Below are 57,671 nucleotides of genomic sequence, written 5' to 3'. Positions count from 1 at the left end.
CACCTGCGAAACCCTAGATCTGCCGGATCACCGGCAGAGGAGATGGCATGTTCAGTCGCCGGGATATCCCCGACTTCGCGTAGCCGGTGCGGCGGCCTCGTTTAACGTTCCCGCTTCGGGCGAAGCGAAAGGGGCGGTCGCTATTCATGCGCTCCACTCGCAGAACATGCCGAGAGAGCTCGGCATCGCGGTATTCCATAAACGAGGATGACTATTCGCCGCGAGCGGTCGGAAGAGCTCAGCGCGGTTTTCCAAGCTCCTCAAGAGTGTTGCCGATGCCGTGAAGGCGAACGGCCCTCTCGCTCGGTGTGGCGCCCAGTTTCCATTGAAACACCACACCCATTGGAGACGCGCTGGCCTGATGAGTTCGGTCATGTGGCCGCCTCACGATTCGGCGAGGATCTCGTCTCAGCGCAATTGCGATGGATCAGACATGCAGCACACCGCGAAAGACATTCACACGGAAGTGAGTGAATGTTGACATGAGCGCGTCATTATTGAATGAAGCGCGGACTGCGGCGGACGAACCGCCGGGAACACGGAGAGGTATTATGAGGGGAACGTTGCTTGTTTCCGCGTCAGCGGTTGCACTTGCGCTTGTGCCAGCCACAATTAGCGCACAGACCACGAGCAGGACTGGTGCCGAGGTCGATGGCGAAACGGACACTGTCGAAGAAATTTCGCCCACCGCCGAGACTGGCGAGGGCAACACCATCATTGTCACTGCAACGCGGCGCGAGGCCCGGCTGCAGGACGTTCCATTGGGCATCACGGCTTTCAGCCAGGAAGAGCTGACCGAAAAGGGCATCGTAGGTTACGAACGTTTGGCTCTTGAAACCCCGGGCGTCGTGCTCAACCGGCCGACCCAGAACTTCAACAATTTCACGGCCCGCGGGATTTCCACCAACGGCTACAGCGCGGGTTTGCAGGCCCCGGTCGCGATCTATGTCGACGAACTCCCGATCTCTGCGAACGGGAACTCGACGATCCTCGACCCTAACCTTTACGATGTCGAACGCGTCGAATTCCTGCGCGGTCCGCAAGGTACCCTGTTCGGTTCGGGCTCGCTTGCCGGCGCGATGCGGATCATCACCAAGTCTCCAAACCCCAACCGGTGGGAGGCGTCCGCTCTGGTCGATCTTGGATACACCGAGGGCGGCGGGCTTCGCCAGCGGTACAACGGGATGGTCAATGTGCCGATCGCCGAGGACGTCTTCGCCTTCCGCGCGGTCGGCTATTATCGCAACGAGGATGGCTGGGTCGACAATATCGGCACGGGCATCGAGGATGCCAATTCGCTCGAGGCCTATGGTATTCGCGCCGCCTTCCTGATCGAGCCCTCGAGCGACTTTTCGATCAAGCTGTCGGTCAACAAGGAAGTCAGCAACCCTGCCGATTCCGCGCTGACGAACCCGGATCTCGGCACCTATGTCCGCAGGACCGCCCAGCCCGATCTCTTCCAGAGCGACCTGTTGGCCCTCAATGCCACCGTGAACGTCGATTTGGGCTTCGCCGACTTGGTCAGTTCGACGACCTATTCGGACCTGACCGGCGACTTTATCGTCGATCTTGCGGGCACCTACAACCAGTTGGTGCCCTTCTCGCTCGACGCGGTCGGATATGACGACATCTTCGTGCAGGAAGTGCGCTTGGCATCCTCGCATGGCGGGCCGTTCGAATGGATCCTGGGCGGGTTCTATTTCGACAAGCGGCGAGATGTCGACTTCGACTATCGCACGACGCAGCAGTTTCTGGATCAGACAGGCGTCACGGCATTTTCCGACCTCTATTACCAGCGCTTCAAGAACTACACCGACATCAGCGAGAAGGCGGTGTTCGGCGAGCTGACCTATCGCTTTAGCGACAGTTTCTGGGCGACCGGTGGCTTGCGTTATGGGCAAGTCGATGTGCAGACGACCACCCGCGGCGGCGGCTATAACAGCAACTTCCTGACAGTCGGCTTCTGCACCGTGTTCACGCCACAATGCGGGGGCTTTATCCCACCCTTGACCCTCGCGCCGATCCAACCTGCGGTCGGCCTGTTGGCGTCCGATGACAAGCTCTCGTGGAAAGGGAGTATCTCCTTCAAGCCGACGCCGAACCTGACCACCTATGCGACGGTATCGACCGGCTTTCGTCCGCCGGTGGTCAATGCGCGGGCCGGGCTCGCGCCTCCCGCCAGCGCCCCTGATGACATCGTCATTCCCGACGGTGCGAGCTCGGACAAGCTGACCAATTACGAAATTGGTTTGAAAGGCAGTTTCTTCGATAATCGCCTCACTGCCAATCTGGCTGCCTTCTATATCGACTGGAACAATATCCAGGTTCAGGCCAACCGGGTATCCGACACCATCCAGTTCGCCACCAATATCGGCGGCGCTGTCAGCAAGGGCATCGAATTCGAATTGGTCGCGAGGCCGGTCGACGGCGTCCGGCTACAGGCGAGCGGCGCCTACATCGATGCGCGGATCGATGATCTGTCACCCGGCGAAGCGGCGATTTCGGGTGCCGAAGACGGCATTCGGCTGGCGACGCCCAAATTCTCGGGTTCGGCCACGGCGGCATATACGTTTGCTGTCGGCGACACCGAGACCGCGTTCGTCAGCGGCAACGTCGCCTATGTCGGTTCGTACCCCGGCCTGTTCCCGAATGTACCGGGCCAGCCGGGCGTACCGTCCCCGCAATACGGCGTGACCGACGAGTATGTGTTCGCCAATGCCTATGCCGGGCTGAACATCACACCGGACTTCGTGATTACGGCCTATGTCGAAAACGTCTTCGACAATGATGCGATCACCTACGTACATCCCGAAGCCTTCCTCGACGGGCGCCATGGGCGACTGCGGCCGAGAACATTCGGCGTGCGGTCCAGCTACGTCTTCTGATGCAGCAATGGCTTCGCGGTCCGTCCGTGGACCGCGAAGCCAACTTCCAGTCCCCTTGTCCGCTCGGCAGATTGCCCGATGCGCGCCCGCCCAGTCCAGAAGGTGATTTCGTGCCCTACTCCAAGTCTTCTTGCAGTTTCATCGCCGCGCTTGCGCTGACGGTCGCCGGCCTACTTCTGCCTTCTACGCCCGCCCTGGCGCGCGGCGAGCAAGGTCCGGTAGTTGATGCTCCTGCCGGAACAGTAGCGGGCCGCAGCGAAGGCGCCGTGACGAGCTTCAAAGGCATTCCCTATGCTGCTCCGCCCATTGGCGATCTTCGTTGGAAGCCGCCGAAGGAGACGGCCCGTTGGGACGGCGTGCGCCATGCTTCCGATTTCGGTCCTCCCTGCTACCAACCGACGGTGCCCGGCGCTGCAAATTCGATCTACTTCGAAGAAATAGTTCGGATGAGCGAGGACTGCCTTTCTCTCAACGTCTGGGTTCCCGAGAACGCTGTGGGCGCGCCGGTCCTGGTCTGGATACACGGAGGAGCCCTGGTTTCGGGCGCTAGCAGTTTCGACATGTATGATGGCACGCGTTTGGCCCAACAGGGCGCTGTCGTTGTATCCATCAATTATCGCCTCGGGGCGCTTGGTTTCCTTGCGCATCCCGAACTCAGTGAAGAGTCGTCTGACAGTATTTCCGGCAATTACGGATTGATGGATCAGATCGCGGCGCTGCGCTGGATCGAGGAAAACATCGCGGCCTTCGGCGGCGATCCGGACAATGTCACCATCGCAGGCGAATCCGCCGGGGCGCTCAGCGTCATGTGGCTGATGACCGCGCCGCGTGCGCACGGGCTGTTCGACAAGGCGATCATGCAAAGCGCCTATATGATTTCGTCTCCCGCGCTGAAGGAGTCGCGGAACGGCCACCCGGCGGCGGAAGAAATCGGCACCTGGCTACAAGGTGAGCTCGGCGCACCCGATCTCGCGGCCATGCGCGACATGGAGCCGGGCGAACTCGTCAATCGCGCGACCCGGGCCGGGTTTCTGACCTGGAGCACGGTAGATGGCGTATTGATCCCGCATCAGATCGTCGAGACTTTTGATCGCGGCGAGCAGGCCAAGGTGCCGTTGATTGCCGGCTTCAACAGCGGCGAGATACGGTCGCTGCGCCGCTTGCTGCCTCCGCGGCCGTCTGGAGCGAAGGCCTATGAGGCCAAAATTCGCGAGCTGTATGGTGATCTCGCGGACGTCTTCCTCGCTCTCTACCCGGCAGACAATATTGACGAAAGCATGCTCGCAGCGACCCGCGACGCGCTCTATGGATGGACTGCCGAACGACTGGCGATAAAGCAGTCCGCGCTAGGCCAGGCCGCATATCTTTACCTGTTCGATCATGGCTATCCCGAAGCGGACGAGGCGGGTCTCCACGCGTTTCATGCTTCCGAAATCCCCTATGTCTTCGGCACGATCCACGACACACCGCGGAACTGGCCGCGGATCCCGCGCGAGACCGCGGAACGCACGCTTTCGGATGCAATGATGCAATACTGGGTGACTTTCGCCCGAGACGGAACGCCCGTTGCTAGCGGGCAGGTGGACTGGCCGGCATATGGTGACACCTCCGCCTTCCTCGTGTTCGACGAGACCCCGCAGGAAGGTGCCGAGCTTCTTGGAACGCGGTATGATCTGAACGAGGCCGTGGTGTGCCGCAGAAGGGCCGCAGGTGACCAGCCGTGGCACTGGAACATCGGGCTCGCGAGCCCCCCTTGCCGCCGCGCGTGGAGGGGTGCCAGTGATACCGGGTTCGATGCAGCCTTATGCGCTAACCCTCGACAAGTTTCTCGACCACGCCGCGAAATGGCACCCCAGATCGGAGGTTGTCACTGCAGGCGAGGACGGAAAGTCCGCGCGGGTCGACTATGCCGAACTGAAGGTGCGGGCGAAGCGCGTGTCTGCGGCGCTGGCCGCGCGCGGTGTCGAGGAGGGCACCTGTGTGGCGACGATGGCATGGAATACGCAGGCACATCTCGAGAGCTGGTATGGGATCATCGGCATGGGCGCGATCTGCCATACGCTCAATCCACGCCTCCTGCCCTCGCAGCTTGCCGCAATGCTTACCCAAAGCGGCGCGCGGATCCTGATCCTGAGTGCCGATGTGCACGAACTGGCGCATGAGGTCCTTGGCCAAACATCCACCATTGAGGAAATCCTGGTTATCGACGGTAATATCGAGTCGGGGACTGTCTCAAATGGCGCGTGCAAGGTCGGTACTCTGAACAACGCTGCTGCGGCGGTGGAAGGGCGCGGATCGGTAGCGTGGGGCAGGTTCGATGAAAACACCCCCTGCGGCTTGTGCTTCACTTCGGGGACTACCGGGCCTCCCAAGGGTGTAACCTACACCCACCGGGGCAACTATCTGCATACCATGCGTCAGCTACAGGCCGATGTCGCAGGGTTAACCAGTCAAGACTCGGTACTGACCGTGGTGCCGATGTTCCACGCCAATGCCTGGGGCCTCCCGTTCTCGGTTCCTGCGGTAGGCGGCAAACTGGTCTTGCCGGGGAGGCAGTCCGACGGTCCGGCGTTGGCCCGCCTGATCGTTGATGAGGAGGTTACTATCGGCGTAGGGGTTCCTACCGTCTGGTTGGGCCTAATGGACTATCTCGACCAAGCAGAGACGGACGTGCCTACGCTCAAGCGCATCATGGTTGGCGGCGCGCCCATGCCGCCGGCGTTGATGGAGCGGATCGAACGCCGCGGAATCGGCGTCCAGACGACCTGGGGGATGACCGAGATTTCGCCGCTGGGCACGGCGACCCCGCTCGCCGAGGCGAATGCGGCCTCCACTTCAGGCCGACCTGCGATCGGTATCGACCTCATGCTGACCGACGCGGCAGGGGAGCCATTGGCACAACAACGCGACGCCAAGGGCAACTTGTGGGTGCGTGGCCCAAGCGTGGTGGAGCGCTATCTCGACCAAACTGAACTGGCGACCCGTGATGGTTGGTTCGATACCGGCGACCTGGCAAGGATCGACGCATCCGGTACCCTATCGATCGTGGGGCGGTCGAAGGATTTGATCAAGTCGGGTGGCGAATGGATCAATCCGGCCGAGATCGAGGCGATCGTGAGCGCGCATCCCGATGTCAGCATGGCCGCGGTGATCGGCCGCGAACACCCCAAGTGGGGCGAGCGCCCCGTCCTCGTCGTAGAGATCCGTCAGGGGGCCGAAATTTCGGACGAGGCGCTGCTGGATGGGCTCGACGGCCTGGTCGCGAACTGGTGGCGGCCGGACACTGTCATGCGCGTATCGACAATGCCATTGGCAGCGACGGGAAAAATCGACAAACTGCTCCTCAGATCGGAGTATGGCCGATCATGACCGTACTGGAACAGCAAGCGGCGCGCCCTGCGCACGCTGCGCAAAGGGAAATCGATTTGTCGACAGTCAAGGCGCGTAAGAAGAATCCCACCAAGGCGGAACAGCGCGCTGAAACCACCGAAAAGATCCTCGACGAAGCGGAATATCTTTTTTCTTGCCACGGGTTGCATGGGGTAACGCTTAAAGACGTAGCTAAACGTGTCGGCGTCCATCACACGCTTCTCAACTATTATTTCGAGGACAAGCAGAAGCTCTTCGAGGCGGTGTTCGGCCGGCGAGCGGTCGTAGCGAATGAAGTGCGCATGAAAGCGCTGAACGAATACGATCGCAAGTCTCAGGACAACCCGACCGTCGAAGGGGCGCTGCATGCCTTCCTCGATACCAATCTCGACCTTTACGGCGAGGGGGGAGACCAGTGGCGCCATTCAGGCCGGCTTGCTGCGCTGGTTTCCAATACACCCGAATGGGGGGCGGAGATGTTCGACGAGTGGTTCGATCCGCTTGTTTTGCGCTTGATCGAACTGCTCAAGAAGGCGCTTCCTCATGCAGCGGATGAGGACCTCTTTTGGGGTTACCATTTCACCACCGGGGCGCTGATGCTGACCTTGGCGCGCACCGGACGTATAGACAAGCTGTCCGGCGGGCTGGCTCAGTCGGAGGACTTCGCAGCCGTCAAGCAGCGAATGGCCCGATTCATGGCGGCGGGCATCCGGGAGATCTGTGGTGCCGGGGACGACCCGATGCTGGAGGCTTAACTGCCTCTAGCCGGCAACCCTTAGCAACCAGTTGCGAGGACATCTGGACAGGGTTCTAATCATGATATTAACTCGCTAGAGAGTGAACAACTTGAACGGGATGGTAAGAAGTGACGAACAGCAGATCGCTTGAAGGAAAAATCGCAATCGTAACCGGTGCGGGCGGAGGTCTCGGTCGGTGCCACGCGCTCGAACTCGCGCGGCAGGGTGCCAAGGTCGTCGTCAATGATCTCGGCCACGAAGCTGCGGGTGCTGTTGCGAAGGAAATCCGCGATGCGGGCGGCGAAGCAATCGTAGCCGAAGGTTCGGTAACCGATGAGCAGGCAGTCGACGCGATGGTTGCCAACACGATCGAAACCTGGGGCCGGATCGATATCCTGATCAACAACGCCGGCATCCTGCGGGACAAGAGCTTCGCCAAGATGGAGATCGCTGATTTCCGTGAAGTTGTCGATGTGCACCTAATGGGCGCGGCGATCTGCACCAAGGCGGTTTGGGGCCTGATGCGCGAACAGAATTACGGCCGCGTCGTCATGACGACCTCCTCATCCGGCCTCTATGGCAATTTCGGACAGGCCAATTATGGCGCAGCGAAGATGGCATTGGTCGGCCTGATGCAGACTCTCGCCATTGAAGGTGCGAAATACGATATTCGCGTGAATGCGTTGGCGCCGACAGCGGCCACTCAGATGACCAATGGCGTCCTTTCCGAAGAGGCGCTGGCCCAGCTTGACCCCGCATTCGTTAGCCCGGGTATCGTCCATCTCGTGAGCGCCGACGCACCAACGCGGGCGATCCTGTGCGCAGGCGGGGGCCACTTCGCTTGTGCGAACGTCACCCTGACCGAGGGCGCGCAGATCGGTAGCGGTGAGAATGCTGCCGCGGAGGTCGCGCACAATTGGCATTCGATTTCGGAGCGCACGGGCGAAATCGTTCCCGAATACGGGTTCACCCAAGCCGAGCGCGAGGTCGCTGCGGCCGTGGGTGAACCGAAGCAGGCGCTTACCAAGGCGGATTGATCGAAGCGCGGGGAGGGGCGAGCGGGCAAACCCGCCGCCGCGCATGGAGAGGAGTGTTGAAGACATGAACCGTTTCAGGTTGATTGTCGGGGTCGTGTGTGCAGCCTTATTAATGGGTTGCACCACCACCACGAGCAAAATCCCCAACGGCCAGGCGGCTCGGCTCGTTTCGACGACGGGCGGCATGCTTCGCGGAGTAACCCAGGCACAGCTCGGCGTCTTCCGCGGCATACCCTATGCCGCGCCGCCGGTCGGCGAGCTTCGCTGGGCCGCCCCACAACCTCTGCCCGGATGGGAAGGCGTGCGCGATGCGAGTGCCTTCGGTGCGGCCTGTATCCAGCCACCCGTGCCGGCCAGCAGTATCTACAACGATCCGCCGCCAAGCTCATCCGAAGACTGCCTAAACCTCAATGTCTGGGCACCCGACGACGCCGAGAAGGCGCCAGTCATCGTGTGGATTCACGGAGGGTCGCTCAGGATCGGGGGGAACAGCCTACCGATGTACGACGGGACGAATTATGCGCAGCGCGGAGTGGTATTCGTTTCACTCAATTACCGCCTCGGGCCGCTTGGCTGGTTGGCCCACGAGGAGTTGAGCGCAAAGTCCGACGACGGAACTTCGGGTAACTATGGCCTGCTCGACCAGATCGCAGCGCTCCAATGGGTGCGCGATAACATCGCCGCTTTTGGCGGGGATGCCAGCAATGTCACCATCATGGGCGAATCCGCTGGCGCGCTTAGCGTGACCTATTTGATGGCTACGCCGAAAGCGCGGGGCCTGTTCGACAAGGCCATAATCCAAAGCACCAACCTTCGCAGCTTCCCGGAGCTTGCAGAAGCAGCAAACGCCATGCCCTCGGCGGAGCAGATCGGAGCAGATCTTTTCTCGAAGCTCGGTGTCGCGGATATCGATGCGGCACGCAGCATGGCTCCCCAGGAGCTGACGAATCTCGCAACGCTTGCCGGTTTCGCGCCGCAGGGAACGATCGATGGGGCGCTACTTCCTGATCAGTTACTCGATATTTTCGACCGGGGTGAACAGGCACGCGTACCCGTAATGGTCGGCTACAACGCTCACGAATATCGCCCGGAAGGCGGCCTCGCCCTGCGCATGCCCAAGACGTCCACGCAATACGAGGCGCTGGTCGCCTCCGTCTACGGCGATCTCGCGTCCGAATTCTTGCGAATTTATCCGCACGCCCAAGGAGCCGATGCTCTGCTCGACGCGACCGGTGATATCATCTTCGGCTGGTCGGGCGAACGCATTGCACAAAGCCAGAGGGAGCTTGACGTCCCTTCCTATTTCTACGTCTTCGACCATTGCTACCCTTCGGCTCGCGCACGGGACCTGTGCGCCTTCCATGCCAGCGAACTGCCTTTCAGCTTCGGCAATCTCGCCGCCGAAGCGATGCCTGCGCGCTGGCCGGTGCCGGACGGCGAGCACGACCGCGCAATCTCGGATGCGATGTTGGACTACTGGATCAGCTTTGCGGCGAGCGGTCGACCGACCGCGCAAGGGCATGCGCCATGGAAGCCCTACGGGCCAGCCGAGCATTACGTCCGCTTCGCCGATAGGCCCATCGCGGGGCGTGATTTCAAGCCGGGGATGTTCGAACTGTTCGAAACCTTCGCCCAGCGAGAGCGTGCAGCAGGACGTTCATGGGGCATGCCCGTCGCCTTGAGCGTACCGGCCGAAATCCAAGACAAGCAATAGCGTTAAAACACCAGGGGGAGAGCCCGATCATGAGCACTACGAAGACCAACGACCACGCGGCCCCACCTGTGGAGACGCCGTATTCGAAGGCGTCCTACCGCTATTTCGTGCTCGGCGTGCTGACGCTGGTCTACGCCCTCAACTTCGTCGACAGGCAATTGCTCGTGATCCTTCAGGAGCAGATCAAGGAAGAGCTTCTCCTGTCCGACACGCAGCTCGGATTGCTGTCAGGCTTCGCCTTCGCGCTGTTTTACGTGTCTTGCGGGATTCCTATCGCGCGCTGGGCCGACCGCGGTGTCCGCCGCAACATCATCGCGTTGGCGCTGACCGTATGGAGTGGGATGACCGCCGTAAGCGGGCTCGCGCAGAACTATCTCCACCTGCTGCTGGCGCGGGTCGGCGTGGGTGTGGGCGAGGCAGGTGGCAGCCCCCCGGCGCATTCGATGATTTCCGACATCTTTCCCGAGAAAGAGCGCGCGACGGCACTCTCGATCTACTCGATCGGGATTTACATCGGTATCCTCACCGGCTTCGCGCTGGGCGGTTTCATAGCAGAAACCTTCGGTTGGCGGATGGCGTTTCTGGTGGTCGGCTTGCCCGGCATCCTTGTCGCTCTGCTCCTCCGCCTCACCGTGGCAGAGCCTATCCGGGGCTGGTCCGAGAAACGAGAGAACGAAGTTGGACAAAGCCCCAGCATTTTCGACGTCCTGCGGTTCCTCTGGTCGCGCAAAACCTTCCGCAACCTCGCACTCGCAGGAAGTCTGCAGGCAACGGTGATCTATGCGGTCGGTAACTGGCTGCCCTCGTTCTTTTTGCGCAACCACGAAATCGGACTGGCGCAACTAGGTGTCTGGATGGCGCTGACATCGGGCTTCGGCGGCGGGGCGGGCTCGTTCTTTGGTGGTTGGTTCGCCGACAAGATGGGGCAGCGCGACCGTCGCTGGTACGTGTGGGGGTCTGCGATCATGATCCTTGCGATCACGCCAGTGCTGCTGATCATGCTCAACACCGGCAATCTCCTGCTGGCATTGTTGCTGACCGGCGTGTTCCATTTCCTTTCGGCCTCCTACCTCGGGCCTGCGCTTGCGGTATCGCATGGGTTGGTTGGCCTGAGGATGCGGGCGCTGACCTCGGCGGTCTTCTTCTTCTTCATCAATTTGATCGGCCTGGGCCTTGGCCCGCTCATCGTCGGCTACCTGAGCGATACGTTCACCGCGGGAGGTGACGAAAATCCGCTGTCTGCAGCGATGCTCATCGTCGGCTGCATCGCTTCTGTCTGGGGTTGCGTGCATTATGTACTTGCTTCGCGGCATATCCGCGAAGACATCGCCAACAGCCCGGCGAGCGCGCCAAAGATCGAGGCTCTTTGATGCCGGGGGGTGCCGGGCGTATTTCGAGTGCGGTGTTGCTTGGCTTGTTGGCGGCAGGGTGTGTGCCGGTCGGTGGCACGGAGACCGCGCAGCTGACGGTGGCGGACACCCCAAGCAGTGCCCGCACGCGCTCGGGCGACTATATCTCTTGGCGAGAGCACCGGATCGACGACGAGGATCTGGCCGGGGTTCCGCTTCGCGGCGGCGACGGTCTCCAGATCGCCGATATCGATCGCGACGGATTCCTAGATATCGTTTCGGTGCACGAGGATTCGAACCACCTCCGCATTGCCTTCGGCACCGCCGATCCGGACCGATGGACGCTGGCGACCATTGCTTCGGGACAGATAGTCGGCGCGATAGAGGATGTCGCAATCGGCGACGTCGATGGGGATGGCTGGCCCGATCTCGTTACTGCAAACGAAGAGGCGCATCTGACGTTCTTCAGCAATCCTGGAAGTAGCTCATCGGCGCGAGCAGGCGCTTGGCGGAGCCTCGTTCCGCCGATGACGCAAGGGCGCGGGTCATGGCTGCGTGTCTTCATTGCGGACATCGACGGCGACGGGCGCAATGATGTTATCGCAGCGAACAAGGGCGCAAGCGACATCGTAGATCCTGCAGCGCCCCGGGAAGACCGTACCACGTCGCTCTTTACCTTCGATAGCAATCCGCTCGATCCTGATGCATGGCACGAGCAGGTTCTATTCGCGAGAGACGTGCCAAACACGGCGATGCCGGTCGATCTCGATGGTGACGGCGACCTCGATGTGCTGGCGGCCGCCCGGCTCGAGCAGGTCGCCTACGTCCTGGAAAACCGGGGCGCTGATGCCCACGGTAAGGTCCTGATCGAAGCCTATGCGATTACTATCGACGACAGTACGCTGCCAGGTTGTACGGTCGCGACCTCCGCCTTCCAATCGGCATTTCGGGACCTGAACGGCGATGAGCGGCCCGACCTGATTACCGGCGTATTCGAGAATTGCGGTGACCCGCGCGCGCCGGGCGGCCTGCCCGCCCTCGGCTGGCTCGAACAGCCCGAGGCGCTCGACATGCCATGGCGCTACCACCGTATCGGCGACATTCTGCCCGACATGGTGATTGCGGTCGAACTGGCCGATATCGACGGCGACGGCCACCTCGACGCCGTGACCGGCGGCTATTCGGGGCTCAACATTCTTAAAGGGGGCTATACCGGCGCCACGCGCGAGGAGGATCACCCATCTGTGACCGCCTCTTCCACCGTCGGGCGGATCGCCTGGTTCAAGAATCCGGGCACGGTGGGCGGCACCTGGAAGCGGCACGATATCTCGCGGCGCATTCGCGGTATGTACGACCAGTTCATCGCCCGCGACATGGATGGCGACGGGGATATCGACCTCGTCGGAACGCGCGGAAATAGTGGGCGGTTCGACGGAGTGTTTTGGTTAGAGCAGGTCCGCAGCGACGGTCCGCGCGCAGCTTTCATTCCGGCTCGCAGCGAGGATAGCCGCGCGCTGCCGCTACCGCCCGAAGACTGGATCGACCGCTACGAGGAGGCCAATACGTTGATAGCCCCGAACAAGCGTCAGGAGGCCGAATGACCGCCTCTCATAGCCTTGCAGGACGGACCTGCCTCGTCACCGGAGCTTCCTCCGGGATCGGGGCGCATCTGGCGTGAGCGATAGCCGCAGCAGATGCGCGAGTTGTGCTCGGCGCGCGCCGAACCGCGCTGACCGAGAAAATCGCGAGCGAAATCCGCAGAGATGGCGGCGAGGCGCTGGCTGTGCCGATGGATGTGGCGAGTGAGAAATCGGTGGCCCAGGCATTTTCCAGCGCAGAGGACGCTTTCGGGCCGGTCGATACAGTTATAGCCAACGCCGGGGTCTCTCGCCACGGACGCTCGACAGAACTGGCCGAAGCGGAGCTGCGGCAGGTGTACGATACAAATTTGCTTGGCGTGCACTTGACCGCGACGCTGCGGCGCGCGCGATGATGACGGCGGGTAGCCGGGAGAGCGGCGCAGGACGCATAGTCATTATCGGGTCGATCACCGCACAACTGACGGGGCAGGGTGACGCGGCTTACGCGGCGACCAAGGCCGGTGTCGCGCATCTCAGCCGCCAACTCGCACGCGAATGGGTGCGACAGGGGATCAATCTCAACGTAGTCCAGCCCGGCTACATCCGGACAGAGCTGGTTGGCAATTGGTTCGATAGCGAGGGTGGTAAGGCGCAGATCGCAAGCTGGCACCGGCGGCGGATCATGGACATCGACGCACTCGACGATCTCGTCCTCTATCTCGCCTCAGACGCATCTGCTCAAATTACCGGATCCGTGTTTACCGTCGACGACGGGCAGTCGCTGTAGCTTGGACCAAGTAATTCGGGACCCAAGGCATATCGGTTGCTACGCAGCTCGTTGACGGTCTTATTCGTCCGGCGTCGAACTGCGCGTCGCAGGTTCGCGGCATCGCTGAAGCCGACCTTCCATCCTAGGTCGTCCACGCTCATTAGCGTCGCCTGAAGATACCTGAATTCGACGTGCATCGTTGATGCCGAACGGCATCTTTTCGACTTCGGGTGGCCCATACCAGATGGTCCGGTATCGACCCACAAACCGACATGGGGCGGCGTGGGCAGTAGACGTAGAGAAAAATATCGATCACAGCACGAGCGTCTAATTCCGCGATGGGACCATAAGGGGCGCACAGCGCGCCCAGCAGCCCCAATTGATCGAACCTATCGAATAGGTCGCTGCAAATAAAGCTTCGGGGTTATTCCGTGCTCTTGCGTAGCTTCGCGTGCCCGTTCAGATTTTGGGCATGGCTACTAACACCAAAAAAGTGGGCGATGGCATCACCGCGAGGACGATCCGGCTTAAGGATGTCGAAGACTTCAGTCTGGACGAGTGGGCGGATCTCAAGTCCACCCTCGTTTCCCTACCGGAAGTTTATCAGAGCGCTTGGGGACCGAATGCTCCCCTCATCGCAAACATCCGTGAGTGGCTGGTTGAGGTTAGATCGAAAGCTCCGGAGCCGTCTGATCACCGGGCCTTGGCGGAGTATTTTGCATACCGGGAAACCGAAGCTTGGTTTGTTCTCACGATAGCTAAATTCGCAAGGCATATTGAGCGGTGTGTCGAGCAAAAAAAATCGTGGGAAGCTGTGAGCTTCGCGCTCGACCTTGGCATGCTCGTCGCCGAACTTGCATACAAACATGACATTGAACGAGCAGCTCTTAGAGGCGCCTCGCTGCTTGAGACACAAGGTCAGTCTGCCAAGGCACGACGTAAGCAGCCCGCCGAAGAGCGGATCGCATTCGTTGAGCAGAAGAAAGCGATGGGAAAAAGTGTCCGACAAGCATTCTCGATCGCTGCCAAGCACTTCGGCGTGAGCGCCGCGACGATCAAAAAAGACTACTACAATAAGCGTTCTACCTAAGCTGGAGTAGAACACTCGGCAGTGCATATTGGGGCCGCTCCGCACAGTTACGCAGGAGCAGGCAGTGTCCGGTCCGAACGAGTCTACGACGGTATTTCTTACAACCAAGGAACTGGCGCGCCGTTGGCGCATCAGCCCGCGCACTCTTGAGGGGTGGCGTGATAAGGGGATCGGCCCCCATTACAACAAAATCGGTAATCGTGTCCGCTACCACGTCGACGTTGTCGAGCGTGCCGAGCGTGACTGGTCCACCGTTCGTTCCGACGATTCCTAAACAACGCGTTTCTGCAGATTTTCCGCAGCAGGCGCATTCGTTTGGTTCGATACGTTTGGGGGTGCGCCCAACCTAATTCCGCTGCCAAATGGGGTGAGATCATAGCGGAAACCCGAGTCCGAAAGGCAGAGCGGGGATCTCCGAAACGGCACAGAGTTTCGAGAAGCAGCTGCTAAGCAGGTGGGCCAGTGTCGGCACCACTGCGCCCGAATGCGACGGCTGGCTCCGGGGAGCATCTGATACGCAATAGGGGGAGGACCAACCCGGCCATTTGGCGGGGGTTGGTCGTCCTATGCCCTCCGCTCCGACTTCACCAAGGAGCATCAACAGGAGTATATGGAGCCACGTCGAGGGAATGCCTGCGACGCGGGAGTAATCCAAATAGCGGAGCGGCGCAGGCATTCCCGTTGGCGATACGATTGACCAAGAGGAGCTAGCGCGCATGCGCGAGCATGCGCGCACCTAGCCACCAGCTAGGGGAGGGGGGATTGAAAACCTTGGAAGCTTTCACTTGGACACCGGCGGGGGGCAAAAAAACGTGCGTGGCCGAAAAGTCGAGGGGGGTAGGCATACCCAGCGATACGCATAGAGCCCTTCAAAAACACCTTACCACTGCCGTTATCGACCGGAGCATAATGTCGGGATTTGGGCCGTAAGCTGTCAGTCCGTTCCTAGCGGAGGGAGACGAAAATCCGGACCTTCCCCAATCTCTGGAATGTCCTAGAGTTCTTGTGAAGCAAGCTTCGCATCCCGCCCGAATTTTCATGATAGCCTACTCCACCTCACTCCGAAGGTATCAATTGGCAATTCGGCCGAAACCGGAGCGGACCTCCGGATAGCGAACCCAAGCATTTAGAACGGGAGCGGCTGGCTATCGACGTGAACGGCAAGCATTTCTCCATCTGGACTCTTGCTGTCAGGCGCGCTCCGCCCCGCGGATCGATGTACAAGGAAATTCGCGATTTTTGGCCGAAGTTGGCTCCAACCCTCAGGTGAGACCAGCACGAGCCAGCCCTGATAAGCAGCTTCGTCGAGACCCGAATGGTCATTCACGAAGAGATTGCCATCTTGCCACCAAACGCTTTCCGTCATCACTTTGCCCGCAGAATCAACCCACCGAAATAGCCCCTCGTCTGCGACCTCCCAGTTAAGAGCGAAACCTATTTGCGGATTGAGCGCCAGGAAATCCGCGTCGCTGAACATGGGACCACCGGCAACAGCGGCAACTGGGCGTCCTCGCTGCCGAAAGAGCATTGGGTATTCTCGGCCGATGTAGTCGCTGTCGCGCCAAAGCCGGTACAAATTGGGCGTACCCTCGCCGAGCGTCATCTGCGGATGGGCCATGATCGACACGCGACTTTCTTCTTCCCGATCGCTGTCGAGGCTCACAGCCTGTGTCCATTCGGCAAGGACGATGCGGCCATCAGGCAGCTTCCGGAGTGTCGGCAAAGCGTCGCCGACGTCTCGAAGCCAATCTTCACGTGGATAGGCGCCGAGTGCCTTGCCGGATGGAACATCGAGCCAATCTGGTTTGGGATCTGGGTCGCGCGTGTCGATATAGGGATCAGTCAGAAGCAGATTGCTATCAAAGATATCGACCGGCCACTCGAACACACCCGCGTCGCACATCTCTGCGAGGAGGACCCCAAAAGCCTGATGCGATACCAGTGAGCGGGGACGCCGGACGCTGACCTTCAACCCGATCGCCTCGAGATGGCTGGTGAGTTTGCGCTCGGCGGCGGCCGACCAAGTGTCAGGTGGCGCAATGCGATGCATGATTTGGGCGAACCTTCGCGCCAAATTCGCGAATGGGATTCCGCTCCAGCCTTCGATCAACCGGAATGCGTCGTGAAAGAGTCGAGAAAGATCGACGCTGTCCTCTGTGTCCGGGAGCGGCTCGCCGCGCGGAATATCCGATCCGTGCAGGCTGCGGTCGGGCATCTGGGTTTCGGGGAGATGCAAGCTGTAGATGGGAGGGAGACCGCGCTCCGGGGGAGCCTCGGGAAGCTCTTCGTTCAGATCGAGCAGGATTTGCTGTGCGAGCCGCCTTACAACACCGTGGGTGTCCCACGCCATCGGGCGCACAAGCTCGGCCAGGTCTCCCACGAGACCAGGATGCGACCAGGCGAGGCACGAAATAGTCGCGAGTGCGGCCGTACGGCGGTTTAGATCGCCACCTAGGGCATCTCGCAAGCCGTTACGCGCAAAGTCATTCGGGTCGCCCGACATTAGTAAGGCAAGAAGACCTTTGCGCGCTTCCCATGCCAAGGCGTTAGCGTGGTGATCGATATCGCGCAGAATCAGGATCGAACTCAATTCTCCGGGAGCAATATTGCTTGCATTCATAAGGGACGGCGCGTGATCGGGGTTTTCGGTAATCTCCGCCAGGGCCCCTACGTGCTTGCGCAACTCTGACCAGACTCTTCGCGGATCGGTCGTATCGGAAATGAACGGCAGGATGCTTTCGATTGAGGCAACTAGATCGCGCACCGCAAGGGGCCGTTCAATATGATCGTCCACCAACAATTCGAGCGCGCGGCGCCTGCCACGCTCGGGGTCGCTGATGGCAAGACATTCGGCTGCGGCGAGACGGCTGCCACCGTCATATCCCGGAAGCCAGCCTCCGCGATTGGAGCCGGCTATGGCTGCCGCTGTTGCTTTCTCGGAAAGATCTCGATCGCCAAGCAAGGAGGCGCGACGAACAAGATCACGTAATGCAAAGGCCGTCGTGCCCGCCGAAACAATCCATTCGCCAATTGCGTGAAGCGTAGACCGGTCAATCGTTTCGGGGAGCGCCGCGATGACCGGCTGCCAATGCATTTTGGAAGGCGTGGCGCCGCACAGAGACTTTGCAAGGGCCTCAGGCTTTGATGCCAGCGTTTCCACCTGCGCCTGCGTCAGAATGGTTCCATCGCTGCATGTTAGCATTCCCGATGGATCCTTGTCCTCACCTCGTTCTCGCCGCGGAGTTCGCTCCACCCCCAAAAAGTCGTCGAACGCACGTCTGTGCTGAACCCTTGCGCGGATGGTTCTCCGCGCAAGCTCGAGTCCTTCACTAACACGCGGGTGGGAGAACCATTGTCCGCCAGCGACATCGGCGAGCGCGCCGCCCAGTTCAGTTGTGGAACTGAGTTCAAATGGAAGAATGAGCCGGCTGGTTGCCGTCAGCGCATTGGCGATGATGTCCGGGTCGGATGATGCAAGCTGTCCGATCGCTAGGCCGGTCAGGACATCTGTGCGCGCCGCACCATTACCATCAAGCAACCAGTCTGCAGCGAGAAGTGCTCCTGCCGGGTCCAATCCGGACAAAGTGGATAGGATCGTTCGCACCGCATCGTCGCGCCCGCCGCCCCTGCGGCACCTGTTGAGTACGCGCAGGATAGTGAGGATCGTCCGTGCGGTATCCTCCAGTACTTCCGGCTTATCTTCCCTCCCGATTGCGCCAGCGGCAATCTTCGCCCAGTCTTCGATCTGGTCGTCGCGGTCGATATAAATTCCGAAGCTGGTTGCCAGCATCGCGTCGCGCGATTGCCTTGCCCGTTCCCGCATGCCGACTTCGAGCCACGCCTCCATCGATTCGCGCCATTGTTCGACTCTGTCATATAGCTCGAACTCGATATCGGTGCCGCTATCCAGACCGATGAGGATGCCGATGGTCCTTTCTTCGTCTCCGTCGAGTCGATGCGCGGCGAGCGCAATCGCCCGGCGGGTCTCGGGGCTCCATCCGATCAGGTCGCGATCTTTGCGGGACCAATCCTCAATGGTCGCTTCGAGCACCGCTTGGAAGGCCTCCCTGCCATGAGCGTGCGCTGCCAACAGCATATGTTCGAACAACTGACCCGACGCGCGCTGCGCATAGTGCCAATCAAGCCATCGATGTGTTTCCCCGAAGGAACGACGGAATAGCCGGACGACGGGGCGCAACTGACGAACCGCTTCGCCGGGTGACATCGTCCTGCCCGAACGCGCGTAGCCCCAGACGTTCGCCACGCGTACTACGGCTCGTTGGAAAAGAACGGAGCCCAAGCCATGTATCCGTTCGGGTTCGGGAATATCGGTCGCAGGATCGAAAGGTCTAACCCGAGCTGCTTGTGCCCGCGCCTGTCGGAAAAGAGGTTCCACCGCCGAGAACGGGTCGTCATCAGGAGCGTCTAGCTGGTTGGCGATGATTGGTCCGGACGCGACAGCAAGATAAGAGTCTGCCCGCTCAGGATCTATTTCAAGACCGCAAATGAGATCGGCCACACGAACTGCCTCAATGGCGTTGAGGCTCTCCGGTGGCTTGGCCGACAGAATTCGGTTCAGCGCATCTGCACCGAGTTGTGTGTTTCCGACACCGCGGATCGCACGCCGGACACGGGACACGTCAAGCCGAAGGTCGAGATCAACCGCTTCGACAAAGTCGTCGATGAGCGCGAACAATTGGTCGAGGAGAGCGGTTTCTTCTGCATCAAGCAGCGCCTCGGCCATCTCGGCCAATACATGACGCCTTGCGCCAAAATTCGCTCGCTTCTGATCTTCATAAGGGGGCGGGATATCGGACGCGAGCACGTCGACTCTCACTTGCATAGCCGCCGCGACGAGAACTTCCAGTGGTCGAAAGCGCCATGACACCTTCGCCCATGCCGTCAGCGCTTCATTGTGCCCGGAGGCATCGACTGCTCGAACTCCGGATAGGAAATCGAGTGGCTCGGCCATGTCGAAAACTCTATTTGCTAGCGCTGGATCGCCCTCCTCCAAGAGTCGGGACGCCCATTCGATTGCAACATGATCAGGAACGAGTAGTTCGGGTCCCGCTATAAGGGCGCTCGCACGATCCTGCGGAGGCCGCAATCTCAACTCCAAGGTGGCGAGATTGATTAGTTCAAACGCGCTGATGCGGTCGCCGAGTTCCTTCTGCGCAAGCATGAGGCCGAGTACTGCCATGGCGTCGCCGACATTCGCAGCGACGCGCATGCACCGATCGATGTCGTCTTTGATCTCCCAATCGGCGCGGCCGTTGAGAAACTGGCTTCTAAAAAGAGGTTGATGATCAAGTTTGAGAAGCAGATCCGTCCGGCCCGCGTGGTCGAGATGAAATAAGCGTTCCCATTCGAGCTGCCGGCTCGCCTCCTCCCTGGCACCGGCCTCAGCGAGACGCCTGTGGAAATCAACGGAGGCGGCCGGGTCCGGTCTGTTCAGGGCATTGCGCGCAGTTATGTCCAATACGAACTGGCGGAAGCTGTTATGGAAGAACCGCCAAGTAGTTGCGGTATCCTGGTGGAAATAGTGACTCGCCGTTGCTACAAATCTCTCAAGGATACGTGATGAGGCCACCGCTTCGACGGTGGAAAGGTCGATTGCGCCGCGTAACCTCGCGATGAGCCCGAGAAGATCTCGTACATCGGGCTGGTCACTGAGCGTTTCCCAATAGATGCGGTAGTCAGCCTCAATCTCGCCGTCATATGTACTCGCTGCATGGAGGATTTCGCCGACAGCCGTCGCATCGCTTGCCGTCGCGAGGCGCTTTAGGAGGTAAGCGAGTGCAAGCGGATGCCCGGCGCTCAAATTCTCTATCTGTTCATACGCACCGGGCGCTAACAACTCGGGTTCGAGCGCGGTTTGAACAATGCTGCGGACGCTTGCGCGCGACAGCCGTTCCATTTCCAGCGTACGGCCATGCTGCTCAAGTTGTGCGGTAATCGGTCGCAATGTTGCGGCGTTGCTCTGCAAGCCGACGCGCTGCGTGCCAAGTATGATAAGGACACCGTCGGGAATGGCGTCGGGCCGTGGTAGCTCCTCGACTAGCGAGCGGACAGGATTTTGCTCTCGCGCGATATGATCCAAGCCATCGACTAGGATTACAGTCTTGATACCTGAATTCGTCCAATCTGCGGAAAGCTCGGCGAGAAGCGCCGCCATCTCCTCTCGCAAGCTGTCGAGATTGTCATCGCGAGCGCGCCTCCGGGCCGCTCTAGGTGCGAGGGGTTCGAGAGATAGGCAAAGATCATGGAGGAATGCTGTTGCTTCACCTCTGCCGGGACGGGGATCGTCGCGCACAAAGGCATAATAGCGCACCAGACGGATGCCTCTCGCATATCGCAACGTATGCGTGAGAGCCGTTGATTTCCCCGAACCAGGAGGGCCGATAAGTGCGATGTAGCCTCGATCATGCTGCTCAATTGCTTCGCCGATCGCCCGCACCGTTTCTTCGACTGGTCGATAGAGCCTCTCGTCAACGGGAAAATCGTGTTTGAATGCAAATTCGAAGCGACCGGACCAGCCCATGCCGCGGAGCAATTCGGCGCGTGTGAACTTGACCACGCCCGCGCTGGCGGCGGCCTGTGCAGCCAGAAAGTGAGCCAAGTCAACGACGTCCTTGTCGTCCTGGTGCGCTCCGGTTCCTTGAGCTTCTTGAAGATCGAAGCCCAGATCGAGTTCGCAATGTGCAAGAAATCGGTCCAACTCCGCGCCGGAATAACCCGCGCAAGCAGCAATGGCGTCTATGCGGAGTTGCCAAGTATCGCGAAAGTTAGCGCGCGCAGTGCTGTGCCAGCTGTGACGCGTCGGCCAAGCATGGCGCAGAAAGCCCTGAAGGTGCTCAGGATCACCTGCGCCGGCTTTCTTCTTGCCGTCATTGGAAGAAGGTGCGTCATGTGTGAGGAAATGGGCGTGTACGGCTCGGTCGGGGTAGACCCCACTAAGGGCACGCCATCCTTCAGCGAGCAGAGTAAACGGTGCTGGATACGGTTTGCCCGAAACCTTGGTCGGGGTTACCAGGCGGTGAAATGTGATCTGACCCCGGTATTCAGACCACTTGACCTGATATGCATCCACCCTACCAGGACGGCCGATCACGATGTCGTCAAGACGTTCGGCGTCTGGATCAACGAGACGGATCCATTCGAGCTCACCGTCCAACAGCGACGTGTAGATAAGTTTCGCCGCTACCTGATATTGCGCCGACAGGTTTCGCAGAGCACGGCGCTCTCCGTCGGCAGGCGCAGTCTTGGCCGTGTTTGGAGTGGAGTTCGTCATATGTTCGTTGTTGTGGCGGAAGAATCGGCCGAACTGCAACGAAAGACGCGCAGATTTTACTCAGACGTCCGCTGTTCTGGTGAGAAATGGAAGCGAGGATGGGCGCTCTTGCAGGCGAGAGCCGACACTCACGGAGAATTGTCGCTACAGATCACGGCTATGCCTGATCCAGCGATATCCGATTTCCGACCACATGCCGGAAAGCCTTGGAACGGCAGGTTAGCAAAATAACCTGCATTCGCTTCGATGCTTCAAGCAGAATGTCGGTCATAACTTCCAAGCGTTCGTCGTCAGAATAGACGAACGGATCGTCGAGGATTAGCGAAACCGGGGCGCCTGTCTCGAGCAACAGGTCCGCAAAGGCCAAGCGCGTGAGAACCGCCAGCTGCTCCTGAGTTCCGCGGCTCAGATCGACGCAGGGTTCCTCCACTCCATTTCGGTGAATCGCGGTCAATCCCATCGTTTCGTCAAACGTCAGATCGCACTCGGGCAGTATGCGGTTCACATAGCGCGCCGCCCGCCGTGTCACCGGCCCCAGAAAAGTGCGCGAGGTATCCTCCGCCGCTTCACGCAGAGCGTCCCTCAACAGGGCCAGTACATCCGCCTCGCGCGTCCATCGCGCCACTTCCGCTTCCGCCACGGCCTCGGCTTCGACCGCCTCCGCAAGAATGCCGGGCGGGCCTTTCGGACCTTCCCGCGCGACCAGAAACTCCAAGGAAGCGATGCGGGCCACGAGCTGAACCCGCTCTTCGCTCGCTTGGCGCTGGGCCACGTCGATGTTGGAGATCGCTCGCCGGATCCGATCGATATCGAGGTTGGCAACAGTGGCCTGCGCCTCCGAAAGCTGCGCCGCGCGCCGGCCGAGTTCTTCGCGCGCCGTTTGCAACCGTTGGTCGATCGCGCTGCGTTCCTGGTCCGCTTGCTCATCGAGGAGGGTTCGGGCCGTCGCCGCATTGTGAGTTGCTGCGACGTGGTTCGCCTCGAGCTTGGTGTGTGCGATCTCGGCGGCTCGAAGCGCCTTCTGGGCTTCGTCGAGGACGGCCGCAGCGATCTCCTCGGCTTCGCGCATGCCATCGAACGCTGTCTCCAACTCTGACAGGTCGGCCGGCACCGCGCCAGCGTCGGCAGCGGCCGGCAGGCTTGCTATCAAGGCCTTGAGCGGCCCGACACCCGCCTTGAGTTCGAGCACCGGGTCGCCCGGACAACTCATCTCGATTTGGCGCTCGAGAGCAGCAATGTCCTGCTTGGCGGCCCGCGCGGTTTGATCGCGCGTCACGGCAGCTGCATAGCTGGCGACGCCAAGTTCGCCGAGTTCAGTCGAAAACGCCTCCTCGGCTGAGCGAAGCTGCGCTTCGGCCGATCTCGCTCCCGCCGGCGGGGAGATGCCGATCCGCGCGATGTCGGGAACGAGAACCTCGATCGGTTTGGCTACTTCGCGCCGGCCCGAGGCGACATCCACGCCGTCGATCTGCACAGAGGCGGAGCCGACGAGATCGATATCGAGGGTTATCGCGCCCGCGGCCTGGACCGCGCGCGCTTCGGCGACGGCTCTGTCGAGTGCAGCCAGCTTCTGTAGTCGCTCATCTGCAATCACGCCTTCTGCGAGCGGTCGCCTTTCGGCGAGCGCAGCTTCAAGCTTGAGAATCTCGGCAAGGTGCTCGCGTGCGCGCTCGATGGCGACTTGGCGGTTGTGTTCCACCATTGCCCGACGCGCCTGCTGGAGCTCCTGCTCCGCCTTCGCCCGCGCAGTGCGCGCTTGGCCGGCGGCCTCGCGCTTTTCCTGCTCGTCCGCCGCGACGGTTTCGAATTCGGTCTGATGATCCTCCACGGCCGCGCGTGCGTCCGCGAGCGCCTGTTCTGCGGCCTGCAGCCGCTGTGTCGCGTCATCGAGCCGGTTGAGTTCGGCTTGGGTCGTTTGCACCGTCGCTTCGGCTTCCGCGTGCCGGGCTTCCGCGGTTGAAAGGCGCAATTGCGCGTTCTCGGCCAGTTTGAGCTCGTCGGACAATTTCGCACGCCGTTCGGCCTGTTCGGGATCCGCGAGGTCGCGTTCAATCAAGCGCTTTCTCGTTTGCGCGCTCTCCAACTCCGCTAGCGAGTCCTGGTATTCAGACACCCTTTCCTGCGCTTCGGCCACGTCGGTCCGCGCCGCGGCCAGCTTGGCTTCGGCTTCCGCCAGTTTGCCGGTGGGCTTGCCGGCGCGCAATGTGCGCAATGCGCCATAGGATTCCTCGATCCGCTCGCAGATACGGTCGAATTTCTTGCCCCCGAGGATTGCCCCAACCTCGCCTTCGAGCGCCGCGCGGATCTCGTCGCGTGCGACCCGGCCCGGCGGTTCGGCCGACAGTGCCGTGGCCTGTTCGACCCACAAGAGGCCGAGCACGCCGCGCGTGTCCAGGTCGCTGCCACGGTTATTGCCCCGTTCGAATCCGAGCAGCGCTTGCAGGCGCTCTTCGGCCGCGTCGCTCTCGATCCGGCTCCCGTTGCCGGTCAGCCGGATGTGCGGCGATTTGAGAAATTGCTTTTCGAGCTGCCAGTGCTGATCGCCGATATCGAACGCCACGCCCACTTTGGGAGCCACGTCGTCGCCGAACGGGCAATAGGATCGAACCAGTTCGCTTTTCGCGGAGTGACGGATGAAGAAGGCGGCCCGCAGAGCCTCGAGCAGGGTTGATTTGCCCATCTCGTTCGGTTCGATGATGATGTTGAGCCCGTCGGCGAAGCCGTCCAGCCGGATCGGCTTTCGAAATTTGCGAAAGTTCTCCAACTCGAGCGAACGGAGTTTCATGCCGGTTGCTCGTCCGCCAGCCGGAGCGCTTCTACGTAGAGTCGCTCGAGCGCGTTGCTCGCGAGTGCCGCGCCCTCCCCGCCGGCGTCCACCTGTGCTTGCAGGCTCGCGGCGGCCTTTGCCAGCGTTCCCTGCACGTCGATATTGGCAAGGTCATCCTGTGTCGGCCGAACCAGGAGCTGCTCGCTGTCGGCGTCCAGCCACCGCAGAGCATGGGCGAGATCGTCGGTCAGCGCGGCTTGCACCTGGACCCGATCGGACAGCGAGACGGCGCCGGTCAGGGTAAGCCGAAGCAAGGTTTTGGAGAGATCGGCCTCCTGTTTGAAGGCAGTCACACGACGCACGAACTCCGCGTGATTTTCGAGCGGCCAAGTCTGGCTCAGCCAGCGGAACCGGCCGGTCGATACGCGCTCGAGACGCGGTGCCACGCCCTGGGATATCTCGGCCACGATAACGCTGCCCGGCTCGTCGTCGCCGCGGAAGCGATCGGTTTCCGGCGTACCGCTGTAAGCGGTCCTATCGTTGACCTGCAGATGACTGTGCCAATCGCCGAGCGCCAGATAGTCGAGTTGGGCGGTCTGCGCGCGGTCCGGCGGGATAATGTTGGTCGCTTCGCTGCTGCCGCCGAACTCGGTGATCGAGCCGTGCGCCAACCCGATCCGGACCGCCCCGGCAGGCGTCGCCATATCGGCCAAATAGCTCGTCGGATCATCGCGTGTGCGGCGATGATCGAGCGGGGCAGGCAGCAGCCAGGCACCGTCCTCCAGTTCGACCGGTTCGAACGTATCGAGCACGTGGACATTGGCCGACGCTTTCGCACGCACACGCCCCCACAATCCGCCTGAACGCACATGGTCGTGATTGCCCGGCATGAGCCACCAGTGCACCTTCGCCCGCTCCATGCGGGAAAGGGCCTGCACCAGCACGCGATCGCCTGGGTCGATATTGTCGAAGACATCGCCTGCGACGAGCACGTGGCGCGCTTCATGGTCATCGGCAACTGCGGCGATCCTATCGATGACGTCGAGCCGCGCCTCCATCAAGGCAGCGCGAACGTCATCGGGAAAACGACCGAAGGGCTTTCCCAATTGCCAGTCGGCGCTGTGCACAACCCGGATCATCGGAAGAATCCGTCAGAGCCGCTCGTAGGCGTAGTGGTTCTTGACATTGGCATTCAGGTAGACGCCGTGGGACGGCGCCGCCATGAGTTCGTCGTGGATATTCGGCGGCACGTTTAAATATTGGTAGACGCTGTTGTTGAGGAACTCGACCTCCAGGGTTTGCGTCGCTTCATCGTAGCCGATGGACGCTATGTTGCTCGAACTGACCGGTTGGCGTTGCATCATCCGTTCTCCTGCGTGTTGTTGTCCTGACCCCACTTGGGATCCTGTGACCTCCAGGCGGCGGCGAGCCGCTCATAATCTTCTTTCGCTTTGGCCTTCGCCCAAGCCGCGCTTACCATGGGATCCGCGCTCGACGGTCGTTCACCTTCCGGTGGCAAGTTGATCCGGCAGCGGATCGGCAGGCGCGCGGCCTCACCCATGATGATCGCCTCCCCGGTCCTCAGCACCGGAAGGGTATCGACGAGTCCGCTGAGGCTGTCCGGGAGCGCCGCCTTCACCTTGCCCTGGTCGGCGTTGTTCGACAGGCGCAGGGCGAACTGCGTACCGCACTGCGACAGGATCGTTTCGTCGATCTCTGAAGGGCGCTGGCTGACGATCATTGCCCCGACCCCGAACTTGCGCCCCTCCTTGACAATTCGTTGGACCATGTCGCGCGCCGGATTATCCGCGTCCCGGCCCAGATAACGATGTGCTTCCTCCATGACGACCAGTTCCGGCCGGTTGCGCCCGCCTTCGGGCAGGTTCCGGCCCCAGAACATCGCTTCGTAGGTGATGTTCAAGATTCCACCGATCAGCCGGACCAGAACCTGGCTTGGCACGCCTGACAGATCGAGCACGGTGATCGGCTTGTCGTGACCGAACCAGGCCTCGAGCAGTTCCGGCAAATCCATCTGCGACTTGCCCGCGAGATCGGGCTCCCACTCGCCAGGGTGCAGCATGAAGTCATATTGCCGGTCGAGCAGGCGCGAGCGCATCTGGGTAAGCTGCCGCTTGATACCCAAGACATTGGTCTGGTTGATATCGGGCAAGGCGCTGCCTGGACCCGGCGGCGAGTATTTTGGCAGCTTCAGACTTTGCGCATCGCCTGCCTCCTCAAGCGCCGGGCTGGTCCGCTCCTTATCCGCCCAGGTCTTGTATTCGGGATCGACCAGGTCTGCCCAGAGCTGCCTCAGGCTGAAGGGTAGCGGGGTGTTGATGGTCAGGGCATTGACATCGACTCCGGCGACGCCCTCAGCCACCGCAAGCTTGGCCACCTGAATTTTGTCGAGCACGCCGGTCAGGGCCGTCTCGCTCATTGGCCCCATCAGGAAATCGAGCAGCGTCAGCGTGTCGAGCGCCCAATACGGTACGTGAAGCGGCTGCTCGTCGTCGGATGGGTTGACCCGGAACACCTGCGCTGCCGATTTGAGCGCATCGCCATATTCGCCATGAATGTCGAGAAGGAGGATACGCGCGCTCGAGCAGCGCTTTCCTCCGCCGGAATGGCAAATCGAACGCAGCAGGCTGGCAATCGTTGTCGATTTGCCCGACCCGGTCGAGCCGAGAACTGCGCTGTGACGGGTCACCAACCGGTCGAGATCGATGCGGACGGGAATGCTCTCTGCCCCGGCGAGCCGCCCGATCGTGATCTGGCCCTCGTCGCCCACACCGTAGATCCGGCCGAGATCCTCTTCGGTTACCAGATGGACCTCATCGTTGATCCCGGGATATTGGCTGATGCCCCGCTCGAAACTGGTTTCGACGATTTCACCGACGAGTTGAACGGTCATCCAGCTCTCGCCGCGTTGACGGGCGTCGACCAGTGTTTCGGGAGTGGCTTGAGCACCCACCTCGGAGATCACGCCATACAGATCGTGGTAGCCTTGGGGTATGCGAACGAAGCTTGCCACTTGCGCAACCCGATAGCTGCGCCCCTCGATGATTGCGATGCCCGAAGCGACGGACTCGGCCTGCCGCACGCTAACGGTCGACCCCGCGACACTACCTACCCTGCCAAGAAAGGTCGGGCTGGTCATTCGGTGGCCGCGGGCGCAGGAGGCACTGCCGGAGCCGGCGCAGCCTCGAAGGCCTGCGGTGTCTGGGAATTGGCAAAGAACCGCGCGAAATCTTCTATTGCACCAAGTTTGAACTCGGGCTCGCCTCCCTTCGCGGGTGCGGCCCAGTAGCTGTTCCGGATCGGCCCCCAATCCTTGGTGGGAAGCTCGCCGGGGGTCTGCCAAGGGGCGGCAACGCCGTTGATGACTGCCTTGTCGCGCGCATAGACGCTGACATTGGGACGCCGGGACGCGAGCGCCACGGCACATGGCTCCTGTTCGAGTTTCTGGAATTGGAACGCAAACACGCTCGCCGCCGGGTTGGCGGCGAGCGCCTCGTCGATCCGGGCCGTGATATGCGCATCGGCATAGGAGAAGCCGATCGAGATCAACAGCGTATCTTCGGTCGCGAGGAAGCTGCGCAAGCGATCGAGCAATGCGGCATAGGGCGCTTTTTGCGTCTGATCGTATTTCATGTGCTCGGGAAAGATCAGGTGGGTCGAATCCGTCTGCCCGGTCCGCACGACTTCGCCTTCGGCGTTCGCCTTCCAGCCAAGCGAGCCATGGATCTTCCACAGGCGTGTCCAACGCGAGGAGAGCTGATCTCCGGAAACCGAGGCCGGATCGAAAAACGCTTCGCGCGCTCCGGCGAAGCCATCGAAATAGGGTGCCCGGACCCGCTCGAACGCTTCCTCGAAGAGCAAGTCGTAGTTCGTCGTAAAAATCTCGACCGCATGCGCTCTGGGAGCACCGGTGATCCAGCTGACGAGTTCCCCGTAAGCCGTGGATCCCGCGGGGAGGCGCGCCTGGACGATCTTGCCGATTTCGACGCAGATGGCATTGGCCATCGCGCGATATCCATCGGCGTCGAGCTCGTGGACCTTGGTGGTTCCGATAACGCTGCCGAGCGAACGAATGCGCGAGAGCAGAGTCTCGATGTCGTGCTTTGCGAGATCACCCTGGAGCCCCTTGATCTGGGTTCCGTAGGCCGGCTCGATCGCTTTCAAAACCAATTCGGTCAGGCCCGCGACGGCCGGGATCAGTGGTCGAGAACCGTCGGCCCGCGCCATTCCCGCCGGCGCGCCCGCTCCCACCAGCAGCCCGACGCGCTTTCGGCCCTGCGCGATGATCGTGCGCAGTGATGCCATATACTGGTCCGGATTATGAAAGCTGACGCTCAATTTCCTCTCCCCCAGTCATATCGATCTCGCTTGCGTGTGGCTCCTACAGTCAAGATGGGTCAAGGGAATACGTAACGGGTGGCCTCTTTACTCAGTTTCAGTAATCATCCGATACATCGATATGATGTTCTGGGGGAGACCTCTGCTTTTTTATACCGAGGCGGAAGTCTTCCGCTCCGCGCCACTGAGGTAAAAATACGTCTTGCGGACTTACGAGCGAACGTCAGCTTTCGGGAGCGCGCGAGAGAGCGCTGCAATGTCCGAGATTAGGGCGCAAAGCTGCCATTGCCGGCGAACCGGCTGGATATGCGCGTATGCCACCCGGCCGTAACCAACCGGTCTGTCTGAGGGATCGCCCATCGCAACGATGACGATAGGCACAGCGTTCATCCGAGTGCTACGATGAACATTAAGTGGAACTGCAAAGATAATGCAGATCGGTCCCATTTCGCGAACGAGACCACCGGGTCAATTAGCGCCGCCGAGCAGCTGTTTGGCGATGAGCGATGATACGTCGTTGGCAGCCTGCATTACTGGCTGGCTCGCGAGATGCGCGTAACGTGCAGTCGTCTGAACTTGCGTATGGCCTAGGAGCTTTCCGATCATCGGCAGGCTCTGACCGTTGCTGACCGCCACTGATGCAAACGTATGCCTGAGGTCATGAATGCGGGCGTTCTTTAACCCGGCTCTACCGCGCACCCGCTGCCAGAACGGCTGGAGATCGGTCAGGTGTGCCCCCTCGTTTCGACCGACGATGACCCATGGATTACCCATCGTACGTTCAATGCTCATGAGCACCGAGACTGCTGCCGTACCAAGATGCACTTCCTTAGCGCCGGTCTTGCTATCTGGGAGGCGCAGACGCCGGCCCTGCAGATCGACATATTCCCAACGAAGGGTCATGATCTCGCCTAGCCGACAGCCGGTGAAGAGAAGCAGGCGAACTGCTGCGATCGCGCTCGGCAACTCCACCCGCTCCTCTTCCATCTCACCGAGCACCCGACCGATCGCCTGTAGCTCCGCAGCGGAGAAATACCGCTCACGCTTCTTTTCCGGATACTTCTTGATGTGTCTACGCGGATTGGTCCCGTCGGGCCGCAGACCCCAAAGCTCGGCAAGATTGAACATCTTCGAGATGATCTCAATGTTGCGGTTCGCCTGGTAGGGGCGATGCCGCCAGTCGTGATGATATTTGGCGATATCGGCGCGGGTCACGTCGATGATGCGCAGATGCCCAATGGCGGGGAGGATGAAGAGCTTCAGGTTCCGGCGATATTCCTTGGCGGTGCTGGGCTTGAGGTGAACCTCGATATGCTCCTCGTCGAACCGCTGCGCCAAATCGCGGACCGTGAGCGCTGTCCTCTTTTCTCGCTTCTGCACCTGCGGGTCGACGTCCTGCCGAATCTGGACGAGAGCCTTGAGGGCAAGACCACGCGCCTGGTCAGGTGTAATTGCGCCAAATCGGCCAAGGCTCATCCTTCGCGAGGTTTTGCCGAAACGGTACTGAAGGACGAATTGCTTGCGGCTGGTTGGGAACACGCGAATGCCGAAACCGGACAGCTCGCTATCCCAGACGAAATAGTCCTTGTCCTTGATCTCGAGCGCCTCGATCTGTCTCTTCGTCAGCTTTGGCAAATTCGCCTCCTGTTACCAGCGGCCGCTACGTGGCTCGATCCGTAAGCAAATAGGAAGCAGGAGGGAGCGAAGCCTAGCGAAACCGTGCGTAGCCACACAGCCGCGAGGCGCTCCAACTGTCAATCTAACACGTTGAAAATAAGTCTATAAAGGTGGATGGGCGTGCTCTGGGGTAGCATCGGAACAGAGCCCTCATAACCTGAAGGTCGTTGGTTCAAATCCAACCCCCGCAACCACCAGTATACAACTAGCCCGCTGCCTCTCCGAGGTGGCGGGTTTGTTGTATCTGGGGTGGACGCGATCCGCGAACGATCGGAGCATCGCCCTTCGGAAAATGTCGGGCGTCGGTAAAGAGCGTAGCTTCTTTAGGGCGCATATGAAGCGTGGCCATGCTCGTCCTGGTGGGTTTCGACCACGCAAGGTGATCGGAACTCGCTAGCGGCGGTTCCCGTTCGTACGGTCCAGGGCGCGCTGCAGGGGCGAATGCATTCGCTTCCCGGTGCGCGATAACGGGCCACGGGATAGCGCTTACTCAGTACCAAGGGATCCACAGTCCGAAGCACCTACATCAGCTCGTAATGTGCCTTAGAGGCCGCGCCGAGGTGTGCGGCCGGACGATCGTGGAAAACGGGCGTAGGTAACCTCGCTTCGGGAAGGGGCAAGTTCGCCCCATTCGGATATCGGCCTAGGTCTGCTGGGCCACAGGCAGGCCGCGACCCGAACCTGCTGGGGCGATCCTACCTGGTGAACCAGCCGCGCAGCTCGTCCAGCCCGCGCTGGACGGTGGCCTCGTTGGCCTTGCCCTTAAGATCGCGTTCGACGCGGCGGGCGAGATTACCAAGATCCTCGTCGCCGAAATAGGCGGCGATGCCGGCCATCACATGCAGCTGCTCGCGCAGCTTCTCGCGCTGTTCGGGAGTGGGGGGCGTGGGGCCGCTCAGTTCGGCCAGCTGGGTGCGCAGCGCGCTGCGGCGCTGTTCGTACATCTGCCGCGCTTCGGCGTCTTCGTCGCTGGGGGGGCTTCCTCCACTGCTGCAGCCGGGTTGGTCACCAGCCATTTTTCGAGACAGGGGCCAAGCCGTTCGATCGAGATCGGTTTCGCAACATGGTCCTGCATGCCCGCCGCCAAGCACAATTCGATATCGTCGGGATAGGCATTGGCCGTAATCGCTAGGATCGGCAGATCACGCTCCGAAACCCCTTCGGCGCGCAGTGTGCGCGTGGCTTCGAGCCCGTCCATGACCGGCATCTGCATGTCCATCAGCACGGCATCGAACGGCCGGCCCTGTTCGCGCGCAGCGCGCACCTGTTCGACCGCCTGCTTGCCGTCCTCGGCAATCTCCACCGCCACGCCAAGACGGCCGAGCATCGCCACCGCCAGTTTGCGATTGATGTCGACGTCTTCCGCCAGCAGGACCCGGCGCCCCGTCAGCGTCTTGCGGAACGAAGCGGCGTCCTGCTTTTGCGCGGGCGCGTCGGGTGCATTGCCTTCGCATTCGACCAGCGGGAGCGAGAGCACGAAGGTCGAGCCTTGCCCCAATTCGCTCGTCGCGGTCAGGCTGCCGCCCATCAGTTCGGTCAGCTGCCGGGCGATGGCAAGACCGAGGCCGGTACCCGCCACACTCGACGCCGAGGCGCCTTCGATCTGGGCGAATTCGTCGAAGACGTGGGACAGCTTGTCCGCCGGAATGCCGACCCCGGTATCGATTACGCGGATGACGATCGAGCCGTCCTCCTCCTGCGCCACGATCCGCACCGATCCCTCATCGGTGAATTTGATGGCATTGCCGATCAGATTGAGGATGATCTGGCGCACGCGCAGCTTGTCGCCGGTCCCGGTGGGCATGCCGGAAGCGATGTCGGCCTCCAGCATGATGCCCTTGGCCTTGGCATTGGGTTCGAACAACCGCACGCTGCTGCGCACTAGATGGCCGAAATCGACCGGTTCGCGCGACAACTGCATCCGGCCCGCCTCGATCTTCGACAGGTCGAGCAATTCGTTGAGCAGGCGCAGCATCGCCTTGCCCGAATCCGAGATCATCCGCGCATATTCGAGATGCTCTTCGGACAGATCGCTTTCCAGCAGCAGGTCGGCAAACCCGATAACCCCGTTCATCGGGGTGCGGATTTCGTGGCTCATATTGGCAAGGAAATGGGTCTTCGCCTTCGCCGCGTCTTCTGCCGCGTCGCGCGATTGCCGCAGACGCTCTTCGATCAGGACGGTTTCGGTGATGTCTTTGAAAACGCCGAATACCGTAACCACTTCGCCGGTCGGCGAGCTTTCGGCATGGCCGATGGTCGCCACATGGCGCAGTTCCCCATTGGGGCGCACGATACGTGCGGTGAACTCGAAATCCTCCCCCTCGTTGAGAGCTTTCTCGACCGCTTCGGTGACCATGGGCCGGTCTTCTTCGTAATAGAAATCGATGCCCTTCTCAAGATCGGGGACGAAGTCATCGGAGACGCCATGGATCCGGAACAGCTGTTCCGACCAGAACAGCGAATCCTCCTGCACATCGATCCGCCAGTGACCGATATTGGCGATCCCTTCCGCCATCTGCAGCAGGCGATTGTTCTCACGCATGCGTGCATTGCGTTCGCTGTCGAGCAGCTTTTCGCGCCGCCGGGCGCCGATGTCGCGGACGATCCCGACGAAATCCTGCAGCTCGTCGGTTTCGGGAACCCGGCGAGACGCAAAATGGGCCTCGAGCCAGACGTAATGACCGTCGCGATGCTTGTGGCGATAGGTCGTCAGCGTGCGGGGAACCGCGCCCTGGAACAGTTTCTCGCTCGCCACCATGGTCGCGGCGCGGTCATCGGGATGGATGCCGTTGATCGGCGACTGGCCGATCATCTCTTCGGGCGGATAGCCGAGCAGTTTTTCGCAGGCCGCGCTGATGTAGCGGCGTACCCGGTCGGGCCCGATCACGACCACCATGTCGGGAAGATCGGCCGCGATCGATTCAAGGTCGGGATGTTCGACCAGGTCGCGCAGGTCCGCGTCTTCGGTAGCGGTCGGCGCGGCGGCGGCGCGGGCATCGCGAATGGCGCTGCGGAACCAGATTGCCAGGGGCACGGCGGCCACGATGGTTCCCAGCACGAAACCCAGCAGAACCATCTCGATGTCCAAATTCATACCTACTCTGTTAACTTTGTTTTGTCCGAATTACCCGGCGGTTATGCAAGCTTGTTTCCCATGGCACAATCCCGTCAAAAATTGGGTCTATCGGGGATTAAGGAAAGAAACGTATAATATCCCCTCCCAAAATATTTGAGAACTTCTTCTGGTAAGGTCTTCTAAACCATCTGGGTGAAGTGGTAGGGCCAGCACATGCAATGGCTGAAGGTACCCCCAGGACTGTCATGGTGAATCGAAAACCCCTTTGTGTTGCCGCGGCGGTGGCGTTGGTAACTACGGCAGCGGCGGGGCAAGTCCCCGCCATTTCCGAAAGTGCTGTAGTCGGCCCGTCGACGGAGGCGGTCACAAGGGTGATCACGCTGAAGGAACGCGGGTTTCCCGATGGCTTCGAGATCGCCGGCCTGTCGGGTTCGCGCGAGATTTATTTCCCCATTCCCGCGGATGCCGGCGCGCAGAACCTGCGTCTCGTGCTGCCCTACCGGACGGATTCCTCCTTCAACAGTCGCCGCGCGCTATCGATCGAAGTGAGCGGGAAGACGCTTTACACGACTGCGCTGCCGGACGGATTTTCCGAAGGGGTGATCGATGTCCCCATCAACGCCTCGCTGATCGAGCAGGGCTTCCTAGCCGCGCGCATCGTCTATTCGGGCGCAATTACCGAAGACCGCTGTGTCGATCAGCGATTGTCGGCTGCATATCTTTCTTTCGCAGGCAGTGGCGGTTTGCGCGCGCAGTTCGACGGAGTCACGGCGCCAGCCTGACGCGGGTGGCCTCCCTCGCAGCGGCGATGCCAACCGCGATCGACGTCGATCTGCCTGCGGGCGCAAGTGCCGCGCAAACCGCGGCCGCGCTAACGCTGATGCTCGGCGGGGCGGATGCACGGCTTGCCGGCAACCGCAGAACCAATCCCGCCTTGGGCGAGGGGTGGCAGGTTTCGCGGGTCATCTTCGCCGATCCTGCCTCACCCGCACTTTCGGTGCAGCGTGAGGCCGGGGAGCCGGTGTTGCAGATCGGCGGTGAGGATCCCGTCGCCAGTGCACGGCTGTTGCGCAGCCGGTGGAATGCGCTCGTCGCTTCGCCTGCTGCTGGGTCGGCACAGCGCAATGCGGGCGCTGCGGCAACCACGCTCACGGTAGGCGATCTGGGCGGCGACACGTCGATCCAGAACGTCGTCGACCGCGGACAGTGGAACGTGGCCATTCCCACCAGCGCGGTGCCTGCCGGGCAGCGCATGACGGGCATGGTGGTCGATGTCGCGGCGGCGGAAGATGGCGGGACCACGCGCCCGGTCATCGCCGTGCTGCTCAACGGCGTACTGCTGGCAAGCGCCGAGGCCGAAGACGATGGCCGTACACGGCTCGATGTGGATTTCCCGCAAGGGCTTACCACGTCGCGCAACAATCTCGAGGTCAGCGTCGCGCGGCAGCCCGCCGGCGGCGACTGCAAGTTTGCGCCGCAAGGCTATCCGGCGCAGCTGCTTCCTTCCAGCCACGTCAAGCTCGATCCCCTAGGGACGGTGTCCGATTTTTCCGATCTTCCCGCGGTCCTCAACGGCGGCTTCACGCTGGTGATGCCGGGCGCGGACGCGCTCGGTCCGGTGGCGTCGCTGCTGGGCCCGCTTGCAAGCGGCGAGGGGGCGGTTACCGTCTCCTATTCGGACATGCCCGAGGTGGGCGCCGTGGTGTATGTCGGCGACCAGGCCCCGGCCGGGACCGATCCGATCGTGCGCTTCGACCAGGGTGCGGTCACGATCGACGGGGAGAACGGGCAGACGCTCCTCGATGCCGAAGCCATTGGCGAACTGACCACGGTCCAGCTGCTCGAACAGGGCGGCCGCACCGTGGTCTGGATCAAGCCGGGCGCGGATTTCGCCGCGCTGGCGACCAGCGCTTCGCCGCCGGTGCTCAGCTATGGCAATGTCGCTTTCCTTGCCGGGGACCAGCTCGACTTCGCATTCCATAATGCGCGCGAGCGGCTGATCGATATCCGCTATCCGGAAGAAAACACCTTCAGCCAGTTCCTGAGCCGTTACCGCCTGTGGCTGATCGGCCTTGGCTGGCTGCTGGTGACGCTGGGCTTCGTCTATCTCCTCCGCCGCGTGATCGTCGCCAACAAAACCAAAGACTGATCGTGGGCAACCTCCTCTCGATCGACAGTTGGACCGGTGATTTCCTCGCCGAACGCAATCTCGTCTCGGCGCGGCAGCTGAACGAGGCGAGCGAGCTGGCTGTGCGGTGGGGGTCCAACCTCGCCGATGTCATGCTGACCAAGAACTGGATCGAGCCGGAGGACTATTACCGCGCACTGGCCGACCGGTTCAGCGTTGAACAGGTCGATCTGGAGAAGGACCCGCTCGATCCCGACCTGCTCGAGGTCGCCGAAGTCGCCAATTACATGCGGGAACTGGCAGTGCCCTGGCGGTGCGAGGACGGGGTGACGACGATCGTCACGTCGCGTCCGGGGCCCGAGCTGATCCTCTATGCCCGCCGCAAATGGGGCGCGAGCGTCAAGATCGGCATCGCCTCGAAGAAGCAGATCCAGCAGGCGGTGCAGAGCGTTTTTTCCGAACGTTTCCTGCATGCCGCGGTATTCGATTTGGCCGAACACGATCCGGTGATGTCGGCGCAGACCGTTTTTACGCCGGTCCAGCTGGTTGTCGGCTGGGCGATGCTGAGCGCGTTTGCATTGGGGCTGGCGCTGGCCCCGATCCCGACGCTGATCGCGCTCAACCTCGTGATGACGCTGTTCTACCTCGGCAATTTCCTGTTCAAGGCGGTGCTGATCTGGGCGGGCGGCAAGCACCAGCACGCCAGCGAGCGGCAGATGGATGCCGCGGTCGGCCTGCTGCGCGACGAGGACCTGCCCGTCTATACCGTGCTGGTGCCGATGTTTCGCGAGCCCGACGTGCTGCCGATCCTCGCCAATGCCTTGCGCGAACTCGATTATCCGACCAGCCGGCTCGACATCAAGATCGTGCTGGAGGAAGGCGACCAGCTGACCATCGATGCCGCCACCGCGCTGGGGCTGGAGGATATTTTCGAGATCATCCTGGTCCCGCCCGCGCAGCCGCAGACCAAGCCCAAGGCGTGCAATTATGCGCTGCAATTCGCGCGCGGCGATTTCCTCGTGATCTACGATGCCGAGGACAAGCCCGAACCCGACCAGCTCAAGAAGGTGGTGGTGACCTTCGACCGCTCGCCCGCCAATGTCGCCTGCGTCCAGTGCCGGTTGAATTACTTCAACCGCGAGGAGAACTGGCTGACGCGCCTGTTCACGCTCGACTATTCGCTGTGGTTCGACCTGATGCTTCCCGGGCTGGAGAAGCTCAAGGTGCCGATCCCGCTGGGGGGCACGTCGAACCATTTTCGCATGGACGTGCTGCGCGAACTGCGCGCATGGGACCCGTTCAACGTCACCGAGGATGCCGATCTGGGCATTCGTCTGACGCAGAAGGGCTATGAAGTCCGGCTGGTTGCCTCGACGACCTTCGAGGAAGCCAATGTCTCGCAGTTGAACTGGATCCGGCAGCGGTCGCGCTGGATCAAGGGCTATATGCAGACCATGCTGGTCCATACGCGGCGCCCGATCCATCTGGTGAGAAGCATCGGTGTGCTCGGGCTATTGGGCTTCATCTTCTTCATCGGCGGCACCATGCTGTCGGGCCTGCTGAATCCGGTGTTCTGGGCGATATTCGTGCTCTGGCTGCTGACCGAGACCGGCATCTTCGATCCGCTGTTCCCGCCTGTCCTGCTGTATCTATCCGTGTTCAACCTGCTGGCGGGGAACGGCTTGTTCATCTTCGTGATGATGCTGGCGCCTTTCCGGCGCAACTGGTTATCGCTGGTACCCTACAGCGTGACCGTGTTCTGGTATTGGGTGCTGATGTCGATCGCCGCGTGGAAAGGCGCGTGGCAGCTGATCACCAAGCCGTTCTACTGGGAAAAGACCGAACACGGGCTGTCGAAACACACCGCCGCCGAAGTCAGCAAGGCGCAGGCGAGCCAGACCGCGGGATGACGGCGCGCAGGATCACCAGCTATGCCATGCCGATCGTATTGGGCATCGCGCTGGTCGCGCTGGCCTTCATCCTCCATGCGCGCGGCTATGTGTCGGCCAGCAATCTCGACCTGCACGGACGGACGCTGCTGAGCCTCGAGGGGCTGATCCGGTTCGAGGATATCGTCACTGCCTTTCCGCCGCTGCCCTATATTACCGGGATCGGGCTCAACCACTTCGTGCCTGTCTCCGGGACTGCCGGGCTGGCGGTGTTGAGCGCGGTGCTAGCCGCGGCGCTCGTGCTGGCATGGTTCTGGGCATTCCGGGCCAACGGATTGTCGCTGTGGGAAGCCTCCGCCGCCAGTGCGGTGCTGGCTCTCAATCCGGTGTTCCTGCGCGGCGCGACCGAAGGGATCGGGTTCATTCTCGTCCACTGGGGGCTGTGGCTCACCGCTCTGGGGATGTTTAGCCTGCGCCGGGGCGAACGGGTCAACGATCTGATGCTGGTCTCGCTCGGCCTGTGCCTGATGGCTTTCGCGCATCCGTTCGGGATGGTGCTGGTATTCGCCAGCCTGCCGTTCCTGGCGCTGGTCATCCCGATCGACCGGCTGCGCATTGCTCCGGTAGCGATGTATCTGACGCTGCTGTTCCCGGTGCTCTTCTCGATCGCTTCGTTCATCTATGTGAACTGGGTTTTCGCCGACCAGACATTCGACTTCATCGGTGCGGTCAGCCGGGAATCTGCCGGGCTGGGCGCCGACCCCACCGGCCGCGTGCCGGTGGCCGACTGGCGCAATATCAGCCTCGCGCTGGTTAGCCTGTTCGCCGTATGCCCGATCGCGATCGGCTTTTTCTTCGCCGCGCGCGGGATGGCGCCGCTGCGCTATGCAGTGCTGGCGCTGTTCCTGACGGTGCTGGCGGCGATGCTGCTGGCGCTGTCCTTCGGTCTGTTTCCTTCGGCCGCGCTGGCAGCCAGTTTCGGTGTCACCGCAGCCGCCGCCTGTGTCGCGCGCTGGCCGATCGCGCGGCTCAAGCGGGTGGAGCTGCTGCTGCTTGCCGCCGGCGCGATTGGCGGGGCCTTGCTCGTCAGCGTCGACACTGCGCCCGAGACCCAGCGCTGGAAGGCGGCGCTGGCCAACCGCCCGGTGGCAGTCAGCGATCCCGAACTTGCAGGTGTTGCACGCGCGCTGTCGGGCCGCGAGGACGTGCTGTTCGATGCCGAGGCGGCACCTGCGGTGATTGCGCTGCGCGAGGATGCCGCCGGCGTCTGGTCCAGCGGGACGCAGCAATTCCGCACCGCCTCGATCCGGGGGCGAACCGATGCCAGCACGCTGGTCGTCCGCAATCGCGAATCCGATTACGGGAGTGACCGGGTTGGTCGCATCTTCCCGACCCTGTACGAGAAAGGCCTGCCCGGTTACCGGTTGCACTATGACGGGGCGCGATGGCGGGTGTATGAATTGAGCAGCGAGGCCCCACGATGACCGAAGGCAGCCAGTCCCGCATCCTCGTGGTCGACGATGTCCGCGAAAGCGCGCTGATCACCCGCGCGCTGCTGGCGCGCGGCAATTTCGACCGGATCGATATTGCCAGCGGCGGGCTTGAAGCACTCAGGATGTGCGGGATTACCCCCGATGGCGAGGCCGATAGCACCGCCGAACACCCGTACCAGCTCGTTGTCCTCGACATCATGATGCCCGATATCGACGGGCTGGAAGTCTGCGCGCGGATGCGGTTGGCCAAGGGCACGCGCGACCTGCCGATCCTGATGCTCACTGCGACCAACGACACTGAAACGCTCAACCAGGCGTTCATGGCGGGCGCCGACGACTTCCTGACCAAACCGATCGACGAGATGCGGCTGCTTGCACGTATCCGGAACCTGCTGCGGATGCGCCGCGAACAGGAGCGGCGTGCGCTGCGCGAGGAAGATTTGCGGGTCCAGAACGCCGCGCTGCGGCAGGGCCAGCTGACGCTCAGCCTGATCGATCCGACCACCAATCTGCTCAAGGACCGGGTGCTCGAACTGGTCATTTCGGATTGCCGCGCGCGCGGCCGACCCGCTGCGCTGAGCCTGGTCCGGATTATCGACTATGGGGCCTATGTCGCGGCGCATGGTCAGGACAAGGGCGAAGCATTGCTGGCGCAGGTGGCCGACATGTTGCAGGCGATCCCCGCGCCGCTGGCGGTCTATCTGACTGCCTATGGGCCGGGATCGTTCATGCTGATCCATCCCGGCGCACCCTCGGCAAGCGAGCTCGAAGACTGGAACGCGCGGGCTGCCGAAGCGGTCGAGATGGCTGCGATCAACCACGGGAATTCGATCCAGGCCGAGCATGTAACGCTCTGGACCCGGACCGTATGGGCCGAACCTTCCGGTCTGGCGGCGGCTGCGGATACGATCATCGACCGGACCAAACAGGAATTGCTGGAGCGACAATGATGGGAAAACTCTACGGCATCCCAATTGCCCTCGCCAGTCTGCTGGCGGCCCCCCAGGCACATGCGCAGACGCTGACCGCAACCGAGGCGGGTGACGGTTCGAACAAGGGCCAGGCCATTGCGACGTTCTATTATTCCAAAAGCACGCGCGGCTTCGACGCCGATGGCGACAGCATCGACATTGCCGATTACGAGAAGGTCGAGCTGTACCTGCTGGCCGAATATGAGGTCGCTCCCCAACTCACGCTGATCTTCAAGCCGAGCTTCCGCAATGTCTCGGTCGAAGGCGGCGATGACGACAGCGGGCTGGGCTATACCGATATCGGCGGCCGCTATCGTTTTGCCGAGAATACCGACGGCTGGCTGGCTGTCGAAGCGACCGCGCGGATCCCCGGCGTATCGCGCGACGACAATCTGGCACAGGTCGGCAGCACCGATGCCGAATACGATTTCCGCCTGCGCGGCTTTCACAACCTGTCCTTCGGCGCGGACAGCGGCTTTATCGACGGCCAGGCGAGCTATCGCCTGCGCGATGGCGATCCGCCCAATGAGTTCCATGCCGACGTGACGCTGGGTTATCGCCCCGATCCCGATTTCCTGCTGATGGTGCAATCTCTCAATACGATCAGCGATGGTGCGGGGCAGGGGATCTTCGACGAATATCGCTATCACAACATGCAGGTCAGCGGGGTGCTCACCGTCTCGCAATCGGTCTCGCTGCAGGCTGGCCTCGTCGGCACGATCGCGGGCGAGAACGCCCTGCGCGAGCGCGGCTTTTTCGGAGGCCTCTGGGTCTCGTTCTGAGGTTAGCGCAGGCCGAGCAGGCTTTGCGCGGGCTTGTTCTGGATCGTGAAATCGGTGTCCTTGGGGCCGCCGCCCTGCGGGTCGCTGAGCCATCGCCACACCAGCGCGGTATCGATCCCGCCCTGCCGCGCCGCATCGAGCCAGAGGCGCAGGACCTGCTCCTGCAGCGCCGGATCGGGCGGCGCATCGCGCTCCTCGGCGCTTTCCCACGGCTTGTAGGTCGCATCGGCGGCGGAGCGGATGCCGATCTCGCCCAGCCAGGCGGGCTTCGCATGACGATCCGCCAGAGTTCTCAATGCGCGGACCTCATCGCCGATCGCGCGGCGCCATGACGCCCTGTCGGTCGGCGCGCCCAGCGGCGGGTAGGAGGACATGGTCACGATATCGAGCAGGTTCCAGAAACCCACCTGCTGCGCCTCGGCGGAATTGTGCGCGACATAAGTCAGTCGGCCCGGGAACACCTCGCGCGCCCGCGCGATCAGCCGCGCCCATTCGGGCCGCGCGCTCGTCTGCAACAATTCGGTCCCGACGCTCAATACATCCGCCCCCGCTTCGGCGGCGGTTTCGGCGCAATCGACCAGTGCGCTTTCATAGGCGTCGAACCAGCTGTGCCAGTCGCTCTCGCTGGAGAACACCACGCTGCCCGCCCAGCGTTCGGGCACCCAGACATGCGGTTTGACCAGCACATCGAGCCCGACCCGCGCGGCCTCCTCAATGCCGCGGAACAGCCGCTCGCGCGGGAGCGCGCTGCCCCGGACCAGCGCCGGGTCGCTCGCGCCCGGTTGCCAGAAGAACGGCACCAGAGCGACCGTGGTGGCGCCCGCCGCAGCCAGATTGGCAAAGCTTTTGCGGGCCTGCGCGCTGCCGAACGGCGCGGCTGGGTCCTCGATCAGGTTAACGCCGATCTGCATGATCCGCGCTTTCGCGGCGAGCGGCGTCGCAAGCAAGCCCGGTAGTGCGGCCGCCATGGCCAGCACCTGTCTTCGATCCGGTCGCATTCCTCGCATAGGGGCACCTTGAAGCCGTCCGCCTGAACCCAGCCCATACGCACCGGGCCCGGCAAGCGAAACCGCCTCGCTGCCGCCGCACCTTCAGCCGCGCGCGAGCCCCGCTTTCTCGACATGCGTCGCCACCGGCTGGTCCTGGTCCTTGCGCTCGGAATAGCGGTCGACCAGTTGCTTCGCATGGGGGCGAAGCAGCACGGTGAAGCGGACCAGTTCCTCCATCACGTCGACGATACGGTCGTAATAGCTCGAAGGCTTCATCCGCCCGTTCTCGTCGAATTCCAGATAGGCCTTGGCGATCGACGACTGGTTGGGGATCGTCACCATCCGCATCCACCGGCCCAGCACGCGCAAGGTGTTGATCGTGTTGAAGCTCTGCGATCCGGCGGAAACCTGCATCACCGCCAGCGTACGGCCCTGGGTCGGACGGCGGCCCCCGATGGCCAGCGGTAAATGGTCGATCTGCGCCTTCAGGATACCGGTCACCTGCCCGTGGCGTTCGGGGCTGCACCACACCTGCCCTTCGGACCACAGCGACAGTTCGCGCAGTTCATGCACCGCCGGGTGATCGTCACCTTCGACCTGGTCGGGCAGCGGCAGGTCGGACGGGTCGAAAATGCGCGTTTCGCAGCCGAACCATTGGAGCAGCCGTGCCGCCTCCTCCACCGCGAGCCGCGAAAAGGAGCGTTCGCGCAGCGATCCGTAAAGCAGCAGGATCCGCGGCGGCGGCTCGATCGTGCCAAGCCCCAGCGCGGGATTACGATGCGCGAATTCGGTACGCAGCGCAGGCAGGTGATCGGGATCGGGGAGGGTGCGGATGCGGGACATGCAGGCTCGTTCGATCAGGCTGCAGGGAAGCGGCCGCGCGTACGGTTGGCGAAGGCCACCAGCGACAGCATGACGGGGACCTCGACCAGCACGCCGACCACGGTGGCCAGCGCGGCTCCGCTGGTCAGGCCGAACAGGCCGATCGCGACCGCCACGGCCAGTTCGAAGAAGTTGGACGTGCCGATCAGCGCGCAGGGCGCAGCGATGTCATGCGGGACCTTCCACGCCTTGGCTGCCGCATAGGCGAGTGCGAAAATGCCATAGGACTGGATGATGATCGGAATGGCGATCAGCGCGATCAGCAGCGGGTTGGAGACGATGGTTTCGGCCTGGAAGGCGAACAGCAGCACCACCGTCGCCAGCAGCCCCACGATCGACCATGGCTTGAGCCGCGCGGTGAAGGCATCGACCGCCGCAGTGTCGCCGCCATGGCTAGCTATCACCCGGCGCCGGGTCAGCGCGCCCGCGGCGAGCGGGATCACGACATAGAGGGCGACCGAGAGCAGCAGCGTTTCCCACGGCACGACGATGTCGGTGACGCCCAGCAGCAGCGCCACGATGGGCGCGAAGGCGACGATCATCACCAGGTCGTTCACCGATACCTGCACCAGCGTATAGGCGGGATCGCCCTTGGTCAGCTGCGACCACACGAACACCATCGCCGTGCAGGGCGCGGCGCCGAGGATGATCAGCCCGGCGATATACTGGTCGGCATCGCCTTCGCTCATCAGCCCGGCATAGAGATAATCGAAAAACAATAGCGCCAGCGCGGCCATGGTGAAGGGTTTGACCAGCCAGTTCACCACCAGCGTGATCACCAGCCCCTTGGGCTTGCGCCCGATATCCTTCACGCTGGCGAAATCGACGCCCACCATCATCGGATAGATCATCGCCCAGATCAGCACTGCGACGACCAGATTGACCGAGGCATATTCGAAGCCGGCAAGCGCGCCGGCCACGCCAGGTGCGACCAGCCCGAGCGCAAGGCCCGCTAAGATGGCAAGCGCCACCCAGAGCGACAGATACCGTTCGAACGTGCCGAGCGGCGAGGCCGCCGGGGGGGCGGGCGTGGCGATGGTTTGGGTCATTCGGCGGCACGCGCCCTGGCGCTGGCGCCTGCTTCGCGGCCGATGGTGGCGAGCTTGCCCTTCATCGCCAGCTCGTCGAGCCCGGCGTGGGGCAGCATCAGGAACAGTTCGATCCGCCGCTTGAGATAGCTCAGCGCATCGACGAAGGCCGCGCGCTGGCCGTCGCCCTCGACCGCCGCGGGGTCTTCGACACCCCAATGCGCGGTGAGCGGCTTGCCCGGCCAGACGGGGCAGCTTTCGCCCGCGGCATTGTCGCATACGGTGAAGATGAAATCGAACTCGGGCGCATCGGGTCCGGTAAAGACGGCCCAGTTCTTCGAATACAGGTCCGCGGTCGGATAACCGAAGCTGTCCAGCACCTCGATCGTCATCGGATGTACCGCGCCCTTGGGATCGCTCCCGGCGCTGAAGGCGCGAAAGCGTCCTTCGCCAAGCTTGTTCAGCAGTGCTTCGCCAAGCACCGAGCGGGCCGAATTGCCGGTGCAGAGAAACAGCACGTTGTAGGGTTCGCGCATGGGGGTGCCTTCTTTGGGGGCGGGGGTGGTGCAATCTTCTCCGCCGCAGCAATTCTCCAGGAGAAAGCCGACGAGCGCGTTCATGGCCGAATAGTCGGCGCTGTAGATGAGTGAGCGCCCCTCGCGGCGCTGCCCGATCAACCCGGCGCGCGACAGATGCGCGAGGTGAAACGAGAGCGATGAATTGGGAATCTCGAGCGCTTCGGCGATTGCGCCAGCGGGCATGCCATCCTCACCCGCCTGCACGAGCAAGCGAAACAGCGCGAGGCGGTGTTCTTGCGCCAGCGCACCCAGCGCCTCGACCGCTGCCGGAGAACTCATTTCCATGAGTGTCGAAATATAGGCCGCCCTGGACGACGTCAAGGCATGCTTCGATTACTCTCGAAATAACCGCCGGGAGCGGTCGGGCTCAGGGAAGCTGTTCGGCCAGCTTCCGGAGAGTCTGTGCGGCTATGTCCAGCGTCTGCAGCTTGGTCATGAAGCGCGCCACCACTGCCGGGTCCTCGGCGAGGTCGTCGGCGAGCGCTTCCATGGCGGCGGCCGTATGCGCCACATCCTCGCGGCTGAGCTCGGCAGAGAACAGCGGGGCGGCGACCTTGGCCACCGGCGCGGCGACCAGTTCGGCCTTGGCGGTCTGCACCGCTACGTCGACTTCCGATTGCGTCCGGCGCCCCGAGGGGAGCCACAGCCCGACATCGGCACGGTGGCGGAACTTGATCCCCGCCTTCCCGGGCTTGATCCAGACCACCACGGCCTCGAGCGAGATATCGCCGCGGTGCAACAGGCATTGCGTATCGGGCTGCGGCAGAACCTGGCCCTCGACCAGCGCGCCCCCGGGTGACATGTTGCGGACCTTCACAGTCTCGCGCGAATTGCCGGTAACCAGCGCCGCCATGACGAACATATTGGTCCGCGGCTCCGTGCGTGCACAGCCGATGAAGTCTTTCTGGGGTTCGTATGCTGCTGATAACATGTCGATTTCCTGCGGGAACCTTGGCTGATTCCCCCGCAAGATTGCCTGTCGAGCGCTATACGTAAAAATACTAGGTCCGCTCGCTTTGGCGCGGCGCCTGCGCCCGGTGTGCGGAACGCAAAACGAGAAGGGCCCGCCGCTCTTGCGAGCGACGGGCCCTCTTCCCGTTAAGTGGGTTCGGGAAGATTAACGGAGCAGCGAAAGCACGTTCTGCTGGCTCTGGTTGGCCTGTGCGAGCATCGCGCTCGAAGCCTGGCTCAGGATCTGCGACTTGGCGAGCGCGGTCGTTTCGGCCGAATAGTCGGTGTCTTCGATCCGCGAACGTGCGTCGGACAGGTTCGTGATGTTGTTGTTGAGGTTGGTCACAGCCGATTCCAGCTGGTTCTGCGACGCACCGAGGCCGGCGCGAACGGTCGAGACCGTCTTGATGGCGGTGTCGAACAGGGCGATATCGCCAGCCGCGAGGGCTTCGACGTCGACGGCTGCCGCAGCGGCCAGATCGGCATCGGTGGTGAGGTTGGCCGACAGATCGATGTCGATCGCATCGGCTTCGTTCGCGCCGGCCTGGACCGTCACGACACCGGCAGTACCAGCCGAAGCGTCGAACAGCTTCTGGCCGTTGAATTCGGAGTTCGCCAGAACGCTCGTGATCTGCGTGTTCAGCGCGGTCATTTCCGAAGCGAGGTTGGCGAGGTCGTCGGCCGAATAGGTGTTGTTCGACGCCTGGACCGTCAGTTCGCGCTGGCGCTGCAGCATGTTGGTGACTTCGCTCAGCGCGCCTTCTGCGGTCTGCGCCATCGAGATGCCGTCATTGGCGTTGCGGATGCCCTGGTTCATGCCGCGCACCTGCGAGGTCATGCTGGTGGTGATGGCGAGGCCGGCCGCGTCGTCCTTGGCGGAGTTGATGCGCTTGCCGGTCGACAGGCGTTCCATGGCGGTTCCGAGGGCTTTGCCCGCGGCATTCGAAGCATTGGCGGCCTTGAGTGCGCCGATATTGGTGTTGATGACGTTCATGACAATGTTCCCTTTGGTCTACGGTCACTGCCCCCGGTCAGGATGTGGCAGTCGCAAACCAGACCGGCAGGAACTTTCCGGAATTAAGGGTGTTGTCCAAATTACCGGGGTTTCGAGTTAACTATCCTCGTAAATCTACCAGCCCTAAAATTAGCCAATCTTTTGACGTCCGTGCCGCATTTCGGGGTCTGTCGCTAAGACATGCCAAGTGGGGGCACAAATGGACGGGATTACGAAAACCACGGGCTTTATGCGCGTGCATGGGACGATCGAGGCACGAATGGCGGGCATTGCGTCCTCGCTATTCATGGACCGACCGGTCACTCTGGCGGATGCGAGCGATCTCGCGGCCAGCCGCGATGCCCGCACGATCACCGTGGCGCGCGGCGAAACGCCCGCGATCGAACTGGCCGGTACCGGCGGCTCGCTCACCTATACCGACCCGATCGCCGAAAGCAGTATCGCTGCGCTGGTCGCGATGACCTATGCCGGGCAGGGCCCGGTCGCGGCCGATCCGGCGTCGCTGTCGATCATCGCGCTGGCCGACCGGCTGGCGCGGACCGACATTCCGGTGCTGATCAACGGACCCACGGGTACGGGCAAGGAAGTGCTCTCCACTTTCATTCACCGGCGCAGCACGCGCGCCGACCAGCCGTTCATCGCGGTCAATTGCGCGGCGATCCCGGAAACCATGCTCGAGGCGATGCTGTTCGGGCACGAGAAGGGCTCGTTCACCGGCGCCAATGCGGCGGGCGAAGGCTTCTTCCGCGCGGCCGATGGCGGCACGTTGCTGCTCGACGAAATCGCCGAAATGCCGCTTTCGCTCCAGGCGAAGCTGCTGCGGGCGTTGCAGGAAGGCGAAGTGGTGCCGATCGGCGCGACCCGCCCGATCAAGGTCGATGTGCGCATCATCGCCTGTGCCAACCGCGATCTTCCGCATGAAGTGGCCGAGGGTCGATTCCGCGCCGACCTTTACTACCGCCTCAACGTCTTCCCCATCGAGATGCCGCCGCTGCGCGAACGCCGCGCCGATATTGCACCGCTGGCTTTCGCCATGCTGCTGCGCCACGTCGCCAAGGGTGACCGCGTGCCGTGGATCGGCGATGCCGCGATCGCCACGCTGGCCCAGTATCCGTGGCCGGGCAATGTGCGCGAACTCGAAAACGTCATGCGCCGGGCCTTGCTGCTCTCGCAGGGCGAAAGCGAGATCGGTCCCGAACATATCGTCTTCGACATGACCGCCCGGGCGGTCGACAAACCGGCCGAAGCGCAGCCCGTGGCCGCAGCCGAGGGTCCGGCGAAGCTGTCGAAGATCGTCCAGATCTCCGAAGCCCGCGCGATCATGGAAGCGCTCGATTCAGTCGGTGGCCACCGCGCCAATGCCGCGCGGGCGCTGGGCATCAGCGAACGCACGCTGCGGTATCGCCTGGCCTCGTTCCGTGAAGCCGGTATCGCCGTGGGAGCAGGCCGATGAACCCCGTAGGCGGCGTAGGCGGCGGCGGATCGATCGAACAGATCATCGCGCTGCGCCAGCAGATCATTGACCGTTCCAAGGTCCTCCAGGACCTGCACCAGCCGCAACCCGCGGCCCCGACCGAGGGGCCGACTTCGGCGCCGAGCTTCGGCGATACGCTTCGCACCGCGCTCGACAATGTGAACGCGGTCCAGAGCAGAATCCGGCCGCGTGACCGCGGCCTACGAACGCGGCGAGGAAACCGATATCGCCAAGGTGATGCTCGCCCGGCAGGAAGCCGGGGTCGCCTTCGAAGCCACGCTCCAGGTCCGCAACAAGCTGCTTGCTGCGTATCAGGAAACCATGCGGATGGGGGTCTAACCGATGACCGGACTGGTTCCTGCCGACAACACCGGCGCGGGCATGCTGACGCCGCTGACGGGCGGTTCGGGCACGTTCGGCGAACGCCTGCGCGCCTTTACCGCGCAACCATCCGTCAGGAAGGTGCTGCCCTGGTTTGCCGGGACCGCCGGCCTTGGCCTGCTCGCACTGACCTGGGCGACGCTGTCGCCCGCGCCGCAGCGGGTGCTCTATTCCTCGCTCGGCGATGCCGAACGGGCTGGCGTCGTCGCCTCGCTCGACCAGGCCGGGATCGACTACACGATCGACAATGGCACGGGCGCGCTGACCGTGGGCGAAGACGATGTCTATCGCGCGCGGATGATGGTTGCCTCCGACGGCTCGCTCGCCTCGCCCGAAAGCGGGACCGATCTGATCGAAAGCCTCCCGATGGGGGCCAGCCGGACGCTCGAGGGCGACCGCCTGCGCGCCGCACAGGAACGCGAACTCACGCTGACGATCATGGAAATCAACGGGGTCGAGGCGGTCCGCGTGCATATTGCGAAGGCCGAACGCTCGGTCTTCGTGCGCGAGGATGTCGCCCCTTCGGCCTCGATCATGGTGCGCATGGCGCGTGGGCGCCAGCTGACCGATGGCCAGGTGATGGCGGTTACCAATCTGGTCGCGGGTTCGGTCCCGGGGCTGAACATCGATGCGGTGAAGGTCGTCGACCAGCACGGCAAGCTGCTGACGCAGGCGCGCGACCCCAATAGCGGGCGGCTCGACCTGCAGGCGCAGATGGAAGCCAAGCTCAACGCGCAGGTCGACCAGCTCCTCTCGCCGATGTTCGGCAGCGGCGCCTTTACCTCGCAGGTCCAGGTCGATCTCGACATGAACGAGGTCACCTCGGCGCGCGAAAGCTATGACAAGGACGGCACCGTCCGCCGCGAGACGACGCAATTGTCGCAGAGCGGCGGCGTCCAGGCGGGCGGAATTCCCGGCGTGTTGGCGAATACGCCGCCCGCCGATGCCGAAGCCCGGCAGGGGGCGCCCGAGGATACTGCCGAGGCCGCTCCCGGCGGCGGCGTGGGCGAAAGCAGCGCTACCCGCGTTTATGAACTGGGCCGCGAAGTGTCGGTTTCCAACCTGACCCCGGGGTCGATCAAATATCTCTCGGTCGCCGTGGCGATCGACCAGGCGGCGCTGGCCAAGGCGAGCGCGGCGGATATCAACAAGGTCAAGGAACTCGTTTCGGCTGCGGTCGGCGCGCGGGCCGATCGCGGCGACCAGGTCACCGTGGTCATGCGCGCCTTCGAAAAGGTCGAGACCGAAGCGGTGCCGTTCTACGAAACCAGCTGGTTCGGGATGGCGGTCCGCAATGGCGTGGCGATCCTCGCCGTGCTGCTGGTGCTGCTCCTCGCGGTGCGTCCGGCGATCAATGCCCTGCGTAGCGGAGCGAAGAGCGGCGGCGTACTCGATCCGCAGTCGGGAGGCACTCCCGCGCTTGGCGGACCGACCATGGGCGCTGCGACGCCTTACGACCGGCAGGCGCTCGACGGGCAGATCGAACTGGCCCAGCGGATCGCGCGCGAGAACCCTGACGATGCCGTGCTCGCACTGCGCCGCCTGCTCGCGGAAGATGCGCGGCAAGGAGCATCCACATGACCGCGGCCACACCCCAGCTACTCGGCGGCACCGACAAGGCGGCCATCATGGTCATGCTGCTCGCCGAAGAGGATGCCTCGAAGATCCTCGGCCAGCTTACGCCCGACGAATTGCGCCAGCTGGCGGGCACGATGTGCGGGATCGGCGAAGTCGAACCGCAGTCGATCGTCGATGCCATCGCCGGTTTCTCGCGTTCGACCGAGAACAGCGGGATTTCCGGCCACGGCCGCGTCGACAGCGTCCGCAAGCTCCTCAACGGGGCGGTGGGCGAGGTGAAGACCGACAACCTCATGCGCCAGGTCGCGCCCGAGGCCGAGGAAGCGAGCCTCCCCGCGCTGGGCCTGCTGCGCTGGCTCGATCCCAAGATCATCGGTGAAATCCTCGCCGACGAACATCCGCAGGCAATCGCCGTGCTGCTGTTGCAGCTCGATGCCGATGTCGCTGCGGCGGCGCTGTCCGCCTTGCCCGAGGATCTGCATACGCCGGTGCTCCACCGCGTGGCCAAGCTCGGCCCCGTGTCGCGGCAGGCGATCGATATCCTCGAAGGCACGCTCAACGCCAAGATCGAGAAGCTGCACGGGACGATCCCGCTGACGATGGGCGGGATCAAGCATGCGGCGGAGATCATCAACCAGTCGCATCGCAGCGTCGAGAAACGCGTGCTCCCGACTATCGGCAAGATCGACAAGAAACTTGCCAAGGAACTCGAGAACGAGATGTTCAAGTTCGAGCATCTGTTCGCGCTCGATATGAAGATGACCGGCGTGCTGCTGCGCGAGGTTGAAAGCGATACGCTGATCATGTCGCTCAAGGGGCTCGAAGAAGACCGCCGCGAGCAGTTCTATGGCGCGATGTCATCGCGCGCGGCCGATGGCCTGCGCGACGAGATCGAGATGCGCGGCCGGGTCAAGAAGAGCGATGTCGAAGCGGCGCAGAAGGAAGTCGTCGCGATTGCCAAGCGCCTGATCGCGCAGGGCGATATCATCATGGGCGAAGGGGACGAGGACTATGTCTAGGGTCGCCTATGCCGCGCTCGGCAAGCGGGGGAGCTTTTCCCGCGACAACCGCTACACCAAGATCCAGGAAGACGCCCCGCCGCCGGTTGCCGAGGATGCGGGCGAGAAAGCCTATCGCGCGGGCTATGAAGACGGCCAGATTTCCGCGCATGCCGATTTCGAGGCCCGCCTCAAGGCCGAACGCGCCGCCCGCACCGCGATAGAGCTGGCGTTCGCCCGCTTCGACGCGGCCAGCGAACGCCAGCTGCGCGAACGGATGCTGGCGACGGTCCATGCACTGTGCGAGGAAGCGGTCCTCCCGCTCGCGCTCGATACCGAAGGGCTTGCCCGGCGGGTCGAGGCGGCCGCCGCCATGTTCCAGCGCAAGCATGACGAGCGGATCATCCATATCCATCCCGAAGATCTCGAACTGGTCCGCGGCGACGTATCCGCAGACCTCGAACTGGTGCCCGACGCCAGCGTCGAGCGCGGCGGTTTGCGCGTGGAAACCGATGACGGCGGGGTCGAGGACGGCCCCCAGCAGTGGCAGCGCGCGCTCGCCGAAATCTTCGCCGCATGCAAACCCTGATAGACGAGACCTTCGCGTCGGTCGCATCGGCCTCGCTCGATCTCGCGCCGCGCCGGTTCGGCCGGGTGGTGGCCTGCGATGGCGGGTTGATCGAAGTTTCGGGACTGGGGGTGCCGATCGGCACGATCTGTACGATCGCGCAGGGCGCATCGACCGAACACCGCGCGGAAACCATCGGCTTTCGCAACGGCCATACGATGATGATGATGCTCGGCGATACGGTTTTGCTACGCCCCGGCGCCATTGTGCGTCCCGAGGGGCAACCGGGCATGCTCAGCGTGGGGCGCGAGTTCCTGGGGCGCGCGGTCGACGGATCGGGTGAGCCCATCGACGGACGCGGACCGATCGGTGCGACCACCGCCTGGCCCGCCGGTGGCTACCGGGTCGGCGCGCTCGACCGGTCGCGGGTTACCGAAGTATTCGACAGCGGCATTCGCTCGCTCAACGCGCTGACCACTTTCGGGATCGGGCAGCGGATCGGCATCATGGCCGGGTCCGGGGTGGGCAAGTCGGTGCTGATGGACATGATCGTCGAAAGCGCCCGCGCCGATGCGATCGTGGTCGGACTGATCGGCGAACGCGCGCGCGAAGTTTCCGATTTCGTCACCCGGCACATGGCGGGGGACCGCGCGGCCAATACCGCGATCGTCGCCGTGCCTGCCGATCATGCGGCCAATCTCAGATTGCGCGGGGCGATGCTGGCGACTTCGCTCGCCGAACATCTGCGCTCGCAGGGCAAGCGTGTGCTGCTGATCCTCGACAGCCTTACCCGCGTCGCACATGCGGCGCGTGAAATCGGCATCCTGCTGGGTGAACCCGGCGCCGCGCGCGGCTATCCGCCTTCGGCGCTGGCGACGATCACCAAACTGATCGAACGCGCGGGCAATTCGGAAGAATCGGGCGGCGCGATGACCGGCATCTATACGGTGCTGGCCGATGGCGATGACCAGAACGATCCGGTGGTCGATACCGCGCGCGCGATCCTTGATGGCCATATCGTGCTGTCGCGCGAGATCGCACAGCGCGGGCAATATCCCGCGGTCGATGTCGGCGCCTCGCTCAGCCGGGTGATGAACGACATCGTGTCCCCCGAACAGGCCGCGACCGCGCGCCGCTTCCGCGCGCTGAGCGCGACCTATGAAGCCAATCGCGATCTGGTGATGATGGGGGCCTACCGGCAGGGGACCGATCCGCTGCTCGACGAGGCGATCGCGCTGCATCCGCGAATGTGCCAGTTCCTGTCGCAGGGCGGGCAAGAGAGCATCGATATCGCAACCTCCTTCGCCCAGCTGACCGAGCTTGTCGGCAGTGACGCCTGAACGAAAGAAACTCAAACGCGCGCAACTGATCCAGCGCGTCCGGACCGTCGAACGGATGCAGTCGGCGGCCGCTGCGAGCGAAGCCGAAGCGACACGCACGCGGCTGTCTGGCGTGGCGGAACGAACGCGCACGCTCGCCGCGCATTACGCGCAGCGCGCCGACGATATGGTCGGGGCCGACCTGCGTAGCGGCAAGGCGATGCGCGATCAGCTGCAGAAGCTGTCCGAAGTGAGCTCGCGCCAGGCCGAAGAGGCCGAACTGCAATCGCAGACCCGGCGCGAGGCCTTCGCCCAATCCGATATGCGTTTGCGCAAGGCCGAGGAAGGGACGCGCGAACTGGTGCGTTCGATCGTCGCCGGTCTGGAAAAGGGCTGACCGACCCGGAGTTTGGCACGCTTCTTGATAGATAGTCCGCACACGACAAACGGACTTTCTATGACCTTTTCAATCGCCCTACCGAAGTCGCTCGACACCGCGTCCTCTGCCGCCGGCCTCACCAGCGAGAACGGGCAGAAAAGCGCGGGTTTCGAGGGGACTGACGGGTTCGCCGAACTGCTGGGCCAGCTGGCGTCGTTCACGCCGCCCGCCGGTCAGGCCGATACGGCGGAAGCGGACCGGCAAGCGGGCGATTTGCCGACCGGCAAGGAATTGCCGCTTGCCGCCTTGGGCCTGCCGGTCCTCGACAATACGCTCGCGGCGCCGACCGCCCTCGACGCCAAAGGTGGAGCGGGCAAACCGGCGGCTGGCGGCCTGGTCCCGAACGCTCCGAAAACCGACCTGGCAATGACCGCGTCGAACCCGCGCACAACTGCGCCGGGGGCAGGGCTTGCCGATGCGGCGGGCGAACCGCCGGTCCAAGGTCTCGAAGTCCGTATCTCCGCGGCCCAGCAACCGCGTGATCCGCGCGCGGCCGGCATGGTGTCGTCGCTCCAGACCGGCAAGGCCGCAATGGACTTGCCGGCTGTGGCTGCGCATGGTCGCTCGGAAGCAGCGCCGGTTGCGACTGCACCGCAGAGCGAAACGAAAGCCTCGGTCAAAGCCGCGGCGACCGAAACCGCGGTTGCGGCTCCTGCAAAGGCCGAACCTGCTGCACTGCAAGGCGCCGGAACGGCCCAACGCTCGGCCATCGGCGAACGCAAGATCGGCGACAAGGCGCTGGCGGAGAAACTCGCGTCCAAGCCGCGCACCGGCGCGACCAGCGATGCCGCGAAATCCATGCCGCAAGCACTTGCGGTGGCTGCGGACGGCAGCGCATCCACCATACAGCCCGTTTCGAGCGCAGCGCGGCCCATCGCTACCGACCAGTTCGCCAATGTCGAACGCGTCGTCGAGCATCTCATGGCGGCGCGGCAGTTCGATCTCTCCAAACCGGCTGCGATTGCCGTTGCGCACAAGGAATTCGGCGCGCTGACGCTTACCTTCGACCACTCGGCCGGGGGCATGAATGTCGAAATCGCCGCCGAGGATGGCGAGGCGCAGCGTGCGCTGGCGGCGGCGATGGCCAATGACCGCGGCGCTACCCGCGCGCAGGAACTGGCGGCGCAAACGCCGTCTTCCGCGACCCAGCCCGGCCAGACCGGCGGCGAACGCGGCGGCTCGGCGAACAATGCGGGCACGGGCTCCGGCAACGCGTCCGGCGATGACCAGCGCCAGCAGACTTCCGACCAGCGCAGCCGCCATGGCGAGCGCGCTCCCAACCAGCCCCAGGCGCCCGCGCAATCGTCCTCCGACGACGCGCTCTACGCCTGACTCGCGGCACCCGATTTTAGCAGGACAACACCATGCCGAACGAAAATGACCCTCAGGAACCCGTAGCGAAAAAGAAGGGCGGCAAGCTCAAGCTGGCGCTATTCGCTTTCGTGCTTCTCGGCGCGGGCGGCGGCGGGACCTATGCCGCTTTCGCCAGCGGCATGCTCAACGCCCATCCGGCGGAAGAAGAGGACCCCAACCCGAAGCTGGTCCTCAAGGGCGACGAGGACCCCTATCCCGCCGGCAAAGACGACGAGGCGAAGGGCGCAGCGATCGTTTACGGTGTGGGCGGGGGCGAATACCGCACCGCCTATTACGATTTCACCGAGGAATTTACCTCGAACCTCGCCGATAGCGGCGCTCTGGTGCAGATCAGCCTCGCGGCTTCGACGCATTACGACGGGCGCGTGCTGATGTGGCTGGAAGAGCACGAAACGGCGCTTCGCTCTCGCATTCTCGCCGAACTGGCTGCTACCGGCGAAGCCGAACTGGCCAGCATTCATGGCAAGGAAGAACTGCAGAAGCGCCTGACCAAGGCAATCAATGAAACGCTCGAGGAACGCGAAGGCTTCGGCGGCGTCGACAGCGTCTATTTCCGGTCGTTCATCGTCCAATGATCTCCTCCGCGATCCCCGCCGCCACGGCCCGTGCCGCGAGCCATTGCGAAGAGCTTTTGAGCCGTGCGGCGACCCCGCCCGACCTCGACCTCGAATTCGCGCGTTTTGCCCGCGGGTTCGCCGAGCAGGCGACGACGCAGCTGGGCGCGCTGTGCGACGACCGGACGCTGGTTGCAGAGATCGCCGAAACCGAACTGCTGCCGGTGGGCGAATGGTATGCCAAGGTCGGTACCGCGCACCGCCACAGCTTCTTCGCGCTCGGCCAGGAAAGCCGCGGGATCCTGATCTCCACGCGGATCGGCGAAATCGTCGCGCAGTTCGAACGCATTCTCGGCGGGACCGGCGACGTCGACGAGCGTTGCAGCGTCCTGCCCGCTTCGGCACTGCGTTTCGCACAGCAGTTCGAAGACCGTATGGCCGATGTGCTGCGGCGCACCAGCGACCGCCGCGAAATCGCCGCCGCCGCCAATGGCGACGAGGTCGAACAGGTCGCACCTTTCGCTGCGAGCGAACGCGTGTGGACCGTGACGCTGTCAGTGAGCAGCCCGAAAATCTCGCGCTCGTGGACCGTCCGGCTTGCCATGTGCCAGTCGATGATTGCCGAGATCGTCGGGACGCGCGCCGTCTCGCCGGCCACCGGACGCACGATCGGTGCGCGCGGGATCGAAGGCTCGGCGATTGCGCATGTCGACCTGCCGCTGCGCGCAGTGCTGGTCGATGTGCCGATGTCGATCGCCCAGCTGGCCAGTCTCACGCCCGGATCGGTCATCCCCGTCGCGGTCAATCGCAACGTTCCGCTGCTGATCGGCAATCTTACCATTGCGCATGGCTGTGTCGGTGAACTCGACGACCGTGTTGCGCTCGAACTCAATCAAACTTCCCTTTCGGAGTAACTCCTTATGGCTTCGCATGCAGATGGCTTCGGCCTTATCCAGGACATCGATGTCCGCCTCACCGTAGAACTCGGCCGTAAGTCGATGCGCCTGCGCGACGTGCTCGCGCTGGGGGAATCGAGCGTAATCGAGCTCGACCGACTGACCGACGAACCGCTCGACATGTTCGTCAACGGCAAGCTGATCGCGCGCGGCGAAGTGGTGGCGCAGGGCAATCGTTTCGCGATCCGCGTGATCGAGATCGTCGGCGCGGGTTCGAACGAAGCCGCGGTCGAACGGCGCGCCCAGCCGATTACCGTCACCTCGACCGGTGCAGGCGAGGCGGCCTGATGCTCTGGTACGTCCTCAAGCTGCTGGTCCTGCTGCCGCTGATCGGTGTCATGATCTGGGGCAGCCTGAAACTGGCAAAGAAAATGCAGGGCCAGTTCGGTGCGCCGACAGGTGGCAGCAAGGCCGTGCGCATTGTCGAAAGCACGATGCTCTCGCCCACCTTGCGGCTGGCGGTAATCGAATTCCATGGCCGCGAAATACTCGTTTCGACCTCGCGCAACGGCCTCGTCCGGCTGGCCGAGGCACCGGCGCGGCCGGAAGCGCAGGACGTCGCCGCATGATCGCTCGTCTCGCCAAACTCGCCGCGGCGCTGGCTGCGCTGGCCTATCCCGCGCTCGTCCGCGCGCAGACCGGGGATGCCGCGGTGTCGGGCGCGCTCGACCGCGCTTTCGGCGAGATGGCAGGGGCCGGCGGCGAACCGCTGAGCCTGTCGCTCCAGCTGCTGCTGGTGATGGGCCTGCTGACCATTCTGCCCGCGCTGCTGCTGATGATGACCAGCTTCACCCGGATCATCGTGGTGCTGGCGATCCTGCGACAGGCGCTCGGCCTGCAGCAATCGCCGCCCAACCAGGTGCTGATCGGGATCAGCCTGTTCCTGTCGCTGTTCATCATGGCGCCGACGCTGGAAGCGGTGAACGAAAACGCCATCGCCCCCTATTCTGCAGGCGAGATCGGTGCCGAAGTCGCGATCGAACGCGCCGGTGACCAGTTCCACGGCTTCATGATCCGCCAGACACGCGAATACGACCTTGAAATGTTCGCCGATATCGCCGGGGCGGGGCAGTTCGCCAGCCCGCAGGACGTGCCCTTCTCGATCCTGCTGCCGGCCTTCGTCACCAGCGAACTCAAGACCGCCTTCCAGATCGGCTTCATGCTGTTCCTGCCGTTTCTCGTCATCGACCTCGTCGTCTCCAGCGTGCTGATGAGCCTCGGCATGATGATGATGAGCCCGATGATCGTGTCGCTGCCCTTCAAGCTGCTGCTGTTCGTCCTCGTCGACGGCTGGGCGCTGCTGATGGGCTCGCTCGCCTCAAGCTTCGGATAGATCTCATGGACGAAAGCGCCGTACTCCTTTCGATGGCCGACCGCATGTTGTGGATCGCCGCACTGGTTGCCGCCCCGATCCTGCTCGCGAGCCTCGCGATCGGTCTCGTGATCGGGCTGGTGCAGGCCGCGACGTCGGTCAACGAACAGACGCTGACCTTCGTCCCTAAGCTGGGCGCGGTCGCCTTCGTGCTGGTTATCCTGGGCGCATCGATGATGGCGCTGGTGGGTGATTTCACGCAGGATATCTTCGCCGAAATCGCAGCGATCGGCGACTGAGGACCTTGCCGTGAAC

The 57,671-nt window shown here is 62.8% G+C and carries 47 protein-coding genes and 3 pseudogenes (2 of these 50 running past the window's edge); 34 read left to right on the top strand and 16 right to left on the bottom strand.

The window, feature by feature from the left end; all coding sequences use genetic code 11:
* From VWN43_RS10335 to VWN43_RS16345, 13 genes and pseudogenes are all read left to right on the top strand, one after another.
* Positions 1–17, top strand: partial view of a tannase/feruloyl esterase family alpha/beta hydrolase gene (locus tag VWN43_RS10335; protein WP_320181805.1) — the final stretch only. Its footprint begins 1,615 nt before the window's first position; the window shows 17 of its 1,632 coding nt (coding positions 1,616–1,632); its start codon lies beyond the left edge, outside the window; its stop codon occupies positions 15–17.
* A gap of 582 nt (positions 18–599) precedes the next feature.
* Entirely contained in the window at positions 600–2,885 is a 2,286-nt protein-coding gene (locus tag VWN43_RS10330) for a TonB-dependent receptor (protein ID WP_320181806.1), read from the top strand.
* Positions 2,885–4,462, top strand: a pseudogene (locus tag VWN43_RS10325) (carboxylesterase/lipase family protein); the annotation flags it as partial. The gene VWN43_RS10330 and the pseudogene VWN43_RS10325, both read left to right, overlap by 1 nt.
* Positions 4,463–4,679: 217 nt before the next feature.
* Positions 4,680–6,254 carry an AMP-binding protein gene (locus VWN43_RS10320; RefSeq protein WP_320181807.1) on the top strand — a complete coding sequence of 525 codons (1,575 nt, stop codon included), beginning with the start codon at positions 4,680–4,682 and terminating at the stop codon, positions 6,252–6,254.
* The gene (locus tag VWN43_RS10315; RefSeq protein ID WP_320181808.1) at positions 6,251–7,009 is read left to right on the top strand and encodes a TetR/AcrR family transcriptional regulator; all 759 of its coding nucleotides are present in this window, start codon (positions 6,251–6,253) and stop codon (positions 7,007–7,009) included. Before VWN43_RS10320 ends, VWN43_RS10315 begins: the two co-directional genes overlap by 4 nt.
* 110 nt (positions 7,010–7,119) lie before the next feature.
* Positions 7,120–8,028, top strand: coding sequence for an SDR family NAD(P)-dependent oxidoreductase (locus VWN43_RS10310; RefSeq protein WP_320181809.1), 909 nt, complete (start codon positions 7,120–7,122; stop codon positions 8,026–8,028).
* Between the two features lie 64 nt (positions 8,029–8,092).
* The gene (locus VWN43_RS10305; RefSeq protein WP_320181810.1) at positions 8,093–9,742 is read left to right on the top strand and encodes a carboxylesterase/lipase family protein; all 1,650 of its coding nucleotides are present in this window, start codon (positions 8,093–8,095) and stop codon (positions 9,740–9,742) included.
* Positions 9,743–9,771: 29 nt separating this feature from the next.
* Complete coding sequence (locus VWN43_RS10300; protein WP_320181811.1) at positions 9,772–11,112, top strand: spinster family MFS transporter; 1,341 nt, start codon at positions 9,772–9,774, stop codon at positions 11,110–11,112.
* Positions 11,113–11,147: 35 nt separating this feature from the next.
* Positions 11,148–12,692: an FG-GAP repeat domain-containing protein gene (locus tag VWN43_RS10295; protein WP_330767282.1), complete on the top strand. Its 1,545-nt coding sequence runs from the start codon at positions 11,148–11,150 to the stop codon at positions 12,690–12,692.
* Between the two features lie 104 nt (positions 12,693–12,796).
* Positions 12,797–13,084, top strand: coding sequence for an SDR family oxidoreductase (locus tag VWN43_RS10290; protein WP_320181813.1), 288 nt, complete (start codon positions 12,797–12,799; stop codon positions 13,082–13,084).
* On the top strand, positions 13,081–13,458 hold the full coding sequence (locus VWN43_RS10285; RefSeq protein ID WP_320181814.1) for an SDR family NAD(P)-dependent oxidoreductase: 378 nt from the start codon (positions 13,081–13,083) through the stop codon (positions 13,456–13,458). The genes VWN43_RS10290 and VWN43_RS10285 overlap by 4 nt, the downstream gene beginning before the upstream one ends.
* Before the next feature lie 454 nt (positions 13,459–13,912).
* Positions 13,913–14,530, top strand: coding sequence for a hypothetical protein (locus VWN43_RS10280; protein WP_320181815.1), 618 nt, complete (start codon positions 13,913–13,915; stop codon positions 14,528–14,530).
* Positions 14,531–14,594: 64 nt separating this feature from the next.
* A complete protein-coding gene (locus tag VWN43_RS16345) occupies positions 14,595–14,804 on the top strand; it encodes a helix-turn-helix domain-containing protein (RefSeq protein ID WP_420493526.1) in 210 nt (69 codons plus the stop codon).
* A gap of 852 nt (positions 14,805–15,656) precedes the next feature.
* Here the strand turns inward: VWN43_RS16345 and VWN43_RS10275 are convergent.
* From VWN43_RS10275 to VWN43_RS10235, 9 genes are all read right to left on the bottom strand, one after another.
* Positions 15,657–21,821: an ATP-binding protein gene (locus tag VWN43_RS10275; RefSeq protein WP_320181816.1), complete on the bottom strand. Its 6,165-nt coding sequence runs from the start codon at positions 21,819–21,821 to the stop codon at positions 15,657–15,659.
* A gap of 157 nt (positions 21,822–21,978) precedes the next feature.
* Positions 21,979–24,606, bottom strand: coding sequence for an AAA family ATPase (locus VWN43_RS10270; protein WP_320181817.1), 2,628 nt, complete (start codon positions 24,604–24,606; stop codon positions 21,979–21,981).
* The gene (locus VWN43_RS10265; RefSeq protein WP_320181818.1) at positions 24,603–25,727 is read right to left on the bottom strand and encodes a metallophosphoesterase family protein; all 1,125 of its coding nucleotides are present in this window, start codon (positions 25,725–25,727) and stop codon (positions 24,603–24,605) included. The genes VWN43_RS10270 and VWN43_RS10265 overlap by 4 nt, the downstream gene beginning before the upstream one ends.
* 12 nt (positions 25,728–25,739) lie before the next feature.
* On the bottom strand, positions 25,740–25,949 hold the full coding sequence (locus VWN43_RS10260) for a KTSC domain-containing protein (protein WP_320181819.1): 210 nt from the start codon (positions 25,947–25,949) through the stop codon (positions 25,740–25,742).
* Entirely contained in the window at positions 25,949–27,619 is a 1,671-nt protein-coding gene (locus tag VWN43_RS10255; RefSeq protein ID WP_330767278.1) for an ATP-binding protein, read from the bottom strand. Before VWN43_RS10255 ends, VWN43_RS10260 begins: the two co-directional genes overlap by 1 nt.
* 122 nt (positions 27,620–27,741) lie before the next feature.
* Positions 27,742–28,944 (bottom strand): SIR2 family NAD-dependent protein deacylase, encoded by a 1,203-nt coding sequence (locus VWN43_RS10250; protein ID WP_320181821.1) that lies wholly within the window; start codon positions 28,942–28,944, stop codon positions 27,742–27,744.
* Positions 28,945–29,412: 468 nt separating this feature from the next.
* Positions 29,413–30,579 carry a tyrosine-type recombinase/integrase gene (locus tag VWN43_RS10245; RefSeq protein ID WP_320181822.1) on the bottom strand — a complete coding sequence of 389 codons (1,167 nt, stop codon included), beginning with the start codon at positions 30,577–30,579 and terminating at the stop codon, positions 29,413–29,415.
* Positions 30,580–31,316: 737 nt separating this feature from the next.
* Positions 31,317–31,565 carry an Hpt domain-containing protein gene (locus VWN43_RS10240; RefSeq protein WP_320181823.1) on the bottom strand — a complete coding sequence of 83 codons (249 nt, stop codon included), beginning with the start codon at positions 31,563–31,565 and terminating at the stop codon, positions 31,317–31,319.
* Positions 31,517–33,715: an ATP-binding protein gene (locus tag VWN43_RS10235; protein WP_320181824.1), complete on the bottom strand. Its 2,199-nt coding sequence runs from the start codon at positions 33,713–33,715 to the stop codon at positions 31,517–31,519. The genes VWN43_RS10240 and VWN43_RS10235 overlap by 49 nt, the downstream gene beginning before the upstream one ends.
* Positions 33,716–34,068: 353 nt before the next feature.
* Here VWN43_RS10235 and VWN43_RS10230 point away from each other — a divergent pair, with 353 nt between their 5' ends.
* The 6 genes from VWN43_RS10230 to VWN43_RS10205 are packed head-to-tail and all read left to right on the top strand — an operon-like array spanning position 34,069 to position 40,960.
* Positions 34,069–34,479, top strand: a complete 411-nt coding sequence (locus tag VWN43_RS10230) for a cellulose biosynthesis cyclic di-GMP-binding regulatory protein BcsB (RefSeq protein WP_330767274.1) — start codon at positions 34,069–34,071, stop codon at positions 34,477–34,479.
* A gap of 26 nt (positions 34,480–34,505) precedes the next feature.
* Positions 34,506–35,846 carry a cellulose biosynthesis cyclic di-GMP-binding regulatory protein BcsB gene (locus VWN43_RS10225; protein WP_330767273.1) on the top strand — a complete coding sequence of 447 codons (1,341 nt, stop codon included), beginning with the start codon at positions 34,506–34,508 and terminating at the stop codon, positions 35,844–35,846.
* 2 nt (positions 35,847–35,848) lie between these two features.
* Positions 35,849–37,735 carry a glycosyltransferase family 2 protein gene (locus tag VWN43_RS10220; protein WP_320181826.1) on the top strand — a complete coding sequence of 629 codons (1,887 nt, stop codon included), beginning with the start codon at positions 35,849–35,851 and terminating at the stop codon, positions 37,733–37,735.
* Complete coding sequence (locus tag VWN43_RS10215; RefSeq protein ID WP_320181827.1) at positions 37,732–39,198, top strand: hypothetical protein; 1,467 nt, start codon at positions 37,732–37,734, stop codon at positions 39,196–39,198. The genes VWN43_RS10220 and VWN43_RS10215 overlap by 4 nt, the downstream gene beginning before the upstream one ends.
* Positions 39,195–40,157 (top strand): response regulator, encoded by a 963-nt coding sequence (locus VWN43_RS10210; RefSeq protein ID WP_320181828.1) that lies wholly within the window; start codon positions 39,195–39,197, stop codon positions 40,155–40,157. Before VWN43_RS10215 ends, VWN43_RS10210 begins: the two co-directional genes overlap by 4 nt.
* Positions 40,154–40,960, top strand: coding sequence for a transporter (locus VWN43_RS10205; RefSeq protein WP_320181829.1), 807 nt, complete (start codon positions 40,154–40,156; stop codon positions 40,958–40,960). Before VWN43_RS10210 ends, VWN43_RS10205 begins: the two co-directional genes overlap by 4 nt.
* A gap of 2 nt (positions 40,961–40,962) precedes the next feature.
* Here VWN43_RS10205 and VWN43_RS10200 read toward each other — a convergent pair whose 3' ends face one another.
* The 7 genes and pseudogenes from VWN43_RS10200 to VWN43_RS10170 form a co-directional block, all read right to left on the bottom strand.
* Positions 40,963–41,928 (bottom strand): glycoside hydrolase family 113, encoded by a 966-nt coding sequence (locus VWN43_RS10200; RefSeq protein ID WP_320181830.1) that lies wholly within the window; start codon positions 41,926–41,928, stop codon positions 40,963–40,965.
* Positions 41,929–42,051: 123 nt separating this feature from the next.
* Positions 42,052–42,792 (bottom strand): arsenical resistance protein ArsH, encoded by a 741-nt coding sequence (arsH, locus tag VWN43_RS10195; RefSeq protein ID WP_320181831.1) that lies wholly within the window; start codon positions 42,790–42,792, stop codon positions 42,052–42,054.
* A 14-nt stretch (positions 42,793–42,806) separates the two neighbouring features.
* Positions 42,807–43,880 (bottom strand): ACR3 family arsenite efflux transporter, encoded by a 1,074-nt coding sequence (gene arsB / locus VWN43_RS10190; RefSeq protein ID WP_330767270.1) that lies wholly within the window; start codon positions 43,878–43,880, stop codon positions 42,807–42,809.
* Entirely contained in the window at positions 43,877–44,395 is a 519-nt protein-coding gene (locus tag VWN43_RS10185; RefSeq protein WP_320182090.1) for an arsenate reductase ArsC, read from the bottom strand. Before VWN43_RS10185 ends, arsB begins: the two co-directional genes overlap by 4 nt.
* 30 nt (positions 44,396–44,425) lie before the next feature.
* Positions 44,426–44,716: pseudogene (locus VWN43_RS10180) on the bottom strand (ArsR/SmtB family transcription factor); the annotation flags it as partial.
* Positions 44,717–44,804: 88 nt separating this feature from the next.
* Positions 44,805–45,368 carry a PilZ domain-containing protein gene (locus tag VWN43_RS10175; protein ID WP_320181833.1) on the bottom strand — a complete coding sequence of 188 codons (564 nt, stop codon included), beginning with the start codon at positions 45,366–45,368 and terminating at the stop codon, positions 44,805–44,807.
* 186 nt (positions 45,369–45,554) lie between these two features.
* Positions 45,555–46,382: a flagellin N-terminal helical domain-containing protein gene (locus tag VWN43_RS10170; protein ID WP_320181834.1), complete on the bottom strand. Its 828-nt coding sequence runs from the start codon at positions 46,380–46,382 to the stop codon at positions 45,555–45,557.
* A 220-nt stretch (positions 46,383–46,602) separates the two neighbouring features.
* Here VWN43_RS10170 and VWN43_RS10165 point away from each other — a divergent pair, with 220 nt between their 5' ends.
* The 15 genes and pseudogenes from VWN43_RS10165 to fliR all read left to right on the top strand — a co-directional run.
* Complete coding sequence (locus tag VWN43_RS10165; protein WP_320181835.1) at positions 46,603–47,856, top strand: sigma-54 interaction domain-containing protein; 1,254 nt, start codon at positions 46,603–46,605, stop codon at positions 47,854–47,856.
* A pseudogene (fliE, locus tag VWN43_RS16385) lies at positions 47,853–48,216 on the top strand (flagellar hook-basal body complex protein FliE). The gene VWN43_RS10165 and the pseudogene fliE overlap by 4 nt, the downstream one beginning before the upstream one ends.
* 3 nt (positions 48,217–48,219) lie before the next feature.
* Positions 48,220–49,839 (top strand): flagellar basal-body MS-ring/collar protein FliF, encoded by a 1,620-nt coding sequence (gene fliF / locus VWN43_RS10155; RefSeq protein ID WP_320181836.1) that lies wholly within the window; start codon positions 48,220–48,222, stop codon positions 49,837–49,839.
* A complete protein-coding gene (gene fliG / locus VWN43_RS10150; RefSeq protein WP_320181837.1) occupies positions 49,836–50,855 on the top strand; it encodes a flagellar motor switch protein FliG in 1,020 nt (339 codons plus the stop codon). Before fliF ends, fliG begins: the two co-directional genes overlap by 4 nt.
* On the top strand, positions 50,848–51,423 hold the full coding sequence (locus tag VWN43_RS10145) for a FliH/SctL family protein (protein ID WP_253522501.1): 576 nt from the start codon (positions 50,848–50,850) through the stop codon (positions 51,421–51,423). Before fliG ends, VWN43_RS10145 begins: the two co-directional genes overlap by 8 nt.
* Positions 51,411–52,742, top strand: coding sequence for a FliI/YscN family ATPase (locus VWN43_RS10140; protein ID WP_320181838.1), 1,332 nt, complete (start codon positions 51,411–51,413; stop codon positions 52,740–52,742). Before VWN43_RS10145 ends, VWN43_RS10140 begins: the two co-directional genes overlap by 13 nt.
* A complete protein-coding gene (locus VWN43_RS10135; protein ID WP_253522506.1) occupies positions 52,732–53,118 on the top strand; it encodes a hypothetical protein in 387 nt (128 codons plus the stop codon). The genes VWN43_RS10140 and VWN43_RS10135 overlap by 11 nt, the downstream gene beginning before the upstream one ends.
* A 60-nt stretch (positions 53,119–53,178) precedes the next feature.
* On the top strand, positions 53,179–54,492 hold the full coding sequence (locus tag VWN43_RS10130; protein ID WP_320181839.1) for a hypothetical protein: 1,314 nt from the start codon (positions 53,179–53,181) through the stop codon (positions 54,490–54,492).
* Positions 54,493–54,524: 32 nt separating this feature from the next.
* The gene (locus VWN43_RS10125) at positions 54,525–55,109 is read left to right on the top strand and encodes a flagellar basal body-associated FliL family protein (RefSeq protein WP_253522510.1); all 585 of its coding nucleotides are present in this window, start codon (positions 54,525–54,527) and stop codon (positions 55,107–55,109) included.
* Complete coding sequence (locus tag VWN43_RS10120) at positions 55,106–56,002, top strand: flagellar motor switch protein FliM (RefSeq protein ID WP_320181840.1); 897 nt, start codon at positions 55,106–55,108, stop codon at positions 56,000–56,002. Before VWN43_RS10125 ends, VWN43_RS10120 begins: the two co-directional genes overlap by 4 nt.
* Before the next feature lie 6 nt (positions 56,003–56,008).
* Positions 56,009–56,332: a flagellar motor switch protein FliN gene (gene fliN, locus VWN43_RS10115; RefSeq protein ID WP_253522514.1), complete on the top strand. Its 324-nt coding sequence runs from the start codon at positions 56,009–56,011 to the stop codon at positions 56,330–56,332.
* A complete protein-coding gene (locus VWN43_RS10110; RefSeq protein ID WP_320181841.1) occupies positions 56,332–56,613 on the top strand; it encodes a flagellar biosynthetic protein FliO in 282 nt (93 codons plus the stop codon). The genes fliN and VWN43_RS10110 overlap by 1 nt, the downstream gene beginning before the upstream one ends.
* Positions 56,610–57,377 (top strand): flagellar type III secretion system pore protein FliP, encoded by a 768-nt coding sequence (gene fliP / locus VWN43_RS10105; protein WP_253522518.1) that lies wholly within the window; start codon positions 56,610–56,612, stop codon positions 57,375–57,377. Before VWN43_RS10110 ends, fliP begins: the two co-directional genes overlap by 4 nt.
* Positions 57,378–57,382: 5 nt before the next feature.
* A complete protein-coding gene (locus VWN43_RS10100; RefSeq protein ID WP_253522522.1) occupies positions 57,383–57,655 on the top strand; it encodes a flagellar biosynthetic protein FliQ in 273 nt (90 codons plus the stop codon).
* A gap of 10 nt (positions 57,656–57,665) precedes the next feature.
* Positions 57,666–57,671 carry the 5' portion of a flagellar biosynthetic protein FliR gene (gene fliR / locus VWN43_RS10095; RefSeq protein WP_320181842.1) on the top strand. It continues 780 nt past the right edge of the window, so 6 of the gene's 786 nt are visible here — the first part of the coding sequence; the start codon lies at positions 57,666–57,668; the stop codon falls past the right edge of the window.

The organism is Qipengyuania sp. HL-TH1, assembly GCF_036365825.1.
In the GTDB taxonomy this organism is placed as follows: Bacteria; Pseudomonadota; Alphaproteobacteria; order Sphingomonadales; family Sphingomonadaceae; genus Qipengyuania; species Qipengyuania profunda.
The sequence above is the reverse complement of the archived record's forward strand: the minus strand, read 5'-3'. Positions and strand labels throughout refer to the sequence as shown.

Coding starts and splice junctions, on each gene's coding strand:
- VWN43_RS10320 (WP_320181807.1), top strand. CDS start 4,680: ATGCAGCCTTATGCGCTAACCCTCGACAAGTTTCTCGACCACGCCGCG.
- VWN43_RS10315 (WP_320181808.1), top strand. CDS start 6,251: ATGACCGTACTGGAACAGCAAGCGGCGCGCCCTGCGCACGCTGCGCAA.
- VWN43_RS10305 (WP_320181810.1), top strand. CDS start 8,093: ATGAACCGTTTCAGGTTGATTGTCGGGGTCGTGTGTGCAGCCTTATTA.
- VWN43_RS10300 (WP_320181811.1), top strand. CDS start 9,772: ATGAGCACTACGAAGACCAACGACCACGCGGCCCCACCTGTGGAGACG.
- VWN43_RS10285 (WP_320181814.1), top strand. CDS start 13,081: ATGATGACGGCGGGTAGCCGGGAGAGCGGCGCAGGACGCATAGTCATT.
- VWN43_RS10280 (WP_320181815.1), top strand. CDS start 13,913: ATGGCTACTAACACCAAAAAAGTGGGCGATGGCATCACCGCGAGGACG.
- VWN43_RS10275 (WP_320181816.1), bottom strand. CDS start 21,821: ATGACGAACTCCACTCCAAACACGGCCAAGACTGCGCCTGCCGACGGA.
- VWN43_RS10270 (WP_320181817.1), bottom strand. CDS start 24,606: ATGAAACTCCGTTCGCTCGAGTTGGAGAACTTTCGCAAATTTCGAAAG.
- VWN43_RS10265 (WP_320181818.1), bottom strand. CDS start 25,727: ATGATCCGGGTTGTGCACAGCGCCGACTGGCAATTGGGAAAGCCCTTC.
- VWN43_RS10260 (WP_320181819.1), bottom strand. CDS start 25,949: ATGCAACGCCAACCGGTCAGTTCGAGCAACATAGCGTCCATCGGCTAC.
- VWN43_RS10240 (WP_320181823.1), bottom strand. CDS start 31,565: ATGTACGAACAGCGCCGCAGCGCGCTGCGCACCCAGCTGGCCGAACTG.
- VWN43_RS10235 (WP_320181824.1), bottom strand. CDS start 33,715: ATGAATTTGGACATCGAGATGGTTCTGCTGGGTTTCGTGCTGGGAACC.
- VWN43_RS10225 (WP_330767273.1), top strand. CDS start 34,506: ATGCCAACCGCGATCGACGTCGATCTGCCTGCGGGCGCAAGTGCCGCG.
- VWN43_RS10215 (WP_320181827.1), top strand. CDS start 37,732: ATGACGGCGCGCAGGATCACCAGCTATGCCATGCCGATCGTATTGGGC.
- VWN43_RS10210 (WP_320181828.1), top strand. CDS start 39,195: ATGACCGAAGGCAGCCAGTCCCGCATCCTCGTGGTCGACGATGTCCGC.
- VWN43_RS10205 (WP_320181829.1), top strand. CDS start 40,154: ATGATGGGAAAACTCTACGGCATCCCAATTGCCCTCGCCAGTCTGCTG.
- VWN43_RS10200 (WP_320181830.1), bottom strand. CDS start 41,928: ATGGCGGCCGCACTACCGGGCTTGCTTGCGACGCCGCTCGCCGCGAAA.
- arsH (WP_320181831.1), bottom strand. CDS start 42,792: ATGTCCCGCATCCGCACCCTCCCCGATCCCGATCACCTGCCTGCGCTG.
- arsB (WP_330767270.1), bottom strand. CDS start 43,880: ATGACCCAAACCATCGCCACGCCCGCCCCCCCGGCGGCCTCGCCGCTC.
- VWN43_RS10185 (WP_320182090.1), bottom strand. CDS start 44,395: ATGCGCGAACCCTACAACGTGCTGTTTCTCTGCACCGGCAATTCGGCC.
- VWN43_RS10175 (WP_320181833.1), bottom strand. CDS start 45,368: ATGTTATCAGCAGCATACGAACCCCAGAAAGACTTCATCGGCTGTGCA.
- VWN43_RS10170 (WP_320181834.1), bottom strand. CDS start 46,382: ATGAACGTCATCAACACCAATATCGGCGCACTCAAGGCCGCCAATGCT.
- VWN43_RS10165 (WP_320181835.1), top strand. CDS start 46,603: ATGGACGGGATTACGAAAACCACGGGCTTTATGCGCGTGCATGGGACG.
- fliF (WP_320181836.1), top strand. CDS start 48,220: ATGACCGGACTGGTTCCTGCCGACAACACCGGCGCGGGCATGCTGACG.
- fliG (WP_320181837.1), top strand. CDS start 49,836: ATGACCGCGGCCACACCCCAGCTACTCGGCGGCACCGACAAGGCGGCC.
- VWN43_RS10145 (WP_253522501.1), top strand. CDS start 50,848: ATGTCTAGGGTCGCCTATGCCGCGCTCGGCAAGCGGGGGAGCTTTTCC.
- VWN43_RS10140 (WP_320181838.1), top strand. CDS start 51,411: ATGCAAACCCTGATAGACGAGACCTTCGCGTCGGTCGCATCGGCCTCG.
- VWN43_RS10130 (WP_320181839.1), top strand. CDS start 53,179: ATGACCTTTTCAATCGCCCTACCGAAGTCGCTCGACACCGCGTCCTCT.
- VWN43_RS10125 (WP_253522510.1), top strand. CDS start 54,525: ATGCCGAACGAAAATGACCCTCAGGAACCCGTAGCGAAAAAGAAGGGC.
- VWN43_RS10120 (WP_320181840.1), top strand. CDS start 55,106: ATGATCTCCTCCGCGATCCCCGCCGCCACGGCCCGTGCCGCGAGCCAT.
- fliN (WP_253522514.1), top strand. CDS start 56,009: ATGGCTTCGCATGCAGATGGCTTCGGCCTTATCCAGGACATCGATGTC.
- VWN43_RS10110 (WP_320181841.1), top strand. CDS start 56,332: ATGCTCTGGTACGTCCTCAAGCTGCTGGTCCTGCTGCCGCTGATCGGT.
- fliP (WP_253522518.1), top strand. CDS start 56,610: ATGATCGCTCGTCTCGCCAAACTCGCCGCGGCGCTGGCTGCGCTGGCC.
- VWN43_RS10100 (WP_253522522.1), top strand. CDS start 57,383: ATGGACGAAAGCGCCGTACTCCTTTCGATGGCCGACCGCATGTTGTGG.